We start from the raw sequence: 57,671 nt of genomic DNA, 5'->3' as shown, positions 1-57,671 counted from the left end.
CATGGCGAACAGTTCAGACAACCTGTTAGGCGAATCGAATAACTTTCTGGAGGTACTGGAACAGGTTTCGCGCTTAGCGCCGCTGGAAAAACCGGTGCTGGTGATTGGCGAGCGCGGCACCGGCAAAGAGCTGATTGCCAGCCGCCTGCATTATTTGTCAAACCGCTGGGAAGGTCCGTTTGTTTCGCTGAACTGCGCCGCGCTAAATGAAAACCTGCTCGATTCCGAACTCTTCGGTCATGAAGCTGGCGCGTTTACCGGGGCGCAAAAACGCCATCTGGGACGCTTCGAACGCGCCGATGGCGGCACGCTGTTTCTTGATGAACTCGCCACCGCGCCGATGCTGGTGCAGGAGAAATTGCTGCGCGTGATTGAATACGGACAGCTGGAACGCGTTGGCGGTAATCAATCTTTGCAGGTGAACGTGCGTTTGGTGTGCGCCACCAATGAAGATCTGCCGGCGCTTGCCGCCGCCGGTAAATTCCGCGCCGACCTGCTCGATCGCCTCGCCTTTGATGTGGTGCAGCTGCCGCCGCTGCGTGAACGCCGCAGCGACATACTGGTGATGGCCAACCATTTCGCCATTCAGATGTGCCGCGAACTGGGCTTGCCGCTGTTCCCTGGCTTCAGCGATCGCGCTCAGCTGACGTTGCTCAATCACAGCTGGCCCGGCAACGTGCGTGAACTGAAGAACGTGGTCGAGCGTTCGGTTTATCGCCATCACAGCGCCGACGATGAGCTGGATAACATTATCATTAACCCGTTCGCCCCCCGCACGCCGCCCGCCGACGTCATTGCCCAAGCGGACGTATCTGCCTTGCCTTCGCTGCCGCTGGATTTGCGTCAATGGCAAAATCAACAGGAACGCGAGCTGGTCGAAGCGAGTTTACAGCAAGCCAAATACAACCAGCGCCGCGCCGCCGAGTTATTGCGTGTGACGTATCACCAATTACGCGCCATGATGAAGAAGCACGGGATTCAGGCCCGCGACGAGGATTAGCCAAATCGCCATAAACGTCGCCTATACGTATTCATTTGATTTTTCTTTTTTAAAGCAAATCGCACGGTGTTTTTTTCTAACTGTTTCGAGTGGATGCAAGGCGGCAAGCGAGGACATCCCTGGGAGCATACATAAGTATGTGACCAGGGTGGACGAGCGCAGCCAACGAGGCAGCCGCTCGAAACAGGACGAAAAAAAGCCCGCGGGTTAACGCGGGCAACTAATACTGGAAGCAATGTGAGCAATGTCGTGCTCTTCTTCGGTAGAGCCACCGTCGAAGCGCTGAAGAATAATAATCATTCTTATTATCATCTGTAAACCCCTAATTGAGAATTTTTCTCATCTCCACACAGAGATTGTGATTACCCCATCGCCAGTTTGACGAAAAACACAGCAGAAGCGTCGCGAATTTGGGGAGTACGTGGCGTTTAAGATACACTCACGCTATTGCCTCAGAATCGTTGAGTTCTATGCCAAAATTATTCCCCTCTCTGCTGCTGGGTCTCAGCATGATGAGCGCGTCAGCGTGGGCCGCGCCAACGGACAACATCCGCAACAGCGGTTTTGTCTATTGCGTTAACGGCACGGTTAATACCTTCAATCCACAAATGGTCAGCAGCGGCTTAGTCGTTGATACGCTGGCGGCGCAGCTGTATGACCGGCTGCTGGACGTGGATCCTTATACTTATCGGCTGATTCCCGACCTCGCCCAGAGCTGGGAAGTGCGTGATAACGGCGCAACCTACCGTTTTCACCTGCGTAAAGATGTCGCCTTCCAGCACACCAACTGGTTTAAACCGACGCGGAAAATGAACGCCGATGATGTGGTGTTCAGTTTTGCACGCATGTTTGATCGCAAGCATCCGTGGCACAACGTCAACGGCGGCAGCTATCCCTATTTTGATAGCCTGCAGTTTGCCGATTCAGTGCAGAGTGTGAAAAAGCTGGATAGCGATACGGTTGAAATCCGCCTGAACAGCCCGGACGCCTCATTCTTGTGGCATATCGCGACGCATTACGCGCCGATTTTGTCGCAGGAGTACGCCAATAAACTCAGCGCTAAAGGCCAGCAGGAACAGCTGGACCGCGAACCGGTCGGCACCGGCCCGTTCCAGCTGAGCGAATATCGCACCGGACAATATCTCCGCCTGGCGCGTAATCCGCAGTACTGGAAAGGCGTGCCGCGTCTGCAGCAGGTGGTGATTGATTTGGGCGTCGGCGGCACCGGAAGGTTATCCAAACTGCTGACCGGCGAATGCGATGTGCTGGCCTATCCCGCCGCCAGCCAGCTGAGCATTTTGCGTGACGATCCGCGCCTGCGCATGACGCTGCGTCCCGGCATGAACATCGCCTATCTGGCGTTCAACACGCGCAAACCGCCACTGGATCGCCCGGAAGTGCGTCACGCGCTGGCGCTGGCGATCAATAACGAACGCCTGATGGAGTCGATCTATTACGGCACCGCCGAAACTGCCGCCTCCATTTTGCCGCGTGCGTCCTGGGCGTATGACAACGATGCGCGCGTCACCGAATACAATCCGGCTAAAGCGCGTGAAGAGTTGAAAGCGCTGGGGCTGGAAGATTTACATTTACGTTTAGTGGTGCCCTCTTCCTCGCAGTCGTGGAATCCCAGCCCGCTAAAAACCGCTGAATTGTTGCAAGCGGATTTGGCTCAGGTTGGCGTGCGCGTCACTATCGCGCCGGTGGAAGGCCGCTTCCAGGAAGCGCAGTTGATGGAGATGAACCATGACCTCACGCTCACCGGCTGGGCAACCGACAGTAACGATCCCGACAGTTTCTTCCGTCCGCTGTTAAGCTGCGCGGCGATCCGTTCGCAAACCAACTACGCACACTGGTGCTCGCCCGCCTTTGATGAGGCTTTGCAGCATGCACTGTTGTCCCAGCAGCTATCGGCGCGCATTGACAGCTATGACAAGGCTCAGCAGATTTTGGCGCAGGAGTTGCCGGTGCTGCCGCTGGCGTCATCGCTGCGTTTGCAAGCCTATCGGCATGATATCAAAGGCCTGGTTTTGAGCCCGTTTGGTAACGCTTCGTTCGCTGGCGTTTACCGCGATGAGAGCAGCGAGGAGTAAGCATGATTATCTATATTCTGCGTCGCGTGGTGCTGCTGCTCATCACCCTGTTTTTGCTGTCGCTGGTGAGCTTCAGTCTGAGCTACTTCACACCAAATGCCCCGCTCGAAGGCGCATCGCTGTTTGATGCGTGGTGGTTCTGGTTCAAGGGCTTGCTGCAGTTCGATTTTGGCGTCTCCAGCACCAACGGCCAGCCGATTGATCTTCAGCTGCGCGAAGTGTTTCCCGCCACGCTGGAGCTGTGCGTAATGGCATTTATTCTGGCGCTACTGGTGGGGATTCCGCTGGGAATTTGCGCCGGCGTGATGCGCAAAAAATGGCAGGATAAAGCCATTAGCGCACTGGCGCTGCTTGGCTTCTCGATGCCGGTATTCTGGCTGGCGCTGCTGTTTACGCTGTTCTTCTCGTTAACGCTCGGCTGGTTGCCGGTGTCCGGACGTTTCGACCTGCTCTATCCGGTACAAAACGTTACCGGCTTTGCGCTGATTGATGCCTGGCTAAGCCCGTCGCCGTGGCGTCATGAAATGCTGGTCAGCGCCTTAACGCACATGATTCTGCCGGTGGTCGTTCTCGCCGTTGCGCCTGCTACCGAGATGATCCGCTTACTGCGCAGCAGCACCAGCGATGTGATGGACAAAAACTACGTCAAAGCCGCCGCCACGCGCGGCCTGTCGCGCTTCACGGTGATCCGCCGCCACGTGCTGCACAATGCGCTGCCGCCGGTGATTCCGCGCCTTGGGCTGCAATTTTCCACCATGCTGACATTGGCGATGATCACCGAGGTGGTGTTCAACTGGCCGGGCCTCGGCCGCTGGCTGATTAACGCCATTCGCCAGCAGGATTACGCGGCGATTTCCGCTGGCGTGATGGTGGTGGGCGGTCTGGTGATTCTGGTCAGCGTGTTATCCGATATTCTGGGTGCGGCGCTTAACCCGCTGAAACATAAGGAATGGTATGCCCTTAGATAATGTCTACGACGAGAAGCGGCTGCCCAGCACGCTGCGTCGCAGCTGGCAGCGCTTGTATCGCGATACCAGCGGCATGGTCGGCTTGTACGGCTTTGGCCTGCTGCTGTTCCTGTGCCTGTTTGGCGGCCTGCTGGCGCCGTATGGCATCGATCAGCAATTCCTGGGTTATCAGCTGCTGCCGCCATCGTGGTCGCGCTACGGCGATGTCTCCTTTTTCCTCGGCACCGACGATTTAGGCCGTGATGTGCTGAGCCGCCTGCTGAGCGGCGTAGCGCCGACCGTGGGATCGGCGATTTTGGTGACGGTGCTGGCGGCAATTTGTGCGCTGGTGCTTGGCGTGTTTGCCGGTATCACGCACGGCATGCGCTCGGCGGTGATGAATCACGTGCTGGATACCTTACTGTCGATTCCCTCGCTGCTGCTGGCGATTATCGTGGTGGCATTTCTCGGCCCGCGCCTGGAACACGCGATGCTGGCGGTATTTCTCGCGTTGATCCCACGTCTGGTGCGCGAGATCTATACTGCTGTGCATGATGAGATGGAAAAAGAGTATGTGGTGGCGCTGCGTCTTGATGGCGCGCGCAACCTGAATATCTTGTGGAATGCGGTGCTGCCTAACGTGCTGCCGCTGCTGGTGAGCGAATTTACCCGCTCGCTGTCGATGGCGATTCTGGACATCGCCGCACTCGGTTTCCTCGATCTTGGCGCGCAGCTGCCCTCGCCCGAATGGGGTGCGATGCTGGGTGACGCGCTGGAGCTGATCTACGTTGCGCCGTGGACGGTCATGCTGCCGGGCGTGGCGCTGATGGTCAGCGTGTTGATCGTTAACCTGCTGGGCGACGGCATTCGTCGCGCTGTAGAAGCGGGAGTTGAATAATGCCGCTACTGGATATCCGTAACCTGACCATCGAATTTATGACCGCTGACGGTCCGGTCAAAGCGGTTGATCGCATCAACCTGACGCTAAGCGAAGGCGAAATCCGCGGTTTGGTGGGTGAATCGGGTTCAGGCAAAAGTCTGATCGCCAAAGCAATTTGCGGCGTCACTAAAGATAACTGGCGCGTCACCGCCGATCGCATGGTGTTTGATGATATTGATCTGCTGCGCCTGTCACCGCGCGAACGCCGTCGGATCGTCGGCCATAACGTGTCGATGATTTTTCAGGAGCCGCAATCCTGTCTTGATCCGTCAGAAAGTATTGGTCGCCAGCTGATGCAGGCGATTCCGCGTTGGACGCACAAAGGCCGCTGGTTTAAACGTCTGTGGTTCTGGCGCAAAGTGCGCGCCATTGAGCTGCTGCATCGCGTCGGCATCAAAGATCATAAAGACATCATGCGCAGTTTCCCGTATGAACTCACCGACGGCGAATGCCAAAAGGTGATGATCGCCATCGCGCTGGCCAATCAGCCGCGTTTGCTGATCGCCGATGAACCAACCAATGCGATGGAGCCGACCACGCAGGCGCAAATTTTCCGCCTGCTGAGCCGCCTCAATCAGAATAACAACACCACCATTTTGCTGATCAGCCACGATCTGCGCACCATGAGCCACTGGGCCGACCGCATTAATGTGATGTATTGCGGCCAGACGGTGGAGATCGCGCAGAGCGAAGAGTTAATGGAGTCACCGCATCATCCTTACACGCAGGCGCTGATCCGGGCGATGCCCGATTTCGGTAGCGCGCTGCCGCACAAAAGCCGCCTGAACACGCTTTCTGGCGCGATTCCGTCGCTGGAACATCTGCCGATTGGCTGTCGTCTGGGGCCGCGCTGCCCGTATGCGCAGCGTAAGTGCATCGAAACACCGCGCCTGACCGGCAATAAAGCGCATCTGTTTGCTTGTCACTTCCCGCTGAATATGGAGAGCCAGTAAACATGGAAACGCTGCTGGAAGTGCGCAACCTGAGTAAAACCTACCGCTATCGCACCGGTTTGTTCCGTCGTCAGCACGTTGAGGCGGTGAAAGGCGTCAGTTTTACCCTGCGTGAAAAACAGACGCTGGCGGTGATTGGTGAAAACGGTTCGGGAAAATCGACGCTGGCAAAAATGCTCAGCGGCATGGTCGAGCCGAGCGAGGGCGAAATGCTGATTGACGATCATCCGCTGGAGTACGGTGATTATGGTTATCGCAGCCAGCGCATTCGCATGATTTTTCAGGATCCCTCAACCTCGCTGAATCCGCGCCAGCGCATCAGCCAGATACTCGATTTCCCGCTGCGCCTGAATACCGAGCTGGATGATGACGCGCGTGAAAAACGCATTATCGCCACGCTGCGTCAGGTCGGTTTGCTGCGCGACCACGCCGGATACTATCCGCACATGCTGGCGCCGGGCCAGAAGCAGCGCCTGGCGCTGGCGCGAGCGCTGATTCTGCAGCCAAAAGTGATCGTCGCCGATGAAGCCCTTGCCTCGCTGGATATGACCATGCGTTCGCAACTGGTGAACCTGATGCTTGAACTGCAGGAGAAGCACGGCATCGCCTATATTTATGTCACGCAGCATCTCGGCATGATGAAGCACATCAGCGATCAGGTGCTGGTGATGCATCAGGGCGAAGTGGTCGAGCGCGGCGGCACCGCCGATGTATTGGCCTCGCCGCTGCACGATCTCACCAAACGCCTGATCACCAGCCACTTTGGTGAAGCCTTAACCGCTGAAGCCTGGCGCCGCGAGCGTTAAGGCGCCGAAAACGCGGTGCGATTTACCGCATTTATAGAGACGTGCTAGACTTCGCACGAGATTAACGTCGGTCGCCTGTTTTTCAACCACCGCGACCGCCAACAACAATGACCAAAAGGATTACAGCTATGGGTTTTCTTTCCGGTAAGCGCATTCTGATTACTGGCGTTGCCAGTAAACTCTCAATCGCCTACGGTATTGCGCAGGCGATGTACAAACAGGGCGCAGAACTGGCTTTCACCTACCAGAACGACAAATTGAAAAGTCGTGTGGAAGAGTTTGCTAAAGATCTGGGTTCAGACATTGTTCTGCCATGCGATGTGGCGGAAGACGAGAGCATCACTGCGCTGTTCACCGAACTGGCAAAAACCTGGCCGAAATTTGACGGTTTCGTTCACTCCATCGGTTTCGCACCTGGCGATCAGCTGGATGGCGATTACGTGAATGCCGTGACCCGTGAAGGCTTCAAGATCGCTCACGACATTAGCGCGTACAGCTTTGTTGCGATGGCGAAAGAGTGCCGTGCGATGCTGAACCCGAATTCCGCCCTGCTGACCTTGTCTTACCTGGGTGCAGAGCGCGCCATCCCGAACTACAACGTGATGGGTCTGGCGAAAGCGTCTCTGGAAGCTAACGTACGCTACATGGCGAACGCGATGGGTCCAGAAGGCACGCGTGTTAACGCCGTTTCTGCCGGTCCAATCCGTACGCTGGCTGCATCAGGCATCAAAGATTTCCGTAAAATGCTGGCGCACTGCGAAGCGGTTACCCCGATTCGTCGTACCGTTACCATCGAAGACGTGGGTAACTCAGCTGCATTCCTGTGCTCTGATCTGGCGGGTGGTATCACCGGTGAAGTGGTACACGTTGATGGCGGCTTCAGCATTGCCGCAATGAACGAGCTGGAACTGAAATAAGATTTACCCAAGGTCGCCTTTCATGGCGACCTCCTCTTCAAATAACGCCCTCCTTATACTCGTAAGCTATTAATTATTCCCCAACATTCTTTTGCCGTGGACAGCCGTTCAGCGACGATAAGCTAGCCCTTTGTTGCATGCCTGCTTTTCAGATTCGCACGCTGTGCAGCAAGTCCGTTTTTAGCGCAAGGAATGACCATGGAACAACGCCGTTCTCCCGGCCATGACCACTGGTTTTATGAAAGCCAGACTCGCCCGAATAGCACCGCCACTGCGCCGCTGGTGCCCGAAGCCGCCTATATCGACGATCGTTTCTTACTCGGTTTGCAACAGGAAGCGACCGCGTTACAGCCGCTGCTGTCGCGTTTTCAGCCTGCGTTATTGGCCGCGCGCGATCTCAGCCAGATTCTGTTTCCCGACACGCTTGCCACCAGTTTGACCCACACTTTAACGCTGTACGATCGCCTCAGCACTGCGCTGACGGTGGCGCAGGTCGCAGGTGTGCAGCGCTTGTGCAATCACTACTCCGCCCGGCTCAATCCGTTGCCGGGCCCGGACTCGTCACGCGAAAGTAATAATCGCCTGACGCAAATCACCCAATATGCGCGTCAACTGGCGATGCAGCCGGAACTGATCACCGCCAGCAGCATCAGCGCGCTGGACGCGGTGGGCTTAACCGAGCCCGATATCGTCACGCTGAATCAACTGGTGGGATATGTCAGCTATCAGTCACGCGTGGTGGCATCGCTGCAGGCGATGATGGGCTTGCCGGTGCGCTGGATTCCGGGCGTAACACCGCCGCCGGACGCCAGCGCAGCGCTGTTTACCGGCAACGACGGCTGGCAGCACGCGTTGAAACCGGTTGAACTGCGCTATGCCAGCGCCGATCAACTGGCGGCGGTTACTTTCTGTCAGGGTATCGAGGGATTGGATGATGCCATTTGGCTGCTGGTGCACGATGCGCAAGTGCTGTATGGCTTCGCCACGCTAAAACAGCGGCTGAGTGAACATTTTGCCGGGGATGAAGCGCTGGCGCAGGCGGTTAGCGCACGCGTGCTGGGTTGTCGACGTCAGTTTGATTTTGTTACCGATGAATGGCGTGACGCACTGCTGCAGGATGTCGAAAGCGCTGGCGCAGCATCGCCGGTGATTTCACTCAGCGCCCAGCTCACGCGCCTGCCCGACCGCTTCAGCGCTGCACATTTGCAGCCGCTGCTGAACGCGGGCTGGGGCAGCGAACGCATCTTCACGCTGTTGCAAGCGGTGGCTTTCGCCAGCTGGCAGGATCGCCTGCTGATGGCGCTCGGCGAACCCCGTTAATCGGGCAGATGTCGCCGCGCTTCATCAAAGAAATGCTGAGCCAGCGGCGATGCTCTGCCCGGCTCGGCAATCACTAATGCCGCCTGCCGGCCCATCGGCGCCATTTCAATCGGCCGTCGCGCCAGATTCTGCATCAGCTCCGGCAACAGATGCCCGCATGGCGACACCATCACGCCTAAACCAACCTGCGCACTTTGCAGCAGTTGCATGATCGACGCGCTCTCAACGATCACGCGTGGGATCAAGCCGGTTTCCCGCAGCTGCCCATCAAGATAGCGTCGAAAATAGCGCGTGGGTTCTGCCAGACACAGCGGCTGGCAGGCAAGCGTGCCGAGCGAGATGTTCTCTTGTTCCAGCAGCGCCGGAAAGTGCGCCGGATTGAACAGCGCCTCGACACCAGGATCTTTCAACAGCGCAGTTTGAAAATGCAGCTCGCGCAGTGACGTCAGTTCAAAAAAGCCGATACCGCCATCCACGGTGTGGCTGTTAAGCGCTTCCAGCAGCTGATCGGCGCTCATCGCGGCCACGCGATAATCCAGCTGTGGATAACGCGCTTCAACCGCTTTCAACAACGCAGGCAGCGCCACGCTGCACTGCGGCATAACACCCAGCCGCAAGGTGCCGTTGACGCCATGCTTGAGCGACTCCACTTCCAGCTTCAATCCCTGATACACCGAAACAATTTCTCGCGCCCAGGTCAGTACGCGCTCGCCTTCTGGCGTAAAGCCATCGAAATTATTACTGCGGTTGATCAGCGACAGCCCTAATTCGCGTTCGAGGTTTTTCAGGCGCATCGATAGCGTCGGCTGGCTGACAAAGCTGACCTCTGCCGCGCGGCCAAAGTGGCGTTCGCGTTCAAGATTTGTCAGATAGATTAATTGTTTGATGTCCATGGAAAGCAGAATTGGCTGGAAAACAGCAGTGTATCATGGCGGTTGCTGCTGCGCTGCGCCCACGCGCAGCGGCTATTGTGTTACGCCACACCCAAGGCACTTTTTACGTCGTTGGCGATCTTCTCGACCTGCGGGCCGTAAATCACCTGGATATCGTGTTCGCTGACGCGATTGATGCCGTTCGCGCCGGTGGTCAGTAACGTTTGATCGACCACCTCATTCATCTGTTTGACCCGCACGCGCAGCCGGGTGAAGCAGCAATCGACGTCCTCTATATTGGCTTCGCCGCCCAGCCCGCTGATGATCACTTTGGTGCGCTCATCCGCCGCCACCTGTTCGGGTTTGTGTTCTTCATCGGATTCCCGTCCCGGCGTTTCAACCCGCATCCGCGTGATGACAAAACGGAAACCGTAGTAGTAAATCGGCACATAAATTACGCCGAGCACAATCGTCCACCACCAGTGCGTTTTGCTGCCACCGAGAATGCCGAACACCACCAGATCGATGGCGCCGCCCTGCACGTTGCCAATCATCAAATGCAGCATCGACATCAACATAAATGACAGGCCGGTTAATAGCGCATGCAGGATATACAGCACCGGCGACACGAAGATGAAACAGAACTCCAGCGGCTCGGTGATGCCGGTGGTAAAGGAAGTCAGTGCACCGGCCAGCACCAGCGCTTTAACGCGCTGCTTATGCTCAGGGCGTGCGGTGTGGTAAATCGCCAGCGCGGCGGCCGGTAAGCCAAACATCATTACCGGAATTTTGCCCTGCGCGAGGAACTGCGTCGCGCCGCGCACCGTATCGTCCGGGATGGCGCCGGGATGCGTTAGCGAGGTGTTGAAGATGTTCAGCGCGCCGACGATGCTTTGTCCATCAACCGTTGCCATGCCGCCAATCGGTGTGAAGCGCACGGTTTCGTTGAGGATATGGTGCAAACCGGTGGGAATCAGTAAGCGTTCGCTGGTGCCAAGCAGGAAGGCGCCGTATTGCCCGCTTTTACCAATCATCAAACCCACCCACGCGATGCCTTCGCCGATGGTCGGCCAAATCAACGCCAGCAGCACGCCCACCAGCGGCAGCACCACCACGGTCACGATCGGCACAAAGCGGCGTCCACCAAAGAAACTGATCGCCGTCGGCAGTTGCTGAGTGTAAAAACGGTTATGCAGCAGCACGGTAATCAATCCAGCAATCACGCCGCCCAGCACGCTCATGTTGTAAGTGAAGATGCCGAGCATGTCGATGTATTCGGCCGACGTCATCATCGCTGCGGTTTGATCCATACCCGCTTTCTGCAGCGCTTCTGGCGTGGTGGTAGCGGCCGTCAAACCTTTCGACGCCAGCGTGGAGCTGATTCCGACATTCATGGCGATATAGCCAATTACGGCGGTAAAGGCGGCGGTCGGTTTCTCCGCTTTCGCCAGCCCGATGGCGCTGGCCACCGCAAAGAACAGCGGCAAATTGGCGAACAGCGCGCCCGCCACCTTGCGGATAAACCCGATAATCAGCTGTGGCACCTGCAGACTGGCGAAGGCATCGCCGGTGATGGCCGGATTTTGCATTGCGGCGGCCAGGCCAAGAAAGATCCCTGCGGCAGCAATCACCGAGATGGGCATCATTAAGGCTTTACCGAAGGCGTGAATTTGGCTTGCCAGATTCTTCATGCTGCGTGCCCTTTTCAGAATGGAAAGAGCAATTATTAGTCAGTTATCTCAGCAGCACGTAACTGCCGCCCCTTAACAGCCGGGAAAGTTTGACTTAGGTCACGCTTTACGTGCGTTTCACGATAAACGCCGCCTATCGCACCATTAAACCAATCAATTAGACAACTTTTAAGGAGAGTCGCACACTTCCCGCCAACAGAAGACATATTCTGATAACAACTCATAAACAAATAAGCCTGCAACTATGAAATTTAAACGTAAGATTCAACCCTATCGCGCTGCTGCGGGCGGCTGGGGTTCATTGGAAGCCACCACCCGTTTCGTCCTTGATAGTAAAGCTGCCCTGAAGAACATGCGAAACCTGATGCGCATGAATAAAGCGCGCGGTTTCGACTGCCCAGGTTGCGCATGGGGCGATGACAACAAAAGCACCTTCAGCTTCTGTGAAAACGGAGCAAAAGCGGTGACGTGGGAAGCCACGCGTCGTGTGGTTGCGCCGGAATTTTTTGCCCAGCACAGCGTCAGCACCCTTTACCAGCAGAGCGATTACTTCCTTGAGTATCAGGGACGCTTAACCCATCCGATGCGCTACAACAGCGCGACCGACCACTACGAACCGATCAGCTGGGACGATGCGTTAGCCTTGATTGCTCGCCATTTGAAGTCGATGGATCATCCAAATCAAATGGAGCTTTACACCTCCGGCCGCGCCAGCAATGAAGCATCCTGGCTTTATCAGCTGTTTGGCCGTGTGATGGGCACCAACAACTTCCCCGACTGCTCGAACATGTGCCACGAAGCCAGCGGCACCGGCCTGAAACGCAGCATCGGCGTGGGTAAAGGCACCATTCGTCTGGACGATTTTGATCACGCCGACGCGATTTTCGTGTTGGGTCAGAATCCGGGCACCAACCATCCGCGCATGCTGCACAGCCTGCGGCACGCGGCCGATCACGGCGCGAAAATCGTCACCTTTAACACGCTGCGCGAGCGCGGCCTCGAGCGTTTTGCCGATCCGCAAAAGCCGCTAGAGATAGTCACGTCGATGGCGGGCACCATCAGTTCCGCCTATTACCAACCTAATCTGGGCGGCGATATGGCAGCGGTGCGCGGCATGGTGAAAGCCCTGCTTGAGCTACAGCGTGCACGTTTGGCTGCCGGTGAAGAAGGCATTTTCGATCAGGCTTTTATCGATGCCAACACCCACGGTATTGACGAGTATCTTGCCGCCGTCGATAACACCCGCTGGGACGATATCGTGCGCCAATCCGGTCTGAGCGAAGTGCAGATTCGTGAAGCGGCGGCGATTTATCAAAGTGCTGAACGCGTGATTGTCACCTGGGCGATGGGCATTACTCAGCATAAACACTCGGTGGATACCGTTCGCGAGATCACCAACCTGCAGCTACTGTTTGGTCAGTTGGGCAAGAAAGGCGCAGGCCTGTGTCCGGTACGCGGCCACAGTAATGTGCAGGGCAACCGCACCATGGGCATCGATGAGAAACCGGGCAAGCCGTTCCTCGATGCCCTCGGCGCGCACTTTGATTTCGAACCCCCGCGCGAGCATGGTCACAACACCGTTGAGGCGCTGAACGCGATGCTACGTGACGAAGTGAAAGTGCTGATTGCGCTGGGCGGCAACCTCGCGGCGGCCGCACCGGATTCACCAGTCACCGAAGAAGCGTTGCAGCATTGCGGTTTGACCGTGCACATCAGCACCAAACTCAATCGCAGCCATTTGGTGCCAGGCCGCGAAGGGCTGATTCTGCCAACGCTGGGCCGTACCGAACGCGATCGCCAGGCAAGCGGCAATCAGTACATCACCGTGGAAGACTCGTTCAGCATGGTGCACGCCTCAGAAGGCGTCGGCATTCCCCTGGCGGAGACGCAGCGCTCTGAAACCGCGATTGTGGCTGGCATCGCCCATGCGACATTAGGCAGCGATAAAATCGACTGGCTGGCGATGGCAGGCAATTACGATCTGATTCGCGATCACATCGCCGCCACGATTCCCGGCTTTGCTAATTTCAATAATAAGTGCGACATTCCGGGCGGTTTCTACCTGGGTAGCGCTGCCGCCGAGCTGCGCTTCAATACGCCAAGCAAACGCGCCGAGTTCAGCGCCGCCGCCCTGCCAACGTCGCTGTTCCCGCAGTTGGGCGATGTCGCGGTGCCGTTCACGCTGCAAACGCTGCGTTCACACGATCAGTACAACACCACGATTTACGGCCTCGATGACCGTTATCGTGGCGTGTACGGTCAGCGCGAAGTGGTGTTTATCCATCCGGATGATATGGCGTCGCTGGGCTTCACTGAAGGCCAGTTGGTGGATATCGAGACGCTGTGGAATGACGGTTTAACCCGTCGCGTCAGCGGTTTCAAGCTGGTGCCGTATAACATTCCGCGCGGTAACCTCGCGGCGTATTATCCGGAAACCAACCCGCTGGTGCCGCTCTCGAGTTTTGGCGACGGCAGCGGCACACCGACCTCAAAATCGGTGCCGGTGAAGCTGACATTAAGCGCCGCCACACCGTCACAACGTATCGCCTGACCAAAGCGTTATCAGAAGGTAAAAAGCCGCGTAAAGCGGCTTTTTAGCCTGTTTTGGCCTTGCCGCGCGGACCCGATTCGCGTAAAACTGTCAGCCGCTCTTAGGCCACGAAACTATATAAATTATGTTCCAGGATAATCCGCTGCTCGCGCAGCTTAAAGAGAAGCTTCACGCGCAGACTCCGCGCGTCGAAGGTGTTGTTAAAGGTACGGAAAAAGGCTTTGGCTTCCTCGAAGTTGATGCCCAGAAAAGCTACTTCATTCCGCCACCGCAGATGAAGAAAGTGATGCACGGCGACCGTATTTCGGCCGTGATCCACACCGATAAAGACCGCGAGAGTGCCGAGCCGGAAACCCTGGTTGAGCCGTTCCTGACCCGCTTTGTCGGCCGCGTGCAGAAGAAAGACGATCGCCTGTCAATTGTGCCGGATCATCCGCTGCTGAAAGAGGCGATTCAGTGCCGCGCCGAACGTGGCGTGACCCACGATTTCCAGAACGGCGATTGGGCGGTAGCAGAGATGCGTCGTCACCCGCTGAAAGGCGATCGCGGTTTCTATGCTGAACTGACCGAATTCATTGTCACTGCGGACGATCACCTCGCGCCGTGGTGGGTAACGTTGTCGCGCCATAACCTCGAACGTCAGGCTCCGGACGTCGGTTTTGGTGAGATGCTCAACGAAAATCTGCAGCGTGAAGATTTGACCGCGCTGAACTTCGTCACCATCGACAGCGCCAGCACCCAGGATATGGATGATGCGCTGTACGTGGAAGAGGCTGCCGACGGCAATCTGATCCTGACCATCGCTATCGCCGATCCAACCGCTTATGTGGCGGAAGGCAGCGAGCTGGATAAGCTGGCGTCGAAACGCGCGTTCACCAACTATCTGCCGGGCTTCAACATTCCGATGCTGCCGCGCGAACTCTCTGACGACGTCTGTTCCCTGCGTCCGAACGAGCGTCGTCCCGCGCTGGCTTGTCGCGTTACCGTGCTGAAAGATGGCAGCCTGGCTGATGACGTGCATTTCTTTGCTGCGTGGATCGAGTCGAAAGCCAAGCTGGTTTATGACGAAGTTTCCGATTGGCTGGAAAACAGCGGCAGCTGGCAGCCTGAAAACGACGCCATTGCTCAGCAGATTCGCCTGCTGCATCAGGTTTGCCTGGCGCGCAGCGAATGGCGTCAAACCCACGCGCTGGTGTTTAAAGATCGTCCGGACTACCGCTTTGTGTTGGGCGAGAAAGGCGAAGTACTGGATATCATCTCTGAGCCACGTCGCATCGCCAACCGCATCGTTGAAGAGTCGATGATTCTGGCTAACGTCTGTGCCGCGAAAGTGCTGCAGGAGAAGCTGGGCTTCGGTATCTATAACCTGCACACCGGTTTCGATCTAGCCAATGCTGAGCAGGCCGCTGGCGTGCTGGCGGGGCATGGCATCACCGTGGATCCGCAGGCGATTACCACGCTGGAAGGCTTCCGCCAGCTGCGTCGTCAACTCGATGCGCAGCCAACCCAGTATCTGGATAGCCGCATTCGTCGCTTCCAGTCGTTTGCAGAAGTCGGCACCGAGCCGGGCCCGCACTTTGGTCTTGGCCTCGAAGCCTACGCGACCTGGACTTCGCCTATTCGTAAGTTCGGCGACATGATCAACCATCGCTTGCTGAAGGCGATTGTGCGCGGTGAAAGCACTGGCCGTCCGCAGGATGAGCTGACCACCATCATGAGCGAACGTCGTCGCCTGAACCGCATGGCCGAGCGCGATGTTGGGGACTGGTTGTATGCCCGTTTCCTCGCACCGTTTGCCGCTACCGATCGCAAGTTCAGCGCCGAGATCATCGACGTATCTCGCGGCGGCATGCGCGTTCGTCTGCTGGAGAATGGCGCGGTAGCCTTCATTCCTGCGCCGTTCATCCACGCGGTGCGTGATGAGCTGGTGTGCTCGCAGGAAAGCGGCACCGTGCAGATAAAAGGTGAAGTCGCTTACCGTGTCACTGACATCATCGACGTGACCATCGCCGAAGTGCGTATGGAAACCCGCAGCGTGGTCGCGCGTCCTGCCGCCTGAGCATGAAAACTCGCGGGATAACAGCCGTTATCCCGCATTTCTCTCCGCCCGCTTTAGCAAATGTTAAATTTGCTTTCCGCTTCACATTTCTAATGCCTTTGTCTGTCGTTAACAATTCATTACATTACTTTTAACTTGTTGTATTCGATCGCCTCTTTTCCCGGTCCCTACAAGGAGTTAACTCATGAACAACGTCAAAACCAGTCTCATCTGGTTAGCGGTGGCGTTAATTGGCGCGGGCGCATTTGCCATGCTGGCCCTCAGCCGTGGCGAACACGTCAACGCGGTGTGGCTGGTGATTGCCTCCGTCGCCTGCTACAGCATTGCCTATCGCTTTTACAGCCTGTTTATCGCTAAGCGTATTTTCGAACTGGACGATCGCCGTCGCACGCCGGCGGAGCGCTTAAGTGATGGCCTCGATTATGTGCCGACCAATAAATGGGTGCTGTTCGGCCACCATTTTGCGGCGATTGCCGGTGCGGGCCCGCTGGTTGGTCCGATCCTCGCGGCGCAGATGGGCTTCCTGCCAGGCACCATCTGGATTCTGGTTGGCGTAATGTTTGCCGGTGCGGTGCAGGATTTCCTGATCCTGTTTATCTCAACGCGTCGTGATGGCCGCTCATTGGGTGAGATGGCGCGTCAGGAGCTCGGCTCATTCGCTGGCGTGGTCACCATGCTCGGCGCGCTGGGTGTGATGATCATCATCCTCTCCGCACTGGCGCTGGTGGTGGTGAAGGCGCTGGCCAACAGTCCGTGGGGCTTGTTCACCATTGCCGCTACCATTCCGATTGCCTTGTTTATGGGCGTGTATATGCGCTTCCTGCGTCCGGGAAAAATCGCGGAAGTGTCGATCATTGGTTTTGTGCTGATGATGGCGGCGATTATTTACGGCGGCAATGTAGCAGCCGATCCCTATTGGGGCCCGCTGTTCACGCTGAAAGGCACGGAGCTGACGTGGGTGCTGGTGATCTACGGTTTTGTCGCCTCTTCGCTGCCGGTGTGGCTGCTGCTGGCACCGCGCGATTATCTCTCCACCTTCCTGAAAATTGGCGTGATCATCGGTTTGGCCATCGGCATCGTGTTTGCCATGCCCGAGATGAAGATGCCCGCGGTGACCAAATTTATTGATGGCACCGGGCCGGTCTTCTCCGGCGCGCTGTTCCCGTTCCTGTTTATCACCATCGCCTGTGGCGCCATTTCAGGTTTCCATGCGCTGGTTTCGAGCGGCACCACGCCGAAATTGGTGGAGCGCGAAAGTCATATCCGCTTTATCGGCTACGGCGCGATGCTGATGGAATCCTTTGTGGCGATCATGGCGCTGATTTGTGCCTCGGTGCTCGATCCGGGCGTCTACTTTGCCATGAACTCCCCTGCCGCGCTGATTGGCACCACGGTGGAAAATGCGTCGCAGGTGATTAACGGCTGGGGCTTCGTGGTGACGCCAGAGATGCTGAGCGGCATTGCGCGCGACGTCGGCGAAAGCACCATTCTTTCGCGTGCCGGTGGTGCACCAACCTTTGCGGTCGGCATGGCGCATATCATCACCGAAGTGTTTAACAGCCGCGCCATGATGGCGTTCTGGTATCACTTCGCCATCTTGTTTGAAGCGCTGTTTATCCTGACCGCTGTGGATGCCGGCACCCGCGCCTGTCGCTTTATGGTGCAGGATCTGGTGGGCACCGTGGTACCGTCGATGGCGAATAACCGTTCATGGTTGGGCAACATGGCGGGAACCACCGTCGCGGTGGCGGGCTGGGGTTTCTTCGTGTATCAGGGCGTGGTCGATCCGCTCGGCGGCATCAATACGCTGTGGCCGCTGTTTGGTATCGGCAACCAGATGCTGGCGTCAATGGCGCTGATTCTCGGCACCGTGGTGCTGTTCAAAATGAAGAAGCAGCGTTATGCGTGGGTGACGATTGTTCCAACCGCCTGGCTGTTCATTACCTCGATGACCGCGGGCTGGCAGAAGATTTTCCACGAAAAACCTTCGATTGGTTTCCTGGCGCAGGCCAACAAGTTCCGCAAAGGCATTGATGACGGCATCGTCATCGCCCCGGCGAAGAGTGTTGCTGACATGCAAACCATCGTCTTCAGCAATCAAATTAACGCGGCCCTGTGCGCCTTCTTCATGCTGGTGGCGGTGACCATGCTGGTGGCGGCCTTCTTCGTGATTCGTCGGGCGCTCAACAGCACGGTGCCAACCACCCATGAATCTGAGATCTCACTACGCAAAGAGGTGCGAAATGTCTGAGTCCATTTATCACTGGAGAAAACCCAACGGGCCGTGGCACATTCAGCAGTGCTTACCAATCGCCCCCGCCACGGCTGGGCAAAATCTTACGCGCTGGCAGCGCATCTGGCGGGGATTGCAGCAAAGTTTTCGTTTAATGGTCGGCGTTCATGACTATCAAACTTATCTGAAGCATATGCGCGAACATCATCCAACGATCGCCCCCATGGATGAGCGTGCTTTTCACCGTCACTGCCTCGATGCCCGCTTTCCCAGCCAAGCCGGAAAACTCGGTAAGTGCCCTTGCTAACAGAGATTAGCCCCGCTTGTCGGGGCTTTTTCGTGCCATTCTTTAATAAAAACAAAAATATATTTGGATTGCATCTTGTGCTGACGCAGGAGGTTGAATACTGTTGCTAAAATAATGAGATACCGCCCGCTGAGCATTCCCCCGGAGGAAGTTTCCATGACCGATGAACAAGGGCAAACATTGCTATATACCTTGTTTGGCACCACCAGCCCTCATTGGCGTTTAACTTCAGATAGTGATGCTCTGCATTTTGCCGAAGATGAGAACGCAAACACCAATATGGCGGTGCCGCTGACTCCCGCACAAGCCAGTTTATTACGTGCGATGACGGTCATTACCTCAAGTATTAACCTCACGCTGTCGCTGCATGGCGAACCTGTTCCGATGCATTTTGTCGGCCGTAAAGTCAATCAATCTACCTGGGCAGGCACCTCGTCAGCCTGGGGCGATACGTCGTCTGTCGCGCGTGATTTGACGCTGGGTTTATCCTTCGCCGAGCAAGTGGTTTCTGAGGCGAATTCCGTCATCGTGATCCTCGATCAACGCGGTAATATCCAGCGTTTTAACCGTTTGAGTGAGGAGTACACCGGGCTGAAAGAGCAGGAAGTGATTGGCCGCAACGTGTTCCAGCTGTTTATGACTAAGCAGGAAGCGCAGGCATCACGTCGTAATATCGCCGGTTTCTTCCGTGAAGGCAGTTCTTACGAAGTTGAACGCTGGATAAAAACCCGTAAAGGTCAGCGACTGTTTCTGTTTCGTAATAAGTTCGTTCACAGCGGTAGCGGAAAAAATGAAATTTTCCTCATCTGTTCCGGAACCGACATAACCGAAGAGCGCCGCGCTCAGGAACGTCTGCGCGTGCTGGCCAATACCGATACCGTCACCGGCTTGCCCAATCGCAACGCGATCCATCAGCAGATTAGTCTGGCACTGGAGCTGGCGAATGGCAGTCAAACCGGCGTGGTGTACCTCGATTTAGACAATTTTAAGAAGGTGAACGACGCTTACGGCCATATGTTTGGCGATCAGCTGCTGCAAGCCGTGTCGCTGGCCATCCTCAGCTGTCTTGGCAAAGACCAGACGCTGGCGCGCCTTGGCGGCGATGAGTTCGTGGTGCTGGCGGAACACACCAGCCAGGCAGCGCTGGAAGCGATGGCGTCGCGTATTCTTGAGCGGCTGCGTCAGCCATTCCGCATTGGCCTGATTGAGGTTTACAGCGGCTGCTCGCTGGGTATCGCCCTCGCCCCGCTGCATGGTGAAGATCGTGAAAGCCTGATTCGTAACGCCGATACCGCGATGTATCACGCCAAAGAAAACGGCCGCGGCAAGTTTTGCGTGTTCGCTAATGAGATGAATCAGCGCGTGTTTGAGTATCTGTGGCTCGATACCAACCTGCGCAAAGCGCTCGAGCTGGATCATCTGGTGGTGCATTACCAGCCAAAACTCAATGCCGAAGGCGAAGTGCTGAGCGCCGAGGCGCTGGTGCGCTGGAATTCTCCAGAGCGTGGTCTGGTGCCGCCGGGCGATTTTATCTCCTACGCCGAAGAGTCCGGTTTGATTGTGCCCTTGGGCCGCTGGGTGATGCTCAACGTGCTGCAGCAGATCATTAAATGGCGCAGCGAAGGCATCTTTCTGCGCGTCGCGGTTAACGTCTCGGCCAAGCAGCTGATCGACCAGAGCATTTACACCGATTTGAAACAGGCATTGAATGAAGCCGGTTTGACCGAGTGTCCAATTGATATTGAGCTGACGGAAAGCTGTTTGATTGAGAACGAAGCTGGTGCGCTGATGCTGATGAAACAGTTTCAGGAGCTGGGTGCGCAGGTGCATCTGGATGACTTTGGTACCGGTTACTCCTCACTTTCTCAGCTGGCGCGCGTCCCGATTGATGCCATTAAGCTAGATCAGAGCTTTGTACGTAATATCAACAAACAACCCGTGGCGCAGTCGCTGGTGCGTGCGATTGTCGCGGTGGCCAAAGCCCTGAAGCTGCAGGTGATCGCCGAGGGCATTGAAACCAAAGCCGAAGAGAAGTTTGTTATGGCCAACGGTGTTGATGGGCGTCAAGGTTATTATTATGCAAAACCAATGCCCGCAGAACAGCTCGGGCATTGGCTGGCTAAGCATCCTGCCCGCGTTTAACGCTGGTCTGCGAGATTAGCCGGCTTTGCGCAAGGATGCGCTATGACGGTTCTGCAGTTGTACCAGTCGTTCCATGTAAGCAATGTCTTTAGGTTCCAGTGTGAAGGCATAATCGACCCAGTCCTCCGTGATATCCATTAGCTCAGCGCGTGATAACTGCAATACGCGTTGACGCGCTTTCAGCATTGCCCGCACGCCGTTCAGTTTTGGACGTAACGTATCGATGAAGGTGCGTGTGGTGCGATAACCATCGCCCGGCTGGAACACCTTGTCGACCAGACCACGCGTTTCATACCATTCCGCGCTGTGTGACTCACCTTCCATAATCAGCTCTTCGGCCAGCTTCATGCCAGACCGACGCGCCACTAACGAGTAGCCGCCCATACCGGGGAACAGGTTGAACGCGATCTCCGGGAAACCCATGCGCGCGCTGTTCTGCGCCAGAATGAAGTGATGTGCCAGCGCCGCTTCAAAGCCGCCGCCGAGCGCACTGCCCTCAATCATTGCCAGCGTGACCGCACCGGTATCGAAACCCCGCGCTGCGGAGTGAATGCAGTCGACACAGGCACGCGCATAAGCGCGCAGTGCTTCACGACGGTTGTTGCGAATGCATTCCACGAAGAAACGCAAATCGCCTCCGGCGTTAAACATCTGTGGCACTAACGAACCCGTCACCCAGAAATCAATCGGCAGACCGGAACGTTGAGCGGAATAGCTCAGGTTCATGATCTCCTCAATTAATTCGTGGTTAAAACTCGGACGGGGTTGCGCACGCAGCATCATCCACATGGTGCGGCGGCCCTCTTCATAGTAGGCCGCGAGCTGTGTGGTTTGTCCAACTTCGGTGAACAGTCTGCATGTTGGTTGGTTAATTACTGTCATTGTCTCATCCTCTGTTTATGTTTATGTAGTGCGTTAAACGCCACATCAGCGTAATCCAGAGTGAGGCCAGACCAAATGAGAGATTGATTTATAAAGCAAAATCCAGAGATATCCCCGACCAGCGGCCGGGGAAGCATTAGCGGGCTTACTTGATGGCAGCGCGTTGCCCCACGGCAACATGAGAACGCTTAACGCGTCGTGAATAAACCGCGGTGATGATGGGTACAATGATGGAGGTCACAATTACCGACGTGGCGACTAATGCCGTTGCGGCGGGTGCGACCGGTTTAAACTGTGGCAGCATCTCGGCAATCAACACTGGCGTGGCCACCGCAGCCCCGGCGGTACTCGATGCCGCAATTCCCGCCGTACCATCGCCACCGCCAATCAGGCGATCGGCAATAATCAGCGGAATGCCGGTGACAATGATCACTGCGACACCCAGCATAATGCCCAGCAGGCCAGTTTGCGCGATGACGGTCAAATCAATGGTATTACCCAACGCAAAGGCAAAGAACGGAATCAGCGTGTGTACCGCTTTGCCAAAGAACTCGCGCAGTTCGGGATCGAGATTACCCAACGCGAACCCGACGATAAACGGCAGTACTGCGCCAACGAAGACATGTGGCTCAAACGATGCGATGCCTGCGGTGCCGAGAATCACCATCGTCATCAGCGGCCCGGACTCCAGCGACATCAAGACAAACGCACCAGCCTCTTCTTTCGAACCGTATTGCTGCATGATGGATGCGTATAAACCGCCATTGGTCATATCCATCGCCGCCACTAACGCCAGCGTCGAGAGACCGGCAAACATGCCCACTTCCACGCCATTTTCCGGCATCACACGTGAAGCAATCGCCGCGACCACCCACGCCACCGCAATTTTGGTGAGCACGAGCGTGCCCGATTTACGTAGTACTGTGCCGGTGGCGCTGAGTTTGATGGATGCGCCCATGCAGAAGAACCAGACCGCAAGAATCGGGACGGTGCCGGTCATCAACCCATTGGTGAACGAACCAAAGTATTTACCTGCGCCCGGAGAGAACGTATGGCACATCGCGCCCAAAAACAGCGGAATCAGCATCATGCCGCCAGGAATTTTATCGATTGCACGTTTGATATGCATAAAGGTGTCACCTTAACTGAGCCAGAGGGAGGTGTTTTTATGAATTGCCAGATGGCATGGCGAGCAAGATAACGATTGGCAGAAAGGAAAAAAGTGATCGCAAATGCATTTATGAAACGCTGTTTTATTTTTATTGATTGATCATTTTGTATTTATGACGTGAATCGCCATACCAGATGATTGGAAGTTAAAAGAGAGGAGCCGGGAGGCGTTTTTGCTCAAAGGATGGATTATCTTTGCGGGCGCTGACACATCTGCCCTTTTCAACAACTCGCACTGAAGCTTATGAGCAGGCCGGGGGCGCTTTTGTGCCGGCAATCCGCAGCGCTGAACGAAGCGAGGAGGCCAGGAGAGCCCGCAGGACGCGGGCGAAAGGCGGAGCCGGGACAGGACGTCCCGTCTCCGCCGGTCCGTCAGGCAGACGAGCAAAGTGAAGGTACCGCGCTAGCGGCGCGAGGACCGCCGGACCAAAAGTGTCACCGGCCTGCGCGCTCACCATTTACTTAATTGACTGGCATGACACCTGCAGGCGCTTATGTTTTTAAATACAGGTTAATTCTGCCCATACCACGCATTTTTACCGTGCTTACGCAGATAGTGCAGATCAAGCAGTGTTTGCGATATCGGCGGTAACTCAGTGCGCAGCTGCTCGGTATGCAGTGCCATATAGGCCACCTCTTCTAATACCACCGCACTGTGTACTGCAGCATGCGCATCTTTACCCCAGGCAAACGGGCCGTGGGAGTTCACCAGCACGGAGGGGATTGCCGTTGGTTCAATTCCGCGCTGCGCAAAAGTTTCAATGATCACCTGGCCGGTATTCCACTCGTATTCCTGCTCAATCTCTTCGCGCTTCATCTGCCGCGTGCAGGGAATGGTGCCGTAAAAATCATCGGCGTGCGTGGTGCCTAACGCGATGATTTCACGTCCAGCCTGAGCCCAAATGGTGGCATGGCGCGAGTGCGTATGCACGATGCCGCCGATCTCTGGCCAGGCGAGATAGAGCGCGCGGTGGGTGGCGGTATCCGAGGATGGGCGCATTTTCCCTTCTATTACCTCGCCGCTGGCGAGATCGACGACAACCATATCGTCGCGCTGCATCTGCTCGTACTTCACGCCCGACGGCTTGATCACCACTAAATTCCGATCGCGGTCCACTGCACTAACGTTGCCCCAGGTAAAGGTGACAAGGTTGTAACGGGGTAAATCGAGATTGGCTTCCAGCACCTGCTGCTTTAACGCTTCCAGCATCTTTTTTCTCCTGCGAACTGTGATAGCTGAATTGTGCGGAGCAGGGAGAAAAAGCGTTATGGATGGAACGGCTGTAAAAGCTGCGGAAAGTGGCTAAGGCGTTAAATGTGTGGCGCGGGTTGGTTTTGATGATTAAACAAGAAGTGGCTTGCAAACTCGCATTTTAGGACCGTTTTACCCTGCCGAGTGCGGTGTAACATCTATACTTATATGGTTACCACGGTGTTAACATTCAAGGAGAAGTTAATGACTACAACAATGAAACGTCTTACTGCTGCCGTATTGGCAACAACACTAGTTGTCGCGCTGAGCGGCTGTTCGAATTGGTCTAAACGCGACCGTAATACCGCAATCGGTGCGGGTGCGGGTGCCATTGGTGGTTCAGTACTGACCAACGGTAGCGGACTTGGTACCGTTGGTGGCGCAGCTGTCGGCGGCATCATCGGTCACCAGATCAGCAAATAAATTATAATTATCAGGCTACGCAGCGCATCTACTTAACAACGGGCCACCTCAAAAGTGGCCCGAACTCCTTAACCACCCGCTAGCTTGACTTTCATGCCTTTGTCTTCCAGCAGCGTTTTAATCAGATCGCGCTTATCGCCCTGAATCTCAATGACGCCCTCTTTCACTGCCCCACCGCAACCACACTTTTTCTTCAGTTCAGCAGCCAGTTTTTCGAGAGCGCTATCACCCAGATCGACACCGGTAATCAGACACACGCCCTTACCTTTACGTCCGCTGGTTTGGCGTTGAATACGCACGATGCCATCGCCTTTAGGTCGTGGCGCTTTCTCTTCTTCATGGGTGATACGACCGCTATCGGTCGAATACACCAATCGATTGTCCTGAGCCATTAAGCCTCCTGTAAACTCTGCAGGATTTGCTGCAGCGTGGCGGCCGGATCGGCGGATTGGGTGATCGGACGCCCGATGACCATATAATCCACGCCGGCGTGTTTTGCCTGCTGCGGCGTCATAATACGGCGCTGATCGCCCGCATCGCTGCCGGCCGGACGAATGCCTGGCGTAACCAGCGCGAAATCCTGACCTATCACCTGCTTAAAATGCGCGGCTTCCTGCGCCGAACAAACCACGCCGTGCAGGCCGCAATCACGAGTCAAACGTGCCAGCCGCTCAGCCTGCGCGGCTGGAGATAAGGTGATGCCTAAACCTTTGAGGTCGTCTTCATCCATGCTGGTCAATACGGTGACAGCAATCAGCAGCGGCGCATCGTTGCCGAATGGCACCAGCGCTTCACGAGCCGCGTTCATCATGCGAGCGCCACCGCTGGCGTGCACGTTCACCATCCACACGCCAAGATCGGCTGCGGCCGCGACTGCATGTGCGGTGGTGTTTGGGATGTCATGAAACTTGAGATCGAGGAACACTTCAAAACCCCGTTCCTGCAGCGTTTTCACCAGCGATGGACCAAACAGTGTGAACATCTCTTTGCCCACTTTCAGGCGACACTGGCCTGGATCGATGCGGTCTACAAACTGCAGCGCGCTGTTGAGATCATGATAGTCGAGTGCCACCAGAATAGGTGAAGTGGTTACAGGCATAACGTTTCCTCAGTAACTGGCACCCGCAGGCGCGATGGACAAACGGCAAGCATTCTACCTGCGCAGGCCGGTGCCGACAATCACGCTACCGCCAGAACTTGCCTGTTTGACTGCTAGCTGCACGATGCCAAGGCAGTTTCTTAATTAAACTCACAAGTATGTTGTAACTAAATAGATGTAACCAGACGCGTGATGCGGCCATTTATTGGCCGTCGAGTCCACGGATGGGTTTAACTGAAGACCAGGCGCGACAAGATGGGCAATGCCAGTACAGAGCATGGGCAGTGAAGCCACATTTCTGGCAGCGATATCGCGGCTTAGTGCGGATCTGCTCGCCGACCATATCGCGCAGCACCATCAAGCTCTCTTTCGCACGTCCGTCTTCCGCTTCGTGTAAGTGGAAATCCATCAAACGATGAAACACACGCATCGTCGGATGACGCTGAAGCTGACGATTGATATACAGCTGTGCCGCTTCCGGTCCCTGCTGTTGCTCAAGAATATGAGAGAGATAAAGCTCTGCTGCGGCGCCAGTATTCTCGTCGACACAACGCTGTAAAAATTGCGCCCAGTTTTCGGGTTGGTTCAGGCGCTGGTAGCAGGTTTCCAGCATGGGTAACGTTTCACTCACCAGCTCTTTGTCCTGCTCCAGCACGCGCTGCAGTCGGCTGGCGGCTTTAGCGTACTCGCCCTGCTCCATCAAAATGCGGCCCATCATGATTGAGACGCGCGCACTTTGATGATCGGCTGACTCGCCCTTCTTCAGCAAGCTCATCGCCCGATCAAGGTCGTCACTGCTTAATGCCTGCAACGCCAGCTCACAGTAGAAATGGGCAATTTCCCCTTTCTGCTTGTCTTTGCCGAGCTTAACCAGCTTTTCCGCCACGTCGATGGCTTTTTGCCAGTCGCTGGTTGCCTGATGAATCAACAACAATTGCTGCAACGCGCCAATACGGAAATCGGTCTCTTCCACCAGTTGCCCAAACATATCTTCGGCACGATCGTACAATCCGGCTGCCATGTAATCTCGGCCGAGTTGCTGGATCGCCAGCAAGCGCTGCTCGTAGCTGAGCGACGCACTTTCCATTAGGGATTGGTGAATGCGAATGGCGCGATCAACTTCACCACGCGAACGGAACAGATTGCCAAGCGTCAGATGCGCCTCAACCGTGCCGCTGTCCTCTTTCAACATGTCGAGAAAGAGATCAACCGCTTTGTCCTGTTGATTGGAGAGCAGGAAGTTTACGCCGGTCACATAATCGCGCGACAGGCGGTTCGCTTCCTGTTGCTTATCCTGATGTGCACTGCGGCGGCCCATATACCAGCCATACGCCGCAGCAACAGGAAGAAGCAGAAACAGCAATTCAAGCATCGAAAATTAATCCCGACGACTGGCAGTTGGTGATGGGGTCACTGCAGTAGATTGTTCATTCTGTGCCTGCATACGTTTAAGCTTACGCTGTGCATTTGCCAGAGAAACACGTAAGCGTAACCAGAACAGGCCGCAAATCGCCCATCCCAGCAGGAATCCAGCGCCAAACAAGCTGGCGAGCAGTGTTGAAATGCGGAATTCGCCCTGCGCTAGCAGATAGTTAAAGGTGATGATTTGGTCGTTATGCGCTCCGAACGTGACGGAGATGATGAAAATGACCAATACCACGAGAAAAATAAGCAAATATTTCACAATGCGTCCTGTCGAGAGGTTATCCAATAGAAGTATGCCAAAAAACCGCCGTCGATGCTGCTTATCCCCACATCAGTTAGCGCTTTTTTCTGCAAGCACAATCAATCATATGGGGATGAATAGGCTGATTACAATCCATCATCACGTTGCGCGATCTCACGATGTTCCTCTGGAGGAATGGTGAGCGGGCCGCAAAAACGCTGGGCCAGCAGCGTAGCTACGGTCACCAATAACCAGGATATCAGCGTTGCCATCACTAAATCACGCGGCCAGTGCATACCCAGCACTAAACGGCTGCCCATCACCGCGGTCGCCCAAACGAATAATACGGCAACGGTGGCAAAATGACGGCGCGGCCATAACAGGCCGATGGCTAAAAGCGCCCAGCTGGCGGCAAACATGGTATGCCCGGAAGGAAACGCATAACCGGTTTCAAATGCCCAATGATTCTTCAGCCATTGCGGCAGCTGAGTGTCATTGGCCAGCAAAGTTGAGACCATTTCGCCGCGCTGCTGGCGATGAAGCTGATAAAACTCATCACCGTTAATGCCATGACTTTTTTCCAGCCAGATGACGTAGGGGCGCGGTTCCTGCACATGCTCTTTGATTGAGGATTTGGTGTACTGACCAGCAAGAATCGCACCATTCATGATAAGAATGAGCAGAATCGCGGGTTTGAGCCGGAAGCGTAAACACCACAACACCCAGGCGCTGAGGATGATACTGGTGAGGATACCCCACGGACTGGTAACGGTTTCCGTCATCCAAAACAGCACGCGAAGTAGATTGCCGCCTTCCCCGGGTTGCCATTGCCAGTTAGATATCCACACGCCCAACGGCATCAACAACAATAAAAACGCCCCTAAGGTGGTGCGCTGAATGATTTTTAACATTCGCTTCCTTTTAGATCCGGATTAACAGGTGCGTTAAGCATAACTTTAGCTGAAAAAAGAATAACATACCTATTGCGGCTTGGATAATTGTGCTTTATCACTACAATCACTCTGACCGATTAACGGCAGCCGTTCGGGTTGTGGCACAATAGCGTAAGTTTCATCGGGCCACATGGCCCGTGCGTTATCATGATGATAGCGCATCCTCTGAAGGTTCTGGAGAGTCACATGCAGCTTAAACGGGTAGCAGAAGCCAAACTGCCCACGCCATGGGGAGATTTCCTGATGGTTGGTTTTGAAGAACTGGCAACCGGCCACGACCATGTCGCGCTGGTTTATGGTGATATTAGCGATCACAATCCGGTGCTGGCGCGCGTCCATTCCGAATGTCTTACCGGCGATGCCCTGTTCAGCTTACGCTGTGACTGCGGTTTCCAGTTGGAAGCGGCGTTAACGGCGATTGCGGAAGAAGGTCGTGGCATTCTGATGTATCACCGTCAGGAAGGTCGTAACATCGGATTGCTGAATAAAATTCGTGCTTATGCATTGCAGGATAAAGGCTACGATACGGTCGAAGCCAACCATCAGCTCGGTTTCGCCGCTGATGAGCGTGACTTCACGCTATGTGCAGATATGTTCAAACTGTTGGGCGTCAATGAAGTGCGCTTGCTGACAAACAATCCGCGCAAGGTTGAAATCCTGAGTGAAGCCGGTATCAATATCGTCGAACGCGTGCCGTTGGTTGTCGGGCGTAACCCGAAAAACGCGCACTATCTCGATACGAAAGCCGAAAAAATGGGTCATCTGTTGCCAAAGTCGTAAGCGGTGTTTATAGCAGATAAAAAAAGCCGGGAAATCCCGGCTTTTTCTTTTAGTTCAGCATATTGCGTATCACATAATGCAAAATGCCGTCGTTCTGGTAATAGGTTAGCTCGTTACCCGTATCGATACGGCAGCGCGTTTCCAGCGTCTCCTGGCTGCCATCCGCGCGCGTCAGAATTACGGTTACCGTGCCACCCGGCTTAAGCTGCGACAGATTTGCCACATCTATAAACTCTTCACCCGTAAGCTGCAGCGTTTTACGCGTCACGCCAGCCGGAAACTCGAGCGGCAGAATCCCCATACCGATCAGGTTAGAGCGGTGAATACGCTCGAAAGATTCGGAGATAACCACGCGCACGCCCTGTAAGCGCGGCCCTTTTGCTGCCCAGTCACGACTTGAGCCTGAACCGTACTCTTTACCAGCAATCACCGCTAACGGCACACCTTCCTGCTGATACTTCATCGCCGCATCGTAAATCGCCAACTGCTCGTTAGTCGGGAAGTGTTTGGTATAACCGCCCTCAACACCCGGCACCATTTCGTTACGAATACGGATATTAGCGAAGGTGCCGCGCATCATTACTTCGTGGTTACCACGACGCGAACCGTAAGAGTTGAAATCGGTGCGCTCAACGCCATGCGACAGCAAATAGCGTCCGGCTGGACTTTCGGCTTTGATGCTCCCCGCTGGAGAAATGTGGTCGGTGGTGACGGAGTCACCCAGCATCGCCAGAATGCGCGCGCCTTTGATATCCTGCACCGGCTTCGGCGTTTTCTCCATGTCGTCAAAGAAGGGCGACAGACGAATGTAAGTAGAATCACCATCCCAATCGTAGGTTGCCGCTTCGCTGACTTTGATCTGCTGCCACTCAGGCGTGCCGTTAAACACCTCGGCATACTCTTTGTGGAACATATCGCTGGTGACTTTTTGCACCGCTTCCGCAATTTCTTCCGGCGAAGGCCAGATATCCTTGAGGAAAACATCGTTGCCTAGGCGATCCTGACCGAGCGGATCGGATTGCAGATTGAGCTTCATATTACCCGCTAAGGCATAAGCAACCACCAGCGGCGGCGAAGCCAGCCAGTTGGTTTTAATTAACGGATGAATACGGCCTTCGAAGTTACGGTTACCCGAAAGCACCGCGGCAACCGTGAGATCACCCTCTTTAATCGCGCTTTCTATCGCGTCCGGTAACGGGCCGGAATTACCGATACAAGTAGTACAACCGTAACCGACCAGATTGAATCCTAACTCGTCCAGATATGGCGTAAGCTGGGCCACAGCAAGGTAGTCAGAAACCACTTTGGAACCGGGTGCCAGTGAGGCCTTAACCCAGGGCTTGCGCATCAGACCGCGTTCAACGGCTTTCTTCGCCAGTAAACCGGCAGCCATCAGCACGCTAGGGTTTGAGGTATTGGTACAAGAGGTAATCGCCGAGATCACGACCGCACCATCATCCAGCTGATAGCTTTCTCCGGTTTCGCTATCGCGGTAGCTCACGGTTTTATGCGGTTTTTGCGCCTGGTTAACTTCCAGTTCGTTGCTGGCATCAAAAGCAGTAGGAACATCACCGAGTGATACACGATCCTGCGGACGTTTTGGTCCGGCCAGGCTGGACTCGACGTCGCCCATATCCAACGCTAGAGAGCTGGTGAACACCGGCTCATCACCCGCGTTACGCCACATACCTTGTTGCTTAGCATAAGCCTCAACCAGTTCAACCTGCTCCGCATCGCGGCCGGTGAGCGTCATATAACTCAGGGTGACATCATCGACGGGGAAAAAGCCGCAGGTCGCACCATACTCAGGCGCCATGTTGGCGATGGTGGCGCGATCGGCAAGCGGCAGGTCGGCTAAGCCGTCGCCGTAAAATTCTACGAATTTACCCACAACACCATGTTTGCGCAGCATTTGCGTAACGGTTAACACCAGATCCGTTGCGGTGATGCCCGGACGCAATTTACCAGTGAGTTTGAAACCGACTACGTCAGGAATCAGCATTGAGACCGGCTGACCAAGCATCGCCGCTTCAGCCTCAATCCCGCCAACGCCCCAACCCAATACGCCGAGCGCATTGATCATGGTGGTGTGCGAATCGGTGCCCACCAGCGTATCGGGATAGGCGATCTCTTGCCCATTCAGCGTCTCATGCCAGACAGATTTACCGAGGTATTCCAGATTGACCTGATGACAAATCCCGGTGCCCGGAGGTACTACGCGGAATCGATTGAAGGCTTTTTGCCCCCAGCGCAGGAAAACGTAGCGCTCATGGTTGCGCTCCATTTCCAGGTGCACATTTTCATCAAAGGCTTTGTCATCACCGAAATGGTCCACGGTGACAGAGTGATCGATAACCAAATCTACCGGGGATAAGGGATTGACTTTGGCGACGTCGCCGCCAAGGCGTTTCACCGCTTCGCGCATGGCAGCCAAATCTACCACCGCCGGTACGCCGGTAAAATCTTGCATTAATACCCGCGCGGGACGATAGGCAATCTCACGATCGGCGTGAGCATCTTTTTGCCAGGCGACCAGCGCTTCAATATCTTCAAGCGTGACAGAATCACCATCCTGCCAGCGTAAAAGGTTTTCCAGCAGGACTTTCATCGACTTGGGCAAGCGATCGATATTGCCCAGTTGCTGAGCTGCTTTGGGCAAGCTGTAGTAATGATATTTTTTTGCCCGAACATCCAGCGTGTCCTGACTCTGCTCGCGTAACGTTAACGACATAGCGCCTCCATGTAAGTGAATCTTTTTTAAACCTCAGTGACTGCAAGGTTTAACTTAAAGATAGACTACATTGCCGTTAACGTTTTGATAACAACACGAATAGACACATTAAAACACAATGAAAAATGCCCCGACGTTTGTCAGGGCATTTATAAATTCCGTGTAATTTGAGTTAGGGCTTAAATCATCGCCCAGAAGGCAGCGGCCCAAAAAGCCAGGGAAAAGGTATATACGCTCACCCAGGATAATGTCGTTGTATTGATGTTCATGATTCACTCCCTCCCGGATTCCGGGCAAAAAAAGTCCACCGTCTTCAGCGTTGTACTGATGACACCGTTTTTTTAATGCTGAGTGTTAAAGGACGGGCTTTAAACTTGCCCACCGGATAATCCGGCAAAAAGAGGGACTAAACGACTAAATATAGTACGGAACGCATGCTGCGTTATTTCGACTTCATATCCATGAAGGATTCAATAAAGTTGCGCTGATTCTCGCTGAGTTCCCACGAAGTCGGAATGGTGACCTGAGGTTCAGTGGATACAACGTCTTTAACTTTGCACGCAGGCGTTTGCGGCTGACGTGCAGAAACCGGATGCTTACGACTGAGTGTATTTGCCCACATGGCTTAACCCCACATACGCCAAATCATTAACGCCACCAATACCCAGAACAGTGCTGAAGCAGCGAAGACAGTCATCCAAGCTTTGCGACGGGTATTACCAGTACGCTCAACTTTGGTGCTTTTAGTCCGGAAGCCCGGCTGTACAGTTATTCTCGTATTCATAGTTTTTGATAATCACTCTCAATAAAACGATTGATGACAACGATTAAGATTTAGGACGAATCCTAAACTTGTTAAGACCGAAAATCCAGTTATTTTTATTGAGCACAACGATTAACGCTATTTATCAAAACGCCAAAAATTGATGAGATAAATTTAATTACCAACACAACTATTAATTAAAACGTTACATTGTAAATTTGGGTTAACAGCAAATTAGATCCAATCTAAATTTGAGTTTAATTTACCAAGCCAGTTAAAAAGCCCTTCCTCATCAACTCTTAACTAGAGTATGGGAATATTCCTGGCGAGCTGCAAAGCAGCATCGTAAAAATTGTGTACTGATTCGCATTTAATAGATAACAATGAAAAAACATGTGACCCATGTTTCATTTACAAAAAAATAATGATTTTTTTTGAAGTACTCGTGGCGCTAAGCGCTAAGGGATTCCGAAGGTGCCCACTGGACACCTTGGCAAAAGAATGAGTTAGGAATTTACTTGAAGGGTAACTTGATGTCGCGGAACATAGCTTCGATGTCTTCATTAGAGCGCAATGCGACCGCCGCATCCACCACATCACGCGTCAGGTGTGGTGCGAAACGTTGAATGAAATCATACATATAGCTACGGAGGAAGGTGCTACGTCTAAAGCCGATTTTGGTCGTACTATTCGTAAAGATTTCTGAAGCTTCTATACGCACCAAATCGGGGTCTGCAACCGGATCAACCGCCATACTGGCAATTACACCAACGCCCAAGCCTAAACGCACGTACGTCTTGATGACGTCAGCATCCGTCGCGGTGAAGACGATGCGTGGCGTTAATCCGGCGCGATTAAACGCGGTGTCCAATTCTGAACGGCCGGTAAAGCCGAAGGTGTAAGTCACTAACGGGAAATCCGCCAACTCTTCTATGGTCACATTTGATTTACCTGCCAACGGATGATCTGGCGTTACCACAATGGCGCGGTTCCAGTGATAGCACGGCAGCATAATCAAATCGTCATACAGATGCAGCGCTTCTGTGGCAATGGCAAAGTCTGCATTGCCCTTTGAAACTGCCTCAGCTATTTGCGTCGGCGACCCCTGATGCATATGCAAAGAGACGCGAGGATAGCGCTCAATAAAGCCTTTAATCACGCCTGGCAGCGCATAACGTGCCTGCGTATGGGTAGTTGCTACATACAGCGAGCCTTTATCTGGCCAGGTGTGTTCACCAGCAACAGATTTAATCGCGTCAACTTTGGACAGCACTTCGCGCGCAATCCGAATAATCTCTTCACCTGCAGGCGTTACTTGCGTCAGATGCTTACCACTGCGTGCAAATATCTGCACGCCCAGCTCATCTTCTAACATACGGACTTGCTTACTGATGCCTGGCTGCGAGGTATATAAGCCTTCGGCGGTCGATGAGACATTAAGATTGTGATTAACCACTTCGACGATGTAACGCAACTGCTGCAATTTCATAGTTATATCTTCCTGGTAGCGACAGAGGTGCATTCCCGGCAGGCGTGTTTCCGCTTTAATTGCGGTGAGGGAGGGAAAGCGAGTCAGCGAAACGAAAAGAGTTCTATAACTACTATATCAGTTAAAGGAAGAATGTAGAACGATTAGCTATAAGGATAAGAGAAAGGCCAGCGAATGCTGGCCTTGCGGGGAATTACTTTTTCGCTTCCTGCCATTTGCCGTCAACATAGAACATTGACCAGCCAGTGGCTTTGCCATCCTTTTCGGAAGAGACGTATTGCTGTTTGGTCTTGCGACTGAAACGTACCATCGTCTTATTCCCTTCCGGATCGGCGGCTGGCGCTTCTGACAGATATTTCAGCTTTTCTGGCAGGCGGTCGGCAAAGCGTTGCAGCTCTTCCACCAGCGGCGCGCGCGTTTCACGTGATTTCGGGAAGGTATTAGCGGCAAGGAACACGCCCGCTGCACCATCACGCAACACAAAGTAAGCATCCGACTTTTCACACTGCAATTCTGGCAGCGGCACCGGATCTTCTTTTGGCGGCGCGACGTCACCGTTACGCAGAATCTTACGGGTGTTTTTGCACTCGTCGTTGGTACACGCCATGTACTTACCGAAACGACCCATTTTCAGATGCATTTCAGAACCACACTTCTCGCACTCAACAATCGGACCGTCGTAGCCCTTGATGCGGAATTCGCCCTGCTCAATCTCGTAGCCGTCGCATTCTGGGTTATTACCGCAGACGTGTAACTTGCGCTGGTTATCGATCAGATAGCTGTCCATCGCGGTGCCACACTTCTGGCAACGACGACGAGCGCGCAGCGCATTGGTTTCAGCATCATCGCCTTCCAGCACGTTGAGCACTTCATTTTCCGGGATCAAGTTGATGGTCTGCTTGCAGCGCTCTTTCGGCGGCAAAGCATAACCCGAGCAACCCAGGAACACGCCGGTACTGGCAGTGCGAATCCCCATCGGGCGGCTACAGGTTGGACAATCAATTGACGTCAACACCATCTGGTTCGGCTGCATGCCGCCCTCTTCCGGATCTTTCTCAGCATCATCTAGCTGCTGACTGAAATCACTGAAGAAGGAGTCGAGTACCGCTTTCCATTCGGCTTCATTATTCGCCACCTGATCGAGGCTATTTTCCATGCGCGCGGTGAAGTCATAGTTCATCAGCTCGCGGAAATTAGACTCCAGACGGTCGGTAACAATTTCACCCATTTTTTCGGCGTAGAAACGGCGATTCTCAACTCGCACGTAACCACGGTCCTGAATGGTGGAGATAATCGAGGCGTACGTTGATGGACGACCAATGCCACGTTTTTCCAGCTCACGCACCAGCGATGCTTCACTGAAGCGCGCCGGCGGTTTGGTGAAGTGCTGGCTTGGCATCAGCTCTTTAAGATCCAGCATGTCGCCAACGTCTACCGGCGGCAGCGTCAGATCTTCATCATTTTTACGCAGCGCAGGCATCACGCGCGTCCAGCCATCGAAACGCAGCGTGCGGCCTTTGGCTTTCAATTTGAATTCAGCCGCGCCCACGGTCAGCGTGGTGGAGTCGTACTGAGCCGGAACCATCTGGCAGGCAACAAACTGGCGCCAAATCAGCTGATAGAGTTTCTGCGCATCAGCTTCCATATCTTTCAGCTGCTCAGCCACGATATTCACGTCAGAAGGACGAATCGCTTCGTGCGCTTCCTGTGAGTTCTCTTTGCTGGCATAGGTATTCGGCGCTTCTGGCAGATACTTTTTACCGAAACTGCTCTCAACATAACCGCGTGCCATCGCCACGGCATCCTGGCTTAGGTTGGTGGAGTCGGTACGCATATAGGTGATGTGGCCCGCTTCATACAAACGCTGCGCCATCATCATGGTCTTCTTCACGCCGAAGCCCAAACGCGTACTCGCCGCCTGTTGCAGCGTTGAGGTAATAAAAGGTGCAGAAGGCTTGCTGCTGGTCGGCTTGTCTTCACGATCCAGCACTTCGTAACGCGCTTTCTGCAAAATCGCTACCGCCGCGTGAGTTTGCTCACGATTAACCGGTCGGAACGCTTTGTCATTCTGATGCGTCACCTGCATGGCCAGATCGGCGCCTTTCGGCGTGGCGAAATCAGCATCGATTTCCCAATACTCTTCTGGCACGAAGGCTTTGATTTCGTGCTCGCGCTCAACAACCAGACGCACCGCAACCGACTGAACGCGACCGGCTGACAGGCCGCGGGCAATTTTCTTCCACAGCAGTGGCGACACCATGTAACCCACCACGCGATCCATAAAGCGGCGCGCTTGCTGTGCGTTGACACGTTCAATATTAAGCTCGCCGGGCTTATCAAACGCCTGACGAATCGCATTCTTGGTGATTTCGTTAAATACCACGCGGCTAAAGCGCTTATCGTCCCCACCGATCACTTCCCGCAGGTGCCAGGCAATGGCTTCCCCTTCGCGGTCAAGGTCGGTTGCGAGATAGATGTGGTCTGCATCGGCAGCCAGGTTTTTCAGCTCAGCGACAACTTTTTCTTTGCCCGGCAGAATTTGATAATCCGCTTCCCAACCATGCCAGGGATCTACACCCATGCGGTTTACGAGTGCGGCTTTCTCATCCTTTTTAACCTTTTTTCCAGGTTTCGCTTTTTCCCCGTCGGCACTTTTACGGGCAGTTGAACCGCTGGTCGGCAAATCACGGATATGACCGACACTGGATTTCACCACGTAGTCATTACCGAGGTATTTATTGATTGTTTTGGCCTTTGCCGGGGACTCAACGATTACGAGTGATTTACCCATATGTACCTTTACCTAAATGAAACGTCCTGATAAACGGGAGAGAATTGGAGGTCCCAAAACCCAATGGGTTCAATATTGCTGCCGGCATTTCGCATTTCAAGGCAGCAGGGATAATCTCAGGTCAGATTGCGTCGACTTCTGCAACTTTATGATTAGGAGCGAGTTTTCCATCTGACAGAACCACACATCCGGGTGTGATCTCCCTGAAAGCTGAATCGCCCACACTCTACCTGATAAAATCCGTTACGCAACTTAATTAGCATTCTGCCTAATTTTGCGCCAGTTTTTACGACGCCATGCTGATTTGCTGAACGCGATAGCTCGCAAGTAATATAGAAGGAGAAAAATGGCTGTCAAAAAAGAGGTGAAAAATGTCAGTGCCAACGGAATCTATTTCACGCCAGGCGTTACTGGAAATAGCCAATCAGATAATCACGCAGCACGAAAATTATTTTGTCGGATTAGAAGCCAATGATGTGATTCAGCAAGGTGATGTTTTGGTGTTTCGCGGTCCCTATTTTCTCGATGATGAAGGCTTGCCCACCGCCAAAACCACCACGGTATTTAACGTGTTTAAACACCTCGCGGTCGAACTCTCCTCTCAATATCATCTGGCATAAAAAAGCCCGGCAATTGCCGGGCTCGGTTACAACAGCGGCTTCTCACCGCGCTGCCATATTTTCAGAATCAACCGCTCTGCCGCCAGACTGGCGCTGTTGGTGAAGCGATCCATCATTTTACGCTTACGTGCGTAATGGACGCCCAGCACGGTGAAGCGATCCATATGCTTGATAATCAACGCATCGCTGGTGCCGATTTCATCAATCAAACCCAAATCCAGCGCCTGACGGCCATACCAATGCTCGCCGGTCGCCACTTTGTTCAGATCAAGCGACGGACGCATCTGCTGTACAAAATCTTTAAACAGCTGATGCGTTTCATTGAGATCTTCCTGGAATTTCTCGCGCCCTTCTTCCGTATTTTCACCAAATAGCGTCAAAGTCCGTTTGTACTGACCGGCGGTATGCAGCTCGACGTCAATATCGTTGCGCTTTAACAGGCGGTTAAAGTTGGGAATCTGCGCGACCACGCCAATTGAACCAATAATAGAAAACGGTGCGGCCACAATGCGATCCGCCACGCAAGCCATCATGTAACCGCCGCTGGCAGCGACTTTATCCACCACCGCCGTCAATTGCAGACCGGCATCGCGCAGGCGTTGCAGCTGCGAAGCCGCCAAACCGTAGCCGTGTACTACGCCGCCGGGGCTTTCCAGGCGAAGTAGCACTTCATCGCCCGGCACCGCAACTGCCAGCACCGCGGAGATCTCTTCACGCAATGAGGTGACCTCACTCGCGTCCATGCTGCCTTTGAACTCCAGCACATACAGCGTGGGCTTCAGCGTCTCGCTCACGCCGGCTTTAGCATTGCGTTTATCGGCTTTCACCTTTTGCTTCTCTTCTTTCTTATGCTGCTTGAGCCACACTTTTTGCGCCTGTGGCTTCATTTTGGCGAGCTGCAGATCTTCCTTCATCTCACGATAATCATCATCGAGATGCGTCAAACGCAGCTGACCGCTGCTGTGACGTTTACGCAGCGCGGCATTTAGCACAATCAGAACAATAGCTGCGATCGCCACCACCACGGTAACGGCCTTAGCCAGAAATAATCCATAACTGGAGAAAAAATCCATTCTGCCGCCTTATTAAACAGTAAATTACAACAGCTGTAAGTTTACCCGCTTTACGCGCTGTCGTCGCCTGAAATGCCCGCAGGCGGCACAGAATGCGAGGCTCAAGCGTTGCACCGCGCGGCAAATTCAGGCATAAAGCCAAAAACCTTCTGACCCGAGCAAAGGACATCGCTGTGCATTATCAACCGAAAAGCGATCTGCTGGAAAATCGCATCATCCTCGTCACCGGCGCTTCCGATGGCATCGGCCGTGAAGCGGCTCTGACCTACGCGCGCTATGGCGCGCGCGTCATCCTGTTGGGCCGCAACGCCGACACCCTGCAGAAAACGGAGCAGGCTATTAAGCAGTTAAATAAGCAGCCAGCCGCTTCTTTATTACTGGATTTGGCCGAAGCTACGCCTGAAAGCTGCCAGCAGTTGGCCGACCAGGTTGCTGCGCTGGTGCCGCGTCTGGATGGCGTGCTGCACAACGCTGGCATTCTGGGCGAAATCGTACCGTTGGAGGAGCTCGATCCACAGATCTGGCGTGACGTGATGCAGATAAACCTTGATGCCACCTTCTATTTAACCCAGGCATTACTGCCGCTGCTGCTGAAATCAGATGCCGGATCGCTGGTGTTTACCACGTCCAGCGTGGGCCGCACCGGCCGTGCAGGCTGGGGCGCGTATGCGGTTTCGAAGTTTGCCACTGAAGGTATGATGCAGGTGCTGGCCGACGAGTATAAAAACCGTCACTTGCGGGTCAACTGCATCAATCCTGGCGGTACGCGCACCAAAATGCGCGCCAGCGCTTTCCCTGACGAGGATGCCAATTTACTCAAAACCCCCGCGGATTTGATGCCGCTCTACCTCTATTTAATGGGTGATGACAGCCGACGTAAAACCGGTACCAGCTTTGATGCGCAGCCGGGACGCAAAGCGGGGCCGGCAACCGCATGAATGATCGCCATCAGCAACGCCAGCAGCGACTAAAAGAGCAGGTTGATGCCCGAATCGCCGCCGCCAACGAGACGCGCGGCATTTTGATGGTGTTCACCGGTAACGGCAAAGGGAAAACCACCGCTGCTTTTGGCACCGCGTTGCGCGCCTGCGGACACGGTAAAAAAGTGGCGGCGGTACAGTTCATTAAAGGCGAATGGCCCAACGGTGAACGTAACTTACTGGAACAGCACGGCGTCGAATTTCAGGTGATGTCAACCGGTTTTACCTGGGATACGCAGAACCGCGAGACCGACACTGCCGCCTGTCAGTTGGTGTGGCAGCAGGCGCGTCGTATGTTGGCCGATAGCCGCGTCGATCTGGTGATCCTGGATGAAATCACGTACATGGTGAGCATGGATTATCTGAATTTAGCGGAGCTGGTCGATGTGCTGCAACAGCGCCCTGCTCAGCAAAGCGTGATCATTACCGGTCGCGGCTGTCATCGTACGTTACTGGATTTGGCAGATACCGTAACGGAAATGCGTCCGGTGAAACATGCGTTTGATGCGGGAATTCAGGCACAACAAGGAATAGATTGGTAACACGCTGACGCCGCAGAGCGCGGCGTCAGGCTTAGGATCAGGAACCGCGTTTGGTGTTATTCCGACGCGGATTGTTGCTCACCACCCCGTGACGTTTTACCGCACGACGAATTTGGTTAGCTTTGGTGCGACGACGATCCTTTTCAACGGCCACTTTCGTTACCGTCTCTTCCGGCATACTGACTAACGTACGCAGATAGTTGACTGCCGGTAATTCCATCTCGATCCAGCCGCCGCGTGGCAAGCCTTTCGGCAACTGGATATCACCGTAACGCACACGCATCAGACGGCTAACCTGCACACCAACCGCTTCCCACAGACGGCGCACTTCGCGGTTACGACCTTCGGTCAGCGTCACGTTGTACCATTGGTTAATGCCTTCGCCGCCGGCAAACTTAATGGTTTTGAACGATGCCGGGCCATCTTCCAGCTGCACGCCTTTGCTCAGCTGACGGATTTTATCGTCATCCACTTCGCCAAACACGCGAACCGCATATTCACGCTCCACTTCACGGCTTGGGTGCATCAAACGGTTAGCCAGTTCACCATCGGTGGTGAACAGCATCAAACCGCAGGTATTCACATCCAGACGACCGACGGCAATCCAGCGTGAACCACGCAGACGCGGCAGACGATCAAATACGGTTGGACGCCCTTCCGGATCGTTACGCGTGCAGAGTTCACCTTCTGGTTTGTAGTACGCCAATACGCGACACACTTCGGTCGCCGACTCAGCGATGGAAACCAGATGGCCATCGATACGAATTTTCAGGGATTTATCACTTTCGATGCGATCGCCAAGCGTCGCCAGTTTGCCGTCAACGCTGACGCGTCCGGCTGAAATCATGGTTTCGATTTCGCGACGCGAACCGTGACCGGCGCGCGCTAATACTTTCTGTAATTTTTCGCTCATGGAGCCTCGTTGTCGCCTTCCCAGGCGTCGTGGTAAGAAGAGGTGCGATACAGGGATTACCAATTCCCATATCAGAATCTGTTACCGCTCTGCATCGCTGCTGCAATCTCAGACGGCCCGCGATTTTACACTAACGCAAGTTTTGTTAACACCTTTTCCTTTGCTGCCGATAACAGAGGGTCTGGTAAAAACGTGGCCATTAAGACCATGACGATAAACATTCAGCTGGCTGATAGATCGATCTTATTTGCATCCGCAGCATCCACGCCAAGTGACTGAATTATTATCACTTGCCCCTAACTTTTCCCGCCTGAGCCTATTATCAACTTAAGACAACTGATACATTAGCGCTTTGCAAGACTGCTTAACCGCTATTGCTCGCCACGCTTAAGGATAATCACAAACTTTAAATCTAAGTAAAAACAATAAAACAGCATAAAAAACTATTTAACAGTATTAAATAAGGTCCATTACCGTAATAAATGCAAACTGATAGTTTATTGGCACTACAGGTTGGATTAAGTCTGTATTTTTGTATTATTTGATTAATATTAAATTTGATGAATTGTTCTGCAGAAAAAACTGTGTAAAATTTAAGCCTGAAATCCAGTGCGTCGTCATAATAACATAGCTTTCATTTACTATTTATATTCGTTCAACTTACAAATCATTAACGAACCACTGTGCAATTTCACTGATATTACAAACCGGCGCGCGCGGGATTAGACGCGTTTATTCATTTACGGAATGAATTTAATTTGCATGTCGAAAGTCTTCACCAGGGATTTTACGGGCATGCTTTAAAGAAGATCACAGCCATGAAAACCTCTCTGCTTTGGCCTGCGCTCGCTGCGCTGGCTCTGAGCGGTTGTTCCGTGGGCCACACTGAGTACAGTCGTACTGCGATGCAACACGTTGATATGAGCGTGACAGGCATCCCGACCGTGCTGGGTTTGGGCATTCTCGGTACAACCATTCCTTTGACGCCAGAATACAGCCTGACGGCGGCGCACGTGGCAAAAACGGCCGTGCAGCGTGTCAAGGCCTATCATCCTTATTGCGACGTCGCGATTATTTATCATAAAAACAGTCCAGAAACGCTGGCGAAATTCCGCAACGGTGCTATTGGTGAACCGATTAAAATGTACGGTTACAGCTTTATTTCCGCTATGCCGGTGGAATCGAGCGGCGTTAATTTAGCGCGTACCGCCATTACCAATAAATGGAATAAAAAGCCCTGCATGGCAATGGCATCAAATGCTGGCGTGGTGCAAGGGATGTCGGGTGGCGCGGTATATAATGCGGACCAAACTATTGGCGGGGTGATTGTCGGTTACAGCCATGAAATATCTAACGTTCGCAGCAAGAAAGTCATCTTAAAAGATGTCTCGCTGTATATTCCGTACGGGGATTTCAAAACCTGGCTGGAATCCAATATTGGTCAGACGCAGGAAGCCACGCCTGACCATGCATGATTACTGGAACGGGCGCGTGTCACCGACACCTTCGCGCACCACCACCGGCGCATCGCTGGTGAGATCGATCACCGTGGTCGGCTGCTGTCCTAGCGTGCCGCCATCGATGATCAGATCCACCAGCTTGCCAATGCTGTACTGAATCTCTTCCGGATCGGACTCGGTGAAATCATTGCCGGGCAGCATCAGCGAAGTCGACATCATCGGCTCGTTGAGGCGCTCCAATAGCGCCAGCGCCACCGGGTTGGACGGCACGCGTAGCCCGATGGTTTTACGTTTGTCATTCATCAGACGACGCGGCACTTCTTTCGTCGCCTTCAAAATGAAGGTGTAGTTGCCCGGCGTGTTGTTTTTCAGGAGGCGAAACGCGGAGTTATCCACCTGCGCGTAAGTCGACAGCTCCGACAGATCGCGGCACATCAGCGTAAAGTTGTGATTGCCATCCAACTGGCGAATGCGACAAATGCGTTCCATGGCATTTTTCTCTTCCAGACGACACCCCAGCGCATAGCCAGAGTCGGTTGGATAAACAATCACGCTGCCTTTATTGAGATAATCAACGGCCTGATTTACCAGGCGCGGCTGCGGATTGTCGGGATGAATGTGAAAATATTGACTCATAAAAACCTCATATCACCTGTCTGTAATAGCACTGCTGGGCGCCAATGCGGGGAAGCGTTCCCAAACCGGCTCCACGCCGCCCGGTAGCCATAACTTGCGTCCCAGTTCTATCCACGGACAAGGTTGGTGGAAATCTGATCCCTGCGACCCGGCTAACTGATGGTCATGCGCATAGGTTGCCAGCTGCGTGCGCTCGTTGGGCGCTTGCTGGCACTGCGCGACCTCCATGGCATCGCCACCCACGTCGGCAAAATGCGCAATCAGCCGCTTTAACCATTTAGCCGACAAACCATAACGACCGGGATGGGCCAAAACGGCATAGCCGCCAGAATGATGAATAGCATCAATGGCTTGTTTAATTGTACACCATTGCGGAGGCACGTAGCCGGTTTTCCCGCGCGCCAGATAATTCTTGAATACCTGCGCCATATTATCGGCTTTGCCAATCTCCACCAGATAACGCGCAAAGTGGCCACGCGTGATCAAGCCGCCCTGCGCCAGTCGCTGCGCACCGGCTAGCGCATCAGGAATGCGAGCGCGCTCGAGGCGTTCGGCAATCTGCTGCGCACGATCAAGGCGTGTCTGATACTGCTGCGCAAGGAATTCAGTCAGCGCGGGATGCTGGCAATCGACATTCAGCCCCACAATGTGGATTTCGTGATTTTCCCATAAGGTTGATGCTTCTAAACCGGCTAGCACGCGGATCGGTAGATCCTGTTGCATCACTGCCGCCTGCGCTTCTGCCACGCCCGCCACCGTGTCGTGATCGGTAATCGCCAGCACACCGACTTTCATCTCAACCGCGCGCTGCACCAGCGCGGTCGGCGTCAATAAGCCGTCAGAAGCCAGCGTATGGCTGTGTAAATCGTAAAGGGGAAAACGAGCGATGTCCGACAAAATAACTCCAGCAACTGCATAAACCGGCAGGCATGATAACGATTTTGCCCTTGGCTGAAAAAGGGTATTGACATTTTTCGCCCGAACCAGTTAACTAGTACACAAGTTCACACGTAACGGGTATTTAATCATGACTATTTTTGGTACGCATCTAAATGGTTGGTGGCGCGAAGATCCCTTTATCGGGCGACGTCGTCGTGCACAATTTGCGTAACCGCAGTGCAGATTGATACCTAAGCCCGCCGCCGAGCGGGCTTTTTTTTTGAGCGAAATTCAGAGAATCCATTATGGCTATTGCGAAACCTACATTGAAGTTGATAACCGGTACCGCGCCCTACCGCGAAGATCCGGCCGCAGTGTTTCATCAGTTATGCGGCGCACGTCCAGCAACTCTGCTGCTTGAATCCGCAGATATCGACAGCAAACAAAACCTGAAAAGCCTGTTAATCGTGGATAGCGCGCTGCGCGTCAGTGCGCTGGGCAACATCGTCACCATCAAAGCGCTGTCGGAAAATGGTCGCGCCATCTTGCCGCTGCTGGACGAGGCGCTGCCCTCTGAGGTGCGTATCGAGGTGCGCCCTGATGGCCGCGAGCTGCATTTCACCCAGCCGCAAGGCATGCAGGACGAAGATTCCCGCCTGAAGGCCCTTTCCGTATTTGATGCGCTGCGCCTGATCCCGCAGCTGGTGAACAGCCCGGAAGAGGAGCGTGAAGCGATGCTACTTGGCGGCTTGTTCGCTTATGACTTAGTGGCCGGTTTCGAAGATCTGCCGCAACTGCGCAACGAACAGCGTTGCCCGGATTACTGCTTCTATCTGGCCGAAACCTTACTGGTGATCGACCACCAGCAGCGCACTGCTCGCCTGCAGGCCAGCTTGTTCTGTCCATCGACCAGCGAGTTCCAGCGTCTGCAAGGCCGCATCGAACAACTGCGCGGCCAGATGACGCAAGCAGCGCCCGCATTGCCGGTCCAGCGCGTCGAGCACATGACGCTGAGCACCAGTCAGAGCGATGAAGAGTACTGCAACGTGGTGCGTGAGATGCAGGAAGCGATTCGCATTGGCGAAATCTTCCAGGTTGTCCCTTCACGTCGCTTCTCGCTGCCGTGCCCTTCTCCACTGGCCGCTTACGACACGTTGAAAAACAGCAATCCAAGTCCTTACATGTTCTTTATGCAGGATCAGGATTTCGCGCTGTTTGGTGCCTCGCCAGAAAGCTCACTGAAATATGACGCGACGTCGCGCCAGATTGAGATCTACCCGATTGCTGGTACGCGTCCACGCGGCCGCCATGCTGATGGCTCGCTGGATCGCGATCTCGACAGCCGCATCGAACTGGAAATGCGCACCGATCATAAAGAGATGGCCGAGCACCTGATGCTGGTGGATTTAGCACGTAACGATTTGGCGCGTATCTGCGTGCCGGGCAGCCGTTACGTGGCAGACCTGACTAAAGTTGACCGCTACTCATTTGTGATGCATCTGGTGTCACGCGTGGTCGGCACGTTGCGCGCAGATCTCGACGTGCTTCACGCCTACCGCGCCTGCATGAACATGGGCACGCTGAGCGGCGCACCGAAAGTGCGTGCGATGCAACTGATTGCCGGGAAAGAAGGCACACGTCGCGGCAGCTACGGCGGCGCAGTCGGCTATTTCACCGCTAACGGCGACCTTGATACCTGCATCGTTATCCGTTCCGCGTGGGTTGAAGACGGTGTAGCCACCTTACAAGCCGGCGCCGGTGTGGTGCTGGATTCCCAGCCCCAGGCAGAAGCGGACGAGAGCCGCAACAAAGCGCGCGCTGTATTGCGTGCCATCGCAACAGCCCATCACTGCAAGGAGATTTTCTGATGGCCGATATCCTGCTGCTCGATAACATCGACTCCTTTACTTACAACCTCGTTGATCAGCTGCGTACCTTTGGCCATAACGTGGTGATTTACCGCAACAACGTGCCCGCTGAGGTGCTGATTGAACGCCTGCAGCAGATGGAAAACCCAATTCTGATGCTGTCGCCGGGTCCGGGCGCGCCGAAAGATGCCGGATGCATGCCAGATTTGCTGCAAGCGCTGCGCGGTCGTCTGCCGATTATCGGCATCTGTCTCGGTCATCAGGCGATTGTTGAAGCTTACGGCGGCCATGTCGGCCAGGCCGGCGAGATCCTGCACGGCAAAGCCTCTTCTATTACCCATGATGGCGAAGGCATGTTCGCTGGCCTGAGCAATCCGCTGCCGGTGGCGCGCTATCACTCGCTGGTCGGTAGCAATACGCCAGCCGAATTGACCGTTAACGCCAGCTACAACGGCATGGTGATGGCCGTGCGCCACGATGCCGACCGCGTGTGTGGCTTCCAGTTCCACCCCGAATCCATTCTCACCACTCAGGGCGCGCGCTTATTAGAACAGACGTTGGCCTGGGCGCTGGCGAAGTAATAGGGAGATTATGATGCAAACTATTCTGGAAAAACTTTATCAGTCTGAGACGCTGAGCCAGGGCGAAAGCCACCAGCTATTTAGCGCTATTATTACCGGTCAGCTGGAGCCGACGCAGTTAGCCGCCGCGCTGATTGCCATGAAAGTCCGTGGCGAGCGTCCGGAAGAGATCGCTGGTGCCGCTTCCGCGCTGCTGGCCGATGCAAAACCGTTCCCGCGCCCGGATTACACCTTTGCCGATATCGTCGGTACCGGCGGTGACGGCAGCAACAGCATCAATATCTCGACCGCCAGCGCCTTTGTTGCGGCAACCTGCGGCCTGAAAGTGGCAAAGCACGGTAATCGCAGCGTCTCCAGCAAATCGGGTTCTTCCGATCTGCTGGCGGCATTTGGCATCAATCTGGATATGCCTGCGGAACAAGCACGTGAGGCGCTGGACGATCTCAACGTCTGCTTCCTGTTTGCTCCGCAGTATCACAGCGGTTTTCGTCACGCGATGCCGGTACGTCAGCAGTTGAAAACCCGTACCATCTTTAACGTGCTGGGTCCGCTGATTAACCCTGCGCGTCCACCGCTAGCGGTGATTGGCGTGTATAGCCCGGAGCTGGTACTGCCAATCGCCCAAACGCTAAAAGTGCTCGGCTATCAACGTGCGGCTGTGGTTCACGGCGGCGGCATGGATGAAGTGGCGCTGCACAGCCCAACGCAGGTCGCCGAGCTGCGTGATGGCGAAATCACTGGCTATCAGCTGACGCCAGAAGACTTCGGTTTTGGCTTCCATGATAAAGACGCGTTGGCAGGCGGCACGCCGGAAGAAAACCGTGACATTCTGACCCGTTTACTTCAGGGTAAAGGCCAGCCCGCCCATGAGCAGGCGGTGGCGGTCAACGTCGCAATGTTACTGAAAGTGTTCGGAAATGAAGATTTGCGCGACAACGCACAGCGCGCCATCGCTGCCATTCGCAGCGGACAGGCCTACGAGCGCGTTGTCGCTCTGGCAGCGAGAGGATGAGATGAGTATTAAGGGCACTGTTTTAGAGAAAATCGTACAAGATAAAGCCGTCTGGGTTGAAGCGCGCAAAGCACAGCAGCCGCTGGCCACCTTCCAGAACGATTTGCAGCCTGCGGAACGTCATTTTTACGATGCACTGCGCGGATCGCGCACGGTATTCATCCTGGAATGCAAAAAAGCATCGCCCTCCAAAGGGCTGATTCGCGAGGATTTCGATCCCGCCACCATCGCTGGCGTATATCGTCATTACGCTTCAGCGGTGTCGGTGTTAACCGATGAAAAATACTTCCAGGGCGATTTTGCGTTCCTGCCGATTGTTAGCGCCGCCATCACGCAACCGGTGTTGTGCAAAGACTTCATCATCGATCCGTATCAAATCTATCTGGCACGTCATTATCAGGCCGACGCCATTCTGCTGATGTTGTCGGTGCTCGATGATGAGCAATATCGTCAGCTCGCCGCCGTGGCGCACAGCCTGAAAATGGGCGTGCTGACCGAAGTCAGTAATGAAGAAGAGATGGAACGCGCGATTGCGCTGGAAGCCAAAGTCGTCGGCATTAATAACCGCGACCTGCGCGACCTGTCCATCGACCTGAATCGCACGCGTCAGTTAGCGCCGCGCCTCGGACATGGCGTCACCGTCATCAGCGAATCTGGCATTCACAATTATGCGCAGGTACGTGAGCTGAGCCACTTCGCTAACGGCTTCCTGATTGGCTCCGCGCTGATGGAAGAAGCCGATCTCACTGCTGGCGTGCGTCGCGTATTGCTCGGTGATAACAAAGTCTGCGGCCTGACCCGCGCCGAAGATGCACGTGCAGCGCAGGAAGCCGGCGCCATTTACGGTGGCTTGATCTTTGCTGAAGGCTCACCGCGTAAAATCAGCCGCGAGCAGGCGCAGATTGTTCAGGCGGCTGCCCCGCTGAAGTATGTTGGCGTATTCCGCAACAATGCGGCAAGTGACATTGTCACGCTAGCGGAAAGTTTAAAACTTTTTGCGGTACAGCTGCACGGCGATGAAGATCAGGCGTTTGTCGCACAATTGCGTCAGGCGCTGCCAGCAGACACCAAAATCTGGAAAGCGCTGAGCATTAAAGAGCAGTTACCTGCGCGCGACTGGCCGCACGTCGATCGTTACCTGTTTGATAATGGCCAGGGCGGCACCGGCCAGCGTTTCGATTGGTCACTGCTGCAAGGCCAGGATCTCAGCAATGTGCTGCTGGCCGGTGGCCTAAGCGCGGACAACTGCGTAGAGGCCGCGCAGCTGGGCTGTGCCGGCCTCGATTTCAACTCCGGCGTAGAATCTGCGCCAGGCATTAAAGATGCCAGCAAAGTCGCGGCGGTATTTCGCACGCTGCGCGCCTATTAATTTCGCTTGCCCGCCATGGCGCGGGCCGAATAAGGAAGATGAAAAAATGACCACGTTATTGAATCCCTATTTTGGCGAGTTTGGCGGCCAGTACGTACCACAAATCCTGATGCCAGCCTTGCGCCAGTTGGAAAATGCGTTTGTTGAAGCGCAGCGCGATCCCGAGTTTCAGGCCGAGTTTACTGACCTGCTGAAAAACTACGCTGGACGCCCAACGGCTTTGACGCTGTGCAGCAACCTGACCAAAGGCAGCAAAACCCGCCTCTATCTGAAGCGTGAAGATTTACTGCACGGTGGCGCGCACAAAACCAACCAGGTGCTGGGTCAGGCGCTGCTGGCCAAACGCATGGGCAAAAACGAGATCATCGCGGAAACCGGCGCCGGTCAGCACGGTGTCGCGTCAGCGTTAGCCTGTGCCCTGCTGGGCATGAAGTGCCGCATCTATATGGGCGCCAAGGATGTTGAACGTCAGTCGCCAAACGTATTCCGTATGCGTTTGATGGGCGCGGAAGTGATTCCGGTGCACAGCGGCTCAGCCACGCTGAAAGATGCCTGTAACGAGGCGCTGCGCGACTGGTCTGGCAGCTATGAAACCGCGCACTACATGCTCGGCACCGCCGCTGGCCCGCATCCGTTCCCGACTATCGTGCGTGAATTCCAGCGCATGATTGGTGAAGAGACCAAAGCCCAGATTCTGGAGCGCGAAGGTCGCCTGCCGGATGCGGTGTTAGCCTGCGTGGGCGGTGGTTCGAACGCTATCGGCATGTTCGCTGATTTTATCGAAGAAGAAAGCGTTGGCCTGATCGGCGTGGAGCCGGCGGGGCACGGTATCGAAACCGGAGAACACGGTGCGCCGCTCAAGCACGGTCGCGTGGGGATCTATTTCGGTATGAAAGCGCCGATGATGCAGACCGAAGAGGGTCAGATTGAAGAATCCTACTCAATCTCTGCGGGTCTGGACTTCCCGTCAGTGGGTCCTCAGCATGCGCATCTGAACAGTATCGGCCGCGCGGAATATGTTTCGATCACCGATGACGAAGCGCTCAGCGCCTTTAAAGAGCTGTGCCGTGCTGAAGGGATTATTCCTGCGCTCGAATCCTCACACGCGCTGGCACATGCACTGAAAATGATCCGCGAAAATCCGGAAAAAGAGCAGCTGCTGGTGGTTAACCTTTCTGGTCGCGGCGATAAAGACATCTTCACCGTTCACGATATTTTGAAAGCCAAGGGAGAGATCTGATGGAACGTTACAATCAGCTGTTTCAACGTCTGTCGGCGCAGCAAGAAGGCGCGTTTGTCCCCTTCGTTACTCTCGGCGATCCGTCACCTGAACTGTCGCTAAAAATTATCGATACCCTGGTTGAAGGCGGTGCGGACGCGTTAGAACTCGGTATTCCGTTCTCGGATCCGCTGGCCGACGGCCCAACCATTCAGGGCGCGACGCTGCGTGCCTTTGCTTCCGGCACCACCGTGGCGCAGTGCTTTGAAATTCTGGCGACCGTGCGCCAGAAATATCCCGAGCTGCCGATTGGCTTGCTGATGTACGCCAATCTGGTGTTCAGCAAAGGTATCGATAACTTTTATGCACAGTGTGAAGCGGTGGGCGTCGATTCCGTGCTGGTTGCGGATGTGCCGCTGGAAGAGTCTGCGCCCTTCCGTCAGGCTGCGCTGCGCCACAATGTGGCGCCGATCTTTATCTGTCCACCAAATGCTGACGATGAACTGCTGCGTGAGATCGCTGCGCACGGTCGCGGTTATACCTATTTGCTGTCACGCGCAGGCGTCACCGGTTCGGAAAATCGTGCCAGCCTGCCGCTGCATCACCTGATCGAAAAGCTGCGTGAGTTTAACGCTGCGCCGCCGCTGCAGGGCTTTGGTATCTCTGAACCCGGCCAGGTGAAAGAAGCCATCGCCGCTGGTGCGGCGGGTGCCATTTCCGGGTCGGCAATTGTGAAAATCATTGAGCGTAACCAGAACGATCCGGCCACGCTGCTCAGCGAGCTGAAAGCCTTTGTGAGTAGTCTGAAAGCAGCCACCCGCTAAAATCCTTCAGGGCCTTATTCGCTGGTGCGGATAAGGCCTTTTTATTGTCACAAACATCCCCAAACTCAAATTCCCGGCTACTCTCAGATTTTCATGCCCAGCGAAAACTGCGATTGGCTCATTAAGTGGTAAAAATGCCCTCTTTCTGACTTTTTCGCGCGCGCCGATTTGCTGATTTCGCATCTCCAGACCACAATTAACTGCGCCGCCCCATTGCGGCGAAACATCATCTAAGACAGGGAGATAACCAATGAAATTTTTCAAAGTCGTTGCAGGATTTATGATGGCTGCGGTAATGGCGCTGGCACTTAGCGCGTGTGCACCCACAGCAACCAAAGAAGGCACTGGCGGTTACATCGACGATACCGTGGTAACCACTAAAGTTAAGGCTCAGCTATTGAATGACGAGTCGCTGAAATCGACCGAAATCAATGTTGAAACCTTCAAGGGTAAAGTTCAGCTGAGCGGTTTTGTCAGCTCCCCGCAGATGGCAAATCGCGCGGTGGCCGTAACGCGTAGCGTGGCGGGTGTGAAATCTGTGGTTAACAATATGCAGATCAAATAATACAACGGGCGACCTTCTGGTCGCCCGCTTCATTTCTGGTTGCCGATTAGAATCGATATCCCGCACCAAAGAAGAACACCCACGGATCGATACGCGTGTTGATGTTTTGCTGCTCACCGCCAGCTTTAAATTTCACTTCGGTATCAATATCCATGTACCACAGCGATGCGTTCAGCATCCAGTCGCGGTTGATTTGATAATCCAGACCAACCTGGCCCGCCATGCCCCACGAGTCTTTGACGCTCAGGTCGCTTAAACCGGCATCCTCACCCGTTTGGTTGAATTTGGCATCGTAAAAGGTGGTGTAGTTGATACCGACGCCAACGTACGGGCGGACTTTACTTTTGCTATCAAAGAAATAGTACTGCGCCATTAAGGTTGGCGGCAGCTGACGAACGGTGGCCAGATTACCGGTGGCGCCCAGTCCAACCTTATGACGGAACGGGGTTGCAGCCAGCAGCTCAACGCCGATGTTATCCGTTGCCATATAGGTGAAGGTCAAGCCCAGCTGCGTATCGTTGCTAACGTTAAAGCCGCCCATACCCAGCACATTGTCAGAGCCTTCGGTCGGACGAACGGTGGCGCTACCTGCACGCATAAAGAAATCACCGGCTTCATGAGCCAGAGCCAGTTGCGGAATTGCCAGCGCCATCAGCAGTGCGCATTTTGCCAGTTTCATAATCACTCCTTTGCCAAATAAAGATGGGTCACAATGTTGAATGCGGCACAACATTTACCCCTTTTTTGGTAAAAGATCATCTGCATCAATCTAAATTAATCACTTAAAAAACAATGAATTGATTCAGATCAATTTTGGCTTTACAGCGCGTAATAAAAGTCCGCTTGCGAAAATTTTTCGCCGTGACTATTTTAACTTTCCCCTGTGTGATTTTGGTTCGATACCTTAAAGGTGGCGGGCGATCAGATGAGCGATTCACTAAATCCTTGCGTGACCTGTGGCGCATGCTGCGCGCACTTCCGTGTCTCATTTTACTGGGCCGAAGCCGATGATGGCGCCGGTGCTGTTCCCGTTGAATTAACCGAACCGTTAACCCCGTTTATGCGCAATATGCGCGGCACCAACCAACGCCAGCCGCGCTGTATTGCGCTGCAGGGCGACGTCGGCGGCTGCGTCTCCTGCGGTATTTATCAGCAGCGCCCTTCGCCCTGTCGGGAGTTTTCGATGTCCGGCGAGAACGGTGAACAGAACGAAGCTTGCGATCGCGCCCGTGCTCGCTACGGTCTTCCTGCGCTTTTTCACCCTTCTTTACCTGTTATGACAGAAAGTTATCCCAATGCGGGTGCCAGCACGCCAGTAGAACATGTACAATCGCCGGGTTAATTAATCCGGTTCTTTCAAGGAGTTTACATGTCTATCACGGCAAGCTCGTTATACCGTGACACAGGAAATTTTTTGCGCCATCAGCTGGTTACTATTTTACTGCTGGCGCTGCTGACCTCGTTCATTACTGTGATCGTCGGCCACGCGTTAACGCCAGGTGAAGACCAGCTCTCGTTGTTGAGCCAGTCCGATGACAGCGCATCGTCGCTGTTTGAGCTGGTACAAAATATGTCTCCGGATCAGCAGCGTATTTTGCTGCGCGCTTCCGCTGCAGGCACGTTCGCTGCGTTGATTGGCAACACGCTGCTGCTGGGTGGCATGCTGCTTCTAATCCCAATGGTATCGGGCGGACAACGCGTCAGCGCGCTGCGCGCTATTGGCGCATCTGCGCCCATCCTGCCAAAGCTGCTGCTGCAGACCTTTCTGATTACCCTGCTGGTTCAATTGGGCTTTATGGTGCTGATGGTACCGGGCGTGATTCTGGCGATCCTGTTTTCACTGGCACCGGTGATTCTCGCCAATGAGAAGCTCGGCGTGATTGGCGCGATGCGTGCCAGCATGCGTCTCGCCTGGAAGAATATTAAGGTTATCGCACCGGCTATTGTGCTGTGGCTGCTGGCCAAAATTGTGCTGATGTTCTTCTTTTCATCGCTGACCGTGCTGCCCGCCAACATCGCCTCCGTGGTGTTGAACGCGCTGGGTAACCTGGTCTCCGCAGTGCTGATTATCTATCTGTACCGGCTGTATATGCTGTTACGTTAATCGTTATGGCGCTCACCCGGGCGCCATAACTGTACGCTCCTGCCTACTTGGAAACGCTATGAAGCAGTTACTCGATTTTCTTCCCCTGGTGGTTTTCTTCATCTTCTACAAGCTGTACGACATCTTTGTCGCCTCCGGCGCACTGATCGTTGCCACCGGTCTGGCGCTGGTCGTCAGTTGGGTGCTCTACCGTAAGCTGGAAAAGATGACCATTTTTACCTTTGTGCTGGTCGCGGTATTCGGCACGCTGACGCTGGTATTCCATAACGATGAATTCATCAAATGGAAAGTCACGGTGATCTATTCGCTGTTTGCCGTCGCGCTGCTCTACAGCCAGTGGTTTATGAAGCAACCGCTGATCCAAACCATGCTGGGTAAAGAGTTACAACTGCCGTCAGGCGTGTGGCGCAATCTCAACATTGCCTGGGCAATCTTCTTCCTCGCCTGCGGCTTAGCGAATATTTATGTTGCGTTTTGGTTATCGCAGGAATTTTGGGTTAACTTTAAGGTGTTCGGTCTGACCGGCCTGACCCTACTCTTTACCCTGTTAAGCGGCGTGTATATCTGGCGACAGATGCCGCAACAAGAACAAAAATAATGCCACTCCGCCCGACAGCGTCGGGCTTCTCTTCACCTGCAGAAGAACTGAGCAATGGACGAAAAACATAAGTCGCCGCAAGGCGAGATGGTGTTGCGTACCCTGGCCATGCCAGCGGATACCAATGCTAACGGAGATATCTTTGGTGGCTGGTTGATGTCGCAGATGGATATGGGCGGCGCAATTAAGGCGAAAGAGATTGCCGAAGGACGTGTCGTCACCGTGCGCGTGGACGGAATGACGTTCCTTAAACCGGTGGCGGTTGGCGATGTGGTGAGCTGCTACGCACGCTGCATCCGCACCGGCAACAGTTCCATGACCATAAACGTCGAAGTGTGGATAAAGAAAGTGTCGTCCGAACCGATTGGACAGACCTACTGCGCAACCGAAGCGGTGTTTGTCTACGTCGCTGTCGACAATACTGGGCAATCTCGCCCGTTGCCGCCCGGCAGAAGCAATTTAAGCGATCTGTAACATTAAAAAAGCGGTCATCTGACCGCTTTCTTATTGCCTCTCAACCACGAATGCTTATTCGATATTGGCGCCACCATTGATGCGGAATACGATGTTCATGGTGAGATTCTTGCCCGGACGACCTGGCTGATAACGCCACTTCTTCATCGCCTGCTTCACTTCGCGCTCGAACATGTTGCGCGGTTCTGCCGACAAAATCTGGACGTTATCCACACGACCGTCGCTATCAACGTCAAACTGCACCCGCACACGTCCCTCAACACGCAGCGCGAACGCACGTGCCGGATAGGCAGGCTTGCTGACGCTCATCGCTTTCGGACCATCTGAAATGCTCGGCGTTGCGGTCGGATTGGCTTTCGGCGCGGTTGTTGGACGCGTCTGCGTGGTTGGCGCTTCCTGCTTAAACGGATTTTCCTGCGGCTTCACTTGCTGACGCGGTTTCGGCTCAACCTTCTTTTCAACCTTTGGCTTCGGTTTAGGTTTTGGCTTCGGCTTAGGCTCCGGTTTAGGAATCGGTACCGGCTCAACCTTCGGCGGCTCTGGCGCCACTTCAGGCTCCGGCTCAGGTTCAGGTGGCGGCGGCGTGACCTGAGCAGGCGCAGGTTCGGGTTGCACTTCCGGAGCCACCAGCGAAACGCTGATAGGCTGCGACGCTTTTGGAACTTCAATCACCTGATGAAACGATGCATAGAGAATGCCAGCGATCAACGAACCGTGAAGTACCACGGATAAAATTACAGCAATGGGGGTACGTGAAGGTAAAGGCGTAGTCAACGTGGTCATATCATTCATGTTCATTGAGTGAAGCGCAGATTTTAAATGCAAATAGCAATCAGTTTCAATAAGCGATGTGCAAGCGCCCCGCAGAAAGGTCTTTTTTAACCCTGATTGCGCTGAATGACAGCGTATTTATCTTTCGTTTGCACTCTGATTAACGATCACTTAACGTGTCACGCAATTTCGGCAAGTCTAACGGGAGTATCCCATCGTGCTTTACGTCATTTATGCGGAAGATACCGCTGATTCACTGGAAAAACGCAACTCGGTACGTCCCGCGCATCTTGCTCGTTTGAAGCTGTTGCAAGATGAAGGTCGACTGATTGCTGCGGGTCCGCTGCCAGCAGTTGACAGCAACGATCCAGGCCCGGCCGGTTTCAGCGGTTCCGTGATCATCGCCGAATTCTCTTCGCTGGAAGTCGCGGAATCATGGGCCAAGGATGATCCCTACATTGCCGCAGGCGTGTATGAGAAAGTCGCGGTCAAACCGTTCAAACGCGTTTTCTAATCTATGTGGTTGTCAGTTTTACTGCTGGTGATAGCATTCGCTCTCATCGGCAGAGCACTTTGGCTATGGCGTCAGCAAGGCTGGCGCAACGCTCGTCAGCACATTGTGATGTTAATTGTGCTGGCAGCGGCAGTAGAGATGGTCAATGTCATCCGGGTGCTACGCGGCGCATGATGGCCGCGTAAACCCATCAGTCCATTTGCGAGATAAACAGGATGGAGCGGCGATGTTGCTGCGCCACCTGATGACGAATGGTATGGATGCGCTTATAACGACGCGACTGCCCTTCCAGCCAGCGAGAACGACGACAGTGTACCTGACGTAACATTCTCCAGCGCGCCACTTCATTTTTGCTGCGTCTCATCACATCCTCTCAGACAGGCTAAACTCGGCAGGCATTATAAAGATCTGCCAGGAAATGCCAAATCGAAAGCTTCATCGAAACGTCATTCACGATTAAAGGTTTCACTCCCTGTGATCAGCACGTAAACTTTGCACAACAAAGCGCGAACAGGACGTCCACTTAATGACCACATTTTATACCCTAATCAGTTGGTTGCTGCTGTTTGGTTACTGGCTGCTGATTGCGGGTGTCACGCTACGTATTCTGATGAAACGCCGCGCAGTCACCTCAGCAATGGCCTGGCTGCTGATCATCTACATTCTACCGCTGGTGGGTATAATCGCTTATCTCTCTTTTGGTGAGCTGCATTTAGGTAAAAGGCGTGCCGAACGCGCGCGCACCATGTGGCCCTCCACCGCCAAATGGCTCAACGATCTCAAACAGTGCCGGCATATCTTCGCCACTGAACACAGCGACGTGGCGCGGTCCCTGTTTGATTTGTGCCGCCATCGTCAGGGCATCGCCGGCGTGAAAGGTAATCAGCTGCAGTTGCTGACCAACTCCGATGACGTGATGCACGCACTGATCCGTGATATCCAGCTGGCACGGCATAATATCGAGATGGTGTTCTATATCTGGCATCCCGGCGGGCTGGCCGATGAAGTGGCGGAATCGCTGATGGCCGCATCGCGTCGCGGTGTACATTGCCGTTTGATGCTGGATTCAGCGGGCAGCGTCACCTTCTTCCGCAGTCCGTGGGTCAATATGATGCGCAATGCCGGCATCGACGTGGTTGAAGCATTGCAGGTAAGCCTGCTGCGCGTGTTCCTGCGCCGCATGGACTTGCGACAGCATCGTAAAGTGGTGCTGATCGATAACTACATCGCTTATACCGGCAGCATGAACCTGGTCGATCCACGCTTCTTTAAGCAGGAAGCCGGCGTGGGCCAATGGATTGACCTGATGGCGCGCATGGAAGGCCCGGTGGCAACCACCATGGGCATTGTGTATGCCTGCGACTGGGAGATTGAAACCGGTAAACGCATTCTGCCGCCCGCGCCGGATGGCAACGTGATGCCCTTCGAACAGGAGAGCGGGCATACCATTCAGGTGATCGCTTCTGGTCCCGGCTTCCCGGAAGATATGATCCATCAAGCGTTACTCACAGCGGTCTACTCCGCGCGTCAGCAGCTGATTATGACCACGCCCTACTTTGTGCCGAGCGATGACCTGCTGCACGCCATCTGTACCGCAGCGTTACGCGGTGTGGAGGTGAGCATCATTGTGCCGCGCCATAATGATTCGCTGCTGGTAGGCTGGGCGAGTCGTGCCTTCTTCACCGAACTGCTGGAAGCCGGCGTGAAGATTTACCAGTTTGAAGATGGCCTGTTGCATACCAAAAGTGTGCTCGTTGACGGGCAGCTGAGTCTGGTCGGCACGGTAAATCTGGATATGCGCAGCCTGTGGCTCAACTTTGAGATCACTCTGGTGGTTGA

Annotated in this window: 52 protein-coding genes, 1 pseudogene and 1 other annotated feature (1 of these 54 running past the window's edge); of the genes and pseudogenes, 31 read left to right on the top strand and 22 right to left on the bottom strand. The window is 54.4% G+C overall.

Translation table 11 applies throughout. From position 1 onward, the window contains the following. Position 1 precedes the first annotated feature (1 nt). The 8 genes from pspF to K5Y33_RS05160 all read left to right on the top strand — a co-directional run bounded on the left by pspF (position 2) and on the right by K5Y33_RS05160 (position 8,976). A complete protein-coding gene (gene pspF, locus K5Y33_RS05195; RefSeq protein ID WP_137385865.1) occupies positions 2 to 1,000 on the top strand; it encodes a phage shock protein operon transcriptional activator in 999 nt (332 codons plus the stop codon). 470 nt (positions 1,001 to 1,470) lie between these two features. After that, positions 1,471 to 3,093, top strand: a complete 1,623-nt coding sequence (sapA, locus tag K5Y33_RS05190) for an ABC transporter substrate-binding protein SapA (protein WP_110866234.1) — start codon at positions 1,471 to 1,473, stop codon at positions 3,091 to 3,093. Positions 3,094 to 3,095: 2 nt separating this feature from the next. Beyond that, entirely contained in the window at positions 3,096 to 4,061 is a 966-nt protein-coding gene (sapB, locus tag K5Y33_RS05185; RefSeq protein ID WP_101764290.1) for a putrescine export ABC transporter permease SapB, read from the top strand. Next, complete coding sequence (sapC, locus tag K5Y33_RS05180) at positions 4,048 to 4,938, top strand: putrescine export ABC transporter permease SapC (RefSeq protein ID WP_101764289.1); 891 nt, start codon at positions 4,048 to 4,050, stop codon at positions 4,936 to 4,938. The genes sapB and sapC overlap by 14 nt, the downstream gene beginning before the upstream one ends. Next, a complete protein-coding gene (gene sapD / locus K5Y33_RS05175; protein WP_222233372.1) occupies positions 4,938 to 5,933 on the top strand; it encodes a putrescine export ABC transporter ATP-binding protein SapD in 996 nt (331 codons plus the stop codon). The genes sapC and sapD overlap by 1 nt, the downstream gene beginning before the upstream one ends. A 2-nt stretch (positions 5,934 to 5,935) precedes the next feature. Then, a complete protein-coding gene (gene sapF / locus K5Y33_RS05170) occupies positions 5,936 to 6,739 on the top strand; it encodes a putrescine export ABC transporter ATP-binding protein SapF (RefSeq protein WP_110866235.1) in 804 nt (267 codons plus the stop codon). A 128-nt stretch (positions 6,740 to 6,867) separates the two neighbouring features. Then, positions 6,868 to 7,656, top strand: a complete 789-nt coding sequence (fabI, locus tag K5Y33_RS05165; RefSeq protein WP_222233371.1) for an enoyl-ACP reductase FabI — start codon at positions 6,868 to 6,870, stop codon at positions 7,654 to 7,656. A 198-nt stretch (positions 7,657 to 7,854) separates the two neighbouring features. Then, complete coding sequence (locus K5Y33_RS05160; protein WP_222233370.1) at positions 7,855 to 8,976, top strand: oxidoreductase; 1,122 nt, start codon at positions 7,855 to 7,857, stop codon at positions 8,974 to 8,976. Here the strand turns inward: K5Y33_RS05160 and K5Y33_RS05155 are convergent. Then, on the bottom strand, positions 8,973 to 9,869 hold the full coding sequence (locus K5Y33_RS05155) for a LysR family transcriptional regulator (RefSeq protein ID WP_222233369.1): 897 nt from the start codon (positions 9,867 to 9,869) through the stop codon (positions 8,973 to 8,975). The genes K5Y33_RS05160 and K5Y33_RS05155 overlap by 4 nt on opposite strands. 80 nt (positions 9,870 to 9,949) lie before the next feature. After that, on the bottom strand, positions 9,950 to 11,539 hold the full coding sequence (locus K5Y33_RS05150; RefSeq protein WP_222233368.1) for a PTS transporter subunit EIIC: 1,590 nt from the start codon (positions 11,537 to 11,539) through the stop codon (positions 9,950 to 9,952). Between the two features lie 244 nt (positions 11,540 to 11,783). Between K5Y33_RS05150 and K5Y33_RS05145 the strand changes: the two genes are divergently transcribed. From K5Y33_RS05145 to pdeR, 5 genes are all read left to right on the top strand, one after another. Beyond that, positions 11,784 to 14,090 carry an FdhF/YdeP family oxidoreductase gene (locus tag K5Y33_RS05145; RefSeq protein ID WP_222233367.1) on the top strand — a complete coding sequence of 769 codons (2,307 nt, stop codon included), beginning with the start codon at positions 11,784 to 11,786 and terminating at the stop codon, positions 14,088 to 14,090. A gap of 124 nt (positions 14,091 to 14,214) precedes the next feature. After that, entirely contained in the window at positions 14,215 to 16,149 is a 1,935-nt protein-coding gene (locus tag K5Y33_RS05140; RefSeq protein WP_222233366.1) for an exoribonuclease II, read from the top strand. A 184-nt stretch (positions 16,150 to 16,333) separates the two neighbouring features. Next, positions 16,334 to 18,400 carry a carbon starvation CstA family protein gene (locus K5Y33_RS05135; protein ID WP_110866240.1) on the top strand — a complete coding sequence of 689 codons (2,067 nt, stop codon included), beginning with the start codon at positions 16,334 to 16,336 and terminating at the stop codon, positions 18,398 to 18,400. Beyond that, positions 18,393 to 18,689, top strand: a complete 297-nt coding sequence (locus K5Y33_RS05130) for a YbdD/YjiX family protein (RefSeq protein ID WP_110866241.1) — start codon at positions 18,393 to 18,395, stop codon at positions 18,687 to 18,689. The genes K5Y33_RS05135 and K5Y33_RS05130 overlap by 8 nt, the downstream gene beginning before the upstream one ends. Before the next feature lie 156 nt (positions 18,690 to 18,845). Continuing rightward, positions 18,846 to 20,831, top strand: a complete 1,986-nt coding sequence (gene pdeR / locus K5Y33_RS05125; RefSeq protein WP_222233365.1) for a cyclic di-GMP phosphodiesterase — start codon at positions 18,846 to 18,848, stop codon at positions 20,829 to 20,831. A gap of 15 nt (positions 20,832 to 20,846) precedes the next feature. On the opposite strand, the gene K5Y33_RS05120 is transcribed toward pdeR, so the two are convergent. The 3 genes from K5Y33_RS05120 to araD all read right to left on the bottom strand — a co-directional run bounded on the left by K5Y33_RS05120 (position 20,847) and on the right by araD (position 24,093). Beyond that, complete coding sequence (locus K5Y33_RS05120; RefSeq protein WP_007892438.1) at positions 20,847 to 21,713, bottom strand: crotonase/enoyl-CoA hydratase family protein; 867 nt, start codon at positions 21,711 to 21,713, stop codon at positions 20,847 to 20,849. A gap of 145 nt (positions 21,714 to 21,858) precedes the next feature. Beyond that, a complete protein-coding gene (gene kdgT, locus K5Y33_RS05115) occupies positions 21,859 to 22,842 on the bottom strand; it encodes a 2-keto-3-deoxygluconate transporter (RefSeq protein ID WP_222233364.1) in 984 nt (327 codons plus the stop codon). 552 nt (positions 22,843 to 23,394) lie between these two features. Then, positions 23,395 to 24,093, bottom strand: coding sequence for an L-ribulose-5-phosphate 4-epimerase (araD, locus tag K5Y33_RS05110; RefSeq protein ID WP_222233363.1), 699 nt, complete (start codon positions 24,091 to 24,093; stop codon positions 23,395 to 23,397). Positions 24,094 to 24,339: 246 nt separating this feature from the next. Between araD and osmB the strand changes: the two genes are divergently transcribed. Beyond that, positions 24,340 to 24,558 (top strand): osmotically-inducible lipoprotein OsmB, encoded by a 219-nt coding sequence (gene osmB / locus K5Y33_RS05105; RefSeq protein WP_008106509.1) that lies wholly within the window; start codon positions 24,340 to 24,342, stop codon positions 24,556 to 24,558. A 68-nt stretch (positions 24,559 to 24,626) separates the two neighbouring features. Here the strand turns inward: osmB and yciH are convergent, their stop codons facing one another. From yciH to pgpB, 5 genes are all read right to left on the bottom strand, one after another. Further along, positions 24,627 to 24,950 (bottom strand): stress response translation initiation inhibitor YciH, encoded by a 324-nt coding sequence (gene yciH / locus K5Y33_RS05100; protein WP_222233362.1) that lies wholly within the window; start codon positions 24,948 to 24,950, stop codon positions 24,627 to 24,629. Next, on the bottom strand, positions 24,950 to 25,657 hold the full coding sequence (gene pyrF / locus K5Y33_RS05095) for an orotidine-5'-phosphate decarboxylase (RefSeq protein ID WP_110866245.1): 708 nt from the start codon (positions 25,655 to 25,657) through the stop codon (positions 24,950 to 24,952). Before pyrF ends, yciH begins: the two co-directional genes overlap by 1 nt. A gap of 202 nt (positions 25,658 to 25,859) precedes the next feature. Continuing rightward, complete coding sequence (gene lapB, locus K5Y33_RS05090) at positions 25,860 to 27,029, bottom strand: lipopolysaccharide assembly protein LapB (RefSeq protein ID WP_222233361.1); 1,170 nt, start codon at positions 27,027 to 27,029, stop codon at positions 25,860 to 25,862. Between the two features lie 6 nt (positions 27,030 to 27,035). Then, entirely contained in the window at positions 27,036 to 27,341 is a 306-nt protein-coding gene (locus K5Y33_RS05085) for a LapA family protein (RefSeq protein ID WP_222233360.1), read from the bottom strand. Positions 27,342 to 27,469: 128 nt separating this feature from the next. Next, on the bottom strand, positions 27,470 to 28,234 hold the full coding sequence (pgpB, locus tag K5Y33_RS05080) for a phosphatidylglycerophosphatase B (protein WP_222233359.1): 765 nt from the start codon (positions 28,232 to 28,234) through the stop codon (positions 27,470 to 27,472). Positions 28,235 to 28,462: 228 nt separating this feature from the next. Here pgpB and ribA point away from each other — a divergent pair, with 228 nt between their 5' ends. Further along, complete coding sequence (gene ribA, locus K5Y33_RS05075; protein ID WP_097097212.1) at positions 28,463 to 29,056, top strand: GTP cyclohydrolase II; 594 nt, start codon at positions 28,463 to 28,465, stop codon at positions 29,054 to 29,056. 49 nt (positions 29,057 to 29,105) lie between these two features. Here ribA and acnA read toward each other — a convergent pair whose 3' ends face one another. From acnA to topA, 5 genes are all read right to left on the bottom strand, one after another. After that, positions 29,106 to 31,787, bottom strand: a complete 2,682-nt coding sequence (acnA, locus tag K5Y33_RS05070; RefSeq protein WP_222233358.1) for an aconitate hydratase AcnA — start codon at positions 31,785 to 31,787, stop codon at positions 29,106 to 29,108. A 442-nt stretch (positions 31,788 to 32,229) separates the two neighbouring features. Beyond that, positions 32,230 to 32,409 (bottom strand): hypothetical protein, encoded by a 180-nt coding sequence (locus K5Y33_RS05065; RefSeq protein WP_064738813.1) that lies wholly within the window; start codon positions 32,407 to 32,409, stop codon positions 32,230 to 32,232. Positions 32,410 to 32,412: 3 nt separating this feature from the next. After that, positions 32,413 to 32,571: a YmiA family putative membrane protein gene (locus tag K5Y33_RS05060; RefSeq protein WP_222233357.1), complete on the bottom strand. Its 159-nt coding sequence runs from the start codon at positions 32,569 to 32,571 to the stop codon at positions 32,413 to 32,415. A gap of 493 nt (positions 32,572 to 33,064) precedes the next feature. Further along, complete coding sequence (cysB, locus tag K5Y33_RS05055; protein ID WP_064738814.1) at positions 33,065 to 34,039, bottom strand: HTH-type transcriptional regulator CysB; 975 nt, start codon at positions 34,037 to 34,039, stop codon at positions 33,065 to 33,067. 193 nt (positions 34,040 to 34,232) lie between these two features. Continuing rightward, complete coding sequence (gene topA, locus K5Y33_RS05050; RefSeq protein ID WP_101764270.1) at positions 34,233 to 36,830, bottom strand: type I DNA topoisomerase; 2,598 nt, start codon at positions 36,828 to 36,830, stop codon at positions 34,233 to 34,235. A gap of 371 nt (positions 36,831 to 37,201) precedes the next feature. On the opposite strand from topA, the gene K5Y33_RS05045 reads away from it, so the two are divergent. Continuing rightward, entirely contained in the window at positions 37,202 to 37,450 is a 249-nt protein-coding gene (locus tag K5Y33_RS05045; protein WP_137385883.1) for a DUF2498 family protein, read from the top strand. A gap of 26 nt (positions 37,451 to 37,476) precedes the next feature. Here K5Y33_RS05045 and sohB read toward each other — a convergent pair whose 3' ends face one another. After that, positions 37,477 to 38,523 (bottom strand): protease SohB, encoded by a 1,047-nt coding sequence (gene sohB, locus K5Y33_RS05040; RefSeq protein ID WP_222233356.1) that lies wholly within the window; start codon positions 38,521 to 38,523, stop codon positions 37,477 to 37,479. A 173-nt stretch (positions 38,524 to 38,696) separates the two neighbouring features. Between sohB and K5Y33_RS05035 the strand changes: the two genes are divergently transcribed. Together K5Y33_RS05035 and cobO are read left to right on the top strand one after the other, a co-directional pair. Further along, entirely contained in the window at positions 38,697 to 39,461 is a 765-nt protein-coding gene (locus tag K5Y33_RS05035; RefSeq protein WP_110866450.1) for a YciK family oxidoreductase, read from the top strand. Continuing rightward, on the top strand, positions 39,458 to 40,045 hold the full coding sequence (gene cobO, locus K5Y33_RS05030) for a cob(I)yrinic acid a,c-diamide adenosyltransferase (RefSeq protein WP_222233355.1): 588 nt from the start codon (positions 39,458 to 39,460) through the stop codon (positions 40,043 to 40,045). Before K5Y33_RS05035 ends, cobO begins: the two co-directional genes overlap by 4 nt. A 37-nt stretch (positions 40,046 to 40,082) precedes the next feature. On the opposite strand, the gene rluB is transcribed toward cobO, so the two are convergent. Beyond that, positions 40,083 to 40,958, bottom strand: coding sequence for a 23S rRNA pseudouridine(2605) synthase RluB (gene rluB, locus K5Y33_RS05025; protein WP_101764266.1), 876 nt, complete (start codon positions 40,956 to 40,958; stop codon positions 40,083 to 40,085). An 818-nt stretch (positions 40,959 to 41,776) separates the two neighbouring features. On the opposite strand from rluB, the gene K5Y33_RS05020 reads away from it, so the two are divergent. Then, a complete protein-coding gene (locus K5Y33_RS05020) occupies positions 41,777 to 42,433 on the top strand; it encodes a serine protease (RefSeq protein WP_110866252.1) in 657 nt (218 codons plus the stop codon). Here K5Y33_RS05020 and K5Y33_RS05015 read toward each other — a convergent pair whose 3' ends face one another. Next, entirely contained in the window at positions 42,434 to 43,054 is a 621-nt protein-coding gene (locus tag K5Y33_RS05015) for an L-threonylcarbamoyladenylate synthase (protein WP_110866253.1), read from the bottom strand. It abuts the gene before it with no gap. Between the two features lie 12 nt (positions 43,055 to 43,066). After that, on the bottom strand, positions 43,067 to 43,951 hold the full coding sequence (locus K5Y33_RS05010; protein ID WP_101764263.1) for a PHP domain-containing protein: 885 nt from the start codon (positions 43,949 to 43,951) through the stop codon (positions 43,067 to 43,069). Between the two features lie 154 nt (positions 43,952 to 44,105). After that, positions 44,106 to 44,214 (top strand) — a sequence feature (Trp leader region). A 24-nt stretch (positions 44,215 to 44,238) separates the two neighbouring features. On the opposite strand from K5Y33_RS05010, the gene K5Y33_RS05005 reads away from it, so the two are divergent. From K5Y33_RS05005 to K5Y33_RS04975, 6 genes and pseudogenes are all read left to right on the top strand, one after another. Further along, a complete protein-coding gene (locus K5Y33_RS05005; protein ID WP_222233354.1) occupies positions 44,239 to 45,801 on the top strand; it encodes an anthranilate synthase component 1 in 1,563 nt (520 codons plus the stop codon). Beyond that, a pseudogene (gene trpD / locus K5Y33_RS23635) lies at positions 45,801 to 47,394 on the top strand (bifunctional anthranilate synthase glutamate amidotransferase component TrpG/anthranilate phosphoribosyltransferase TrpD). The gene K5Y33_RS05005 and the pseudogene trpD overlap by 1 nt, the downstream one beginning before the upstream one ends. A gap of 1 nt (position 47,395) precedes the next feature. Next, the gene (trpCF, locus tag K5Y33_RS04990; RefSeq protein ID WP_222233353.1) at positions 47,396 to 48,763 is read left to right on the top strand and encodes a bifunctional indole-3-glycerol-phosphate synthase TrpC/phosphoribosylanthranilate isomerase TrpF; all 1,368 of its coding nucleotides are present in this window, start codon (positions 47,396 to 47,398) and stop codon (positions 48,761 to 48,763) included. A 46-nt stretch (positions 48,764 to 48,809) separates the two neighbouring features. Continuing rightward, positions 48,810 to 50,003 carry a tryptophan synthase subunit beta gene (gene trpB, locus K5Y33_RS04985; protein ID WP_101764259.1) on the top strand — a complete coding sequence of 398 codons (1,194 nt, stop codon included), beginning with the start codon at positions 48,810 to 48,812 and terminating at the stop codon, positions 50,001 to 50,003. Next, entirely contained in the window at positions 50,003 to 50,806 is an 804-nt protein-coding gene (gene trpA / locus K5Y33_RS04980; RefSeq protein ID WP_101764258.1) for a tryptophan synthase subunit alpha, read from the top strand. Before trpB ends, trpA begins: the two co-directional genes overlap by 1 nt. 250 nt (positions 50,807 to 51,056) lie before the next feature. Then, complete coding sequence (locus K5Y33_RS04975) at positions 51,057 to 51,371, top strand: BON domain-containing protein (RefSeq protein WP_101764257.1); 315 nt, start codon at positions 51,057 to 51,059, stop codon at positions 51,369 to 51,371. Between the two features lie 46 nt (positions 51,372 to 51,417). Here the strand turns inward: K5Y33_RS04975 and ompW are convergent, their stop codons facing one another. Then, positions 51,418 to 52,050 (bottom strand): outer membrane protein OmpW, encoded by a 633-nt coding sequence (ompW, locus tag K5Y33_RS04970; protein ID WP_064738828.1) that lies wholly within the window; start codon positions 52,048 to 52,050, stop codon positions 51,418 to 51,420. Between the two features lie 246 nt (positions 52,051 to 52,296). On the opposite strand from ompW, the gene K5Y33_RS04965 reads away from it, so the two are divergent. Genes K5Y33_RS04965 through yciA form a run of 4 tightly spaced genes read left to right on the top strand, consistent with a single transcriptional unit; the run spans position 52,297 to position 54,547 of the window. Next, positions 52,297 to 52,713 (top strand): YkgJ family cysteine cluster protein, encoded by a 417-nt coding sequence (locus K5Y33_RS04965; protein ID WP_101764256.1) that lies wholly within the window; start codon positions 52,297 to 52,299, stop codon positions 52,711 to 52,713. A gap of 27 nt (positions 52,714 to 52,740) precedes the next feature. Next, complete coding sequence (locus K5Y33_RS04960) at positions 52,741 to 53,475, top strand: YciC family protein (protein WP_101764255.1); 735 nt, start codon at positions 52,741 to 52,743, stop codon at positions 53,473 to 53,475. A 58-nt stretch (positions 53,476 to 53,533) separates the two neighbouring features. Further along, positions 53,534 to 54,073, top strand: a complete 540-nt coding sequence (locus K5Y33_RS04955) for a septation protein A (RefSeq protein ID WP_008106564.1) — start codon at positions 53,534 to 53,536, stop codon at positions 54,071 to 54,073. A gap of 54 nt (positions 54,074 to 54,127) precedes the next feature. Beyond that, positions 54,128 to 54,547 carry an acyl-CoA thioester hydrolase YciA gene (gene yciA / locus K5Y33_RS04950; RefSeq protein ID WP_007892397.1) on the top strand — a complete coding sequence of 140 codons (420 nt, stop codon included), beginning with the start codon at positions 54,128 to 54,130 and terminating at the stop codon, positions 54,545 to 54,547. A 54-nt stretch (positions 54,548 to 54,601) separates the two neighbouring features. Here the strand turns inward: yciA and tonB are convergent, their stop codons facing one another. Next, positions 54,602 to 55,330: a TonB system transport protein TonB gene (tonB, locus tag K5Y33_RS04945; protein WP_206098231.1), complete on the bottom strand. Its 729-nt coding sequence runs from the start codon at positions 55,328 to 55,330 to the stop codon at positions 54,602 to 54,604. A 205-nt stretch (positions 55,331 to 55,535) separates the two neighbouring features. Here tonB and K5Y33_RS04940 point away from each other — a divergent pair, with 205 nt between their 5' ends. Further along, positions 55,536 to 55,832: a YciI family protein gene (locus tag K5Y33_RS04940; protein ID WP_101764253.1), complete on the top strand. Its 297-nt coding sequence runs from the start codon at positions 55,536 to 55,538 to the stop codon at positions 55,830 to 55,832. 190 nt (positions 55,833 to 56,022) lie between these two features. Here K5Y33_RS04940 and K5Y33_RS04935 read toward each other — a convergent pair whose 3' ends face one another. Beyond that, on the bottom strand, positions 56,023 to 56,196 hold the full coding sequence (locus tag K5Y33_RS04935; protein WP_222233352.1) for a YciY family protein: 174 nt from the start codon (positions 56,194 to 56,196) through the stop codon (positions 56,023 to 56,025). A 162-nt stretch (positions 56,197 to 56,358) separates the two neighbouring features. On the opposite strand from K5Y33_RS04935, the gene cls reads away from it, so the two are divergent. After that, positions 56,359 to 57,671 carry the 5' portion of a cardiolipin synthase gene (gene cls, locus K5Y33_RS04930; protein WP_101764252.1) on the top strand. The gene runs 148 nt beyond the window's last position, so the window shows 1,313 of its 1,461 coding nt (coding positions 1–1,313); its start codon is at positions 56,359 to 56,361; its stop codon lies beyond the right edge, outside the window.

Origin of the sequence: Pantoea sp. DY-17, from assembly GCF_019795975.1 — a bacterium.
In the GTDB taxonomy this organism is placed as follows: Bacteria; Pseudomonadota; Gammaproteobacteria; order Enterobacterales; family Enterobacteriaceae; genus Pantoea; species Pantoea leporis.
Note: the sequence above shows the minus strand (reverse complement) of the source record. Positions and strands in the feature narration are given on the sequence as shown.

Excerpts from the sequence above, each read along its gene's own strand:
- K5Y33_RS05160 (WP_222233370.1), top strand. The coding sequence starts at position 7,855 with ATGGAACAACGCCGTTCTCCCGGCCATGACCACTGGTTTTATGAAAGC.
- cobO (WP_222233355.1), top strand. The coding sequence starts at position 39,458 with ATGAATGATCGCCATCAGCAACGCCAGCAGCGACTAAAAGAGCAGGTT.
- kdgT (WP_222233364.1), bottom strand. The coding sequence starts at position 22,842 with ATGCATATCAAACGTGCAATCGATAAAATTCCTGGCGGCATGATGCTG.
- K5Y33_RS05065 (WP_064738813.1), bottom strand. The coding sequence starts at position 32,409 with ATGTGGGCAAATACACTCAGTCGTAAGCATCCGGTTTCTGCACGTCAG.
- K5Y33_RS05045 (WP_137385883.1), top strand. The coding sequence starts at position 37,202 with ATGTCAGTGCCAACGGAATCTATTTCACGCCAGGCGTTACTGGAAATA.
- pspF (WP_137385865.1), top strand. The coding sequence starts at position 2 with ATGGCGAACAGTTCAGACAACCTGTTAGGCGAATCGAATAACTTTCTG.
- trpCF (WP_222233353.1), top strand. The coding sequence starts at position 47,396 with ATGAGTATTAAGGGCACTGTTTTAGAGAAAATCGTACAAGATAAAGCC.
- K5Y33_RS05015 (WP_110866253.1), bottom strand. The coding sequence starts at position 43,054 with ATGAGTCAATATTTTCACATTCATCCCGACAATCCGCAGCCGCGCCTG.
- sohB (WP_222233356.1), bottom strand. The coding sequence starts at position 38,523 with ATGGATTTTTTCTCCAGTTATGGATTATTTCTGGCTAAGGCCGTTACC.
- K5Y33_RS05020 (WP_110866252.1), top strand. The coding sequence starts at position 41,777 with ATGAAAACCTCTCTGCTTTGGCCTGCGCTCGCTGCGCTGGCTCTGAGC.
- K5Y33_RS04965 (WP_101764256.1), top strand. The coding sequence starts at position 52,297 with ATGAGCGATTCACTAAATCCTTGCGTGACCTGTGGCGCATGCTGCGCG.
- pdeR (WP_222233365.1), top strand. The coding sequence starts at position 18,846 with ATGACCGATGAACAAGGGCAAACATTGCTATATACCTTGTTTGGCACC.
- sapA (WP_110866234.1), top strand. The coding sequence starts at position 1,471 with ATGCCAAAATTATTCCCCTCTCTGCTGCTGGGTCTCAGCATGATGAGC.
- K5Y33_RS04960 (WP_101764255.1), top strand. The coding sequence starts at position 52,741 with ATGTCTATCACGGCAAGCTCGTTATACCGTGACACAGGAAATTTTTTG.
- sapF (WP_110866235.1), top strand. The coding sequence starts at position 5,936 with ATGGAAACGCTGCTGGAAGTGCGCAACCTGAGTAAAACCTACCGCTAT.
- tonB (WP_206098231.1), bottom strand. The coding sequence starts at position 55,330 with ATGACCACGTTGACTACGCCTTTACCTTCACGTACCCCCATTGCTGTA.
- rluB (WP_101764266.1), bottom strand. The coding sequence starts at position 40,958 with ATGAGCGAAAAATTACAGAAAGTATTAGCGCGCGCCGGTCACGGTTCG.
- yciA (WP_007892397.1), top strand. The coding sequence starts at position 54,128 with ATGGACGAAAAACATAAGTCGCCGCAAGGCGAGATGGTGTTGCGTACC.
- K5Y33_RS05120 (WP_007892438.1), bottom strand. The coding sequence starts at position 21,713 with ATGACAGTAATTAACCAACCAACATGCAGACTGTTCACCGAAGTTGGA.
- sapC (WP_101764289.1), top strand. The coding sequence starts at position 4,048 with ATGCCCTTAGATAATGTCTACGACGAGAAGCGGCTGCCCAGCACGCTG.
- osmB (WP_008106509.1), top strand. The coding sequence starts at position 24,340 with ATGACTACAACAATGAAACGTCTTACTGCTGCCGTATTGGCAACAACA.
- yciH (WP_222233362.1), bottom strand. The coding sequence starts at position 24,950 with ATGGCTCAGGACAATCGATTGGTGTATTCGACCGATAGCGGTCGTATC.
- trpA (WP_101764258.1), top strand. The coding sequence starts at position 50,003 with ATGGAACGTTACAATCAGCTGTTTCAACGTCTGTCGGCGCAGCAAGAA.
- araD (WP_222233363.1), bottom strand. The coding sequence starts at position 24,093 with ATGCTGGAAGCGTTAAAGCAGCAGGTGCTGGAAGCCAATCTCGATTTA.
- sapB (WP_101764290.1), top strand. The coding sequence starts at position 3,096 with ATGATTATCTATATTCTGCGTCGCGTGGTGCTGCTGCTCATCACCCTG.
- K5Y33_RS04955 (WP_008106564.1), top strand. The coding sequence starts at position 53,534 with ATGAAGCAGTTACTCGATTTTCTTCCCCTGGTGGTTTTCTTCATCTTC.
- ribA (WP_097097212.1), top strand. The coding sequence starts at position 28,463 with ATGCAGCTTAAACGGGTAGCAGAAGCCAAACTGCCCACGCCATGGGGA.
- cysB (WP_064738814.1), bottom strand. The coding sequence starts at position 34,039 with ATGAAATTGCAGCAGTTGCGTTACATCGTCGAAGTGGTTAATCACAAT.
- lapB (WP_222233361.1), bottom strand. The coding sequence starts at position 27,029 with ATGCTTGAATTGCTGTTTCTGCTTCTTCCTGTTGCTGCGGCGTATGGC.
- K5Y33_RS05155 (WP_222233369.1), bottom strand. The coding sequence starts at position 9,869 with ATGGACATCAAACAATTAATCTATCTGACAAATCTTGAACGCGAACGC.
- K5Y33_RS05150 (WP_222233368.1), bottom strand. The coding sequence starts at position 11,539 with ATGAAGAATCTGGCAAGCCAAATTCACGCCTTCGGTAAAGCCTTAATG.
- ompW (WP_064738828.1), bottom strand. The coding sequence starts at position 52,050 with ATGAAACTGGCAAAATGCGCACTGCTGATGGCGCTGGCAATTCCGCAA.
- K5Y33_RS05135 (WP_110866240.1), top strand. The coding sequence starts at position 16,334 with ATGAACAACGTCAAAACCAGTCTCATCTGGTTAGCGGTGGCGTTAATT.
- K5Y33_RS04935 (WP_222233352.1), bottom strand. The coding sequence starts at position 56,196 with ATGAGACGCAGCAAAAATGAAGTGGCGCGCTGGAGAATGTTACGTCAG.
- sapD (WP_222233372.1), top strand. The coding sequence starts at position 4,938 with ATGCCGCTACTGGATATCCGTAACCTGACCATCGAATTTATGACCGCT.
- K5Y33_RS04975 (WP_101764257.1), top strand. The coding sequence starts at position 51,057 with ATGAAATTTTTCAAAGTCGTTGCAGGATTTATGATGGCTGCGGTAATG.
- K5Y33_RS05060 (WP_222233357.1), bottom strand. The coding sequence starts at position 32,571 with ATGAATACGAGAATAACTGTACAGCCGGGCTTCCGGACTAAAAGCACC.
- K5Y33_RS05145 (WP_222233367.1), top strand. The coding sequence starts at position 11,784 with ATGAAATTTAAACGTAAGATTCAACCCTATCGCGCTGCTGCGGGCGGC.
- pyrF (WP_110866245.1), bottom strand. The coding sequence starts at position 25,657 with ATGCCTGTAACCACTTCACCTATTCTGGTGGCACTCGACTATCATGAT.
- pgpB (WP_222233359.1), bottom strand. The coding sequence starts at position 28,234 with ATGTTAAAAATCATTCAGCGCACCACCTTAGGGGCGTTTTTATTGTTG.
- fabI (WP_222233371.1), top strand. The coding sequence starts at position 6,868 with ATGGGTTTTCTTTCCGGTAAGCGCATTCTGATTACTGGCGTTGCCAGT.
- topA (WP_101764270.1), bottom strand. The coding sequence starts at position 36,830 with ATGGGTAAATCACTCGTAATCGTTGAGTCCCCGGCAAAGGCCAAAACA.
- K5Y33_RS05005 (WP_222233354.1), top strand. The coding sequence starts at position 44,239 with ATGGCTATTGCGAAACCTACATTGAAGTTGATAACCGGTACCGCGCCC.
- K5Y33_RS05140 (WP_222233366.1), top strand. The coding sequence starts at position 14,215 with ATGTTCCAGGATAATCCGCTGCTCGCGCAGCTTAAAGAGAAGCTTCAC.
- trpB (WP_101764259.1), top strand. The coding sequence starts at position 48,810 with ATGACCACGTTATTGAATCCCTATTTTGGCGAGTTTGGCGGCCAGTAC.
- K5Y33_RS05130 (WP_110866241.1), top strand. The coding sequence starts at position 18,393 with ATGTCTGAGTCCATTTATCACTGGAGAAAACCCAACGGGCCGTGGCAC.
- acnA (WP_222233358.1), bottom strand. The coding sequence starts at position 31,787 with ATGTCGTTAACGTTACGCGAGCAGAGTCAGGACACGCTGGATGTTCGG.